Source organism: Paenibacillus sp. IITD108, from assembly GCF_036541265.1.
Classification (GTDB): Bacteria; Bacillota; Bacilli; order Paenibacillales; family Paenibacillaceae; genus Pristimantibacillus.
Genome location: NZ_JAZHCT010000023.1, coordinates 57,672 through 115,342, shown reverse-complemented (window position 1 = coordinate 115,342; position 57,671 = coordinate 57,672). Strand labels below are relative to the sequence as shown.

Annotated in this window: 51 protein-coding genes and 1 riboswitch (2 of these 52 cut by a window edge); of the genes, 40 read left to right on the top strand and 11 right to left on the bottom strand. The window is 43.3% G+C overall.

Going from position 1 to position 57,671, the window contains the following annotated elements; genetic code table 11:
* The 7 genes from V1L65_RS19535 to V1L65_RS19505 all read left to right on the top strand — a co-directional run.
* Positions 1-435, top strand: partial view of a response regulator transcription factor gene (locus V1L65_RS19535; protein ID WP_331700912.1) — the 3' portion only. Its footprint begins 222 nt before the window's first position; only the last 435 of its 657 coding nucleotides appear in the window; the start codon falls outside the window, past its left edge; it ends in the stop codon at positions 433-435.
* Positions 428-1,528, top strand: a complete 1,101-nt coding sequence (locus V1L65_RS19530) for a PAS domain-containing sensor histidine kinase (protein WP_331700911.1) — start codon at positions 428-430, stop codon at positions 1,526-1,528. The genes V1L65_RS19535 and V1L65_RS19530 overlap by 8 nt, the downstream gene beginning before the upstream one ends.
* Positions 1,529-1,670: 142 nt before the next feature.
* On the top strand, positions 1,671-1,976 hold the full coding sequence (locus tag V1L65_RS19525) for a hypothetical protein (RefSeq protein ID WP_331700910.1): 306 nt from the start codon (positions 1,671-1,673) through the stop codon (positions 1,974-1,976).
* Positions 1,977-2,137: 161 nt separating this feature from the next.
* Entirely contained in the window at positions 2,138-2,887 is a 750-nt protein-coding gene (locus V1L65_RS19520) for a response regulator transcription factor (RefSeq protein ID WP_331700918.1), read from the top strand.
* A gap of 22 nt (positions 2,888-2,909) precedes the next feature.
* Positions 2,910-3,983, top strand: coding sequence for a sensor histidine kinase (locus V1L65_RS19515; RefSeq protein ID WP_331700909.1), 1,074 nt, complete (start codon positions 2,910-2,912; stop codon positions 3,981-3,983).
* A gap of 136 nt (positions 3,984-4,119) precedes the next feature.
* The gene (locus V1L65_RS19510; protein ID WP_331700908.1) at positions 4,120-4,896 is read left to right on the top strand and encodes an ABC transporter ATP-binding protein; all 777 of its coding nucleotides are present in this window, start codon (positions 4,120-4,122) and stop codon (positions 4,894-4,896) included.
* A complete protein-coding gene (locus tag V1L65_RS19505) occupies positions 4,871-6,832 on the top strand; it encodes an ABC transporter permease (RefSeq protein ID WP_331700907.1) in 1,962 nt (653 codons plus the stop codon). The genes V1L65_RS19510 and V1L65_RS19505 overlap by 26 nt, the downstream gene beginning before the upstream one ends.
* Positions 6,833-7,752: 920 nt before the next feature.
* Here the strand turns inward: V1L65_RS19505 and V1L65_RS19500 are convergent.
* A complete protein-coding gene (locus tag V1L65_RS19500; protein WP_331700906.1) occupies positions 7,753-8,853 on the bottom strand; it encodes a metallophosphoesterase in 1,101 nt (366 codons plus the stop codon).
* A gap of 324 nt (positions 8,854-9,177) precedes the next feature.
* On the opposite strand from V1L65_RS19500, the gene V1L65_RS19495 reads away from it, so the two are divergent.
* The 3 genes from V1L65_RS19495 (at position 9,178) to V1L65_RS19485 (ending at position 12,653) form a co-directional block, all read left to right on the top strand.
* The gene (locus tag V1L65_RS19495) at positions 9,178-11,343 is read left to right on the top strand and encodes a DNA topoisomerase III (RefSeq protein WP_331700905.1); all 2,166 of its coding nucleotides are present in this window, start codon (positions 9,178-9,180) and stop codon (positions 11,341-11,343) included.
* 197 nt (positions 11,344-11,540) lie between these two features.
* Positions 11,541-12,221, top strand: a complete 681-nt coding sequence (locus tag V1L65_RS19490; protein WP_331700904.1) for a YheC/YheD family protein — start codon at positions 11,541-11,543, stop codon at positions 12,219-12,221.
* A 279-nt stretch (positions 12,222-12,500) separates the two neighbouring features.
* Positions 12,501-12,653: a sporulation histidine kinase inhibitor Sda gene (locus tag V1L65_RS19485; protein WP_331700903.1), complete on the top strand. Its 153-nt coding sequence runs from the start codon at positions 12,501-12,503 to the stop codon at positions 12,651-12,653.
* Between the two features lie 237 nt (positions 12,654-12,890).
* Here V1L65_RS19485 and V1L65_RS19480 read toward each other — a convergent pair whose 3' ends face one another.
* Positions 12,891-13,895 (bottom strand): NAD(P)/FAD-dependent oxidoreductase, encoded by a 1,005-nt coding sequence (locus tag V1L65_RS19480; protein WP_331700917.1) that lies wholly within the window; start codon positions 13,893-13,895, stop codon positions 12,891-12,893.
* Positions 13,896-14,270: 375 nt separating this feature from the next.
* Between V1L65_RS19480 and V1L65_RS19475 the strand changes: the two genes are divergently transcribed.
* From V1L65_RS19475 to V1L65_RS19435, 9 genes are all read left to right on the top strand, one after another.
* Positions 14,271-15,464 carry an NAD(P)/FAD-dependent oxidoreductase gene (locus tag V1L65_RS19475; RefSeq protein WP_331700902.1) on the top strand — a complete coding sequence of 398 codons (1,194 nt, stop codon included), beginning with the start codon at positions 14,271-14,273 and terminating at the stop codon, positions 15,462-15,464.
* A complete protein-coding gene (locus V1L65_RS19470; RefSeq protein WP_331700901.1) occupies positions 15,464-15,715 on the top strand; it encodes a hypothetical protein in 252 nt (83 codons plus the stop codon). Before V1L65_RS19475 ends, V1L65_RS19470 begins: the two co-directional genes overlap by 1 nt.
* A 99-nt stretch (positions 15,716-15,814) precedes the next feature.
* Positions 15,815-17,896: a BglG family transcription antiterminator gene (locus tag V1L65_RS19465; protein WP_331700900.1), complete on the top strand. Its 2,082-nt coding sequence runs from the start codon at positions 15,815-15,817 to the stop codon at positions 17,894-17,896.
* Positions 17,893-18,192, top strand: a complete 300-nt coding sequence (locus V1L65_RS19460) for a PTS sugar transporter subunit IIB (protein WP_331700899.1) — start codon at positions 17,893-17,895, stop codon at positions 18,190-18,192. Before V1L65_RS19465 ends, V1L65_RS19460 begins: the two co-directional genes overlap by 4 nt.
* Before the next feature lie 4 nt (positions 18,193-18,196).
* Complete coding sequence (locus tag V1L65_RS19455) at positions 18,197-19,474, top strand: PTS ascorbate transporter subunit IIC (protein ID WP_331700898.1); 1,278 nt, start codon at positions 18,197-18,199, stop codon at positions 19,472-19,474.
* A gap of 188 nt (positions 19,475-19,662) precedes the next feature.
* Complete coding sequence (locus V1L65_RS19450) at positions 19,663-20,760, top strand: ABC transporter substrate-binding protein (protein WP_331700897.1); 1,098 nt, start codon at positions 19,663-19,665, stop codon at positions 20,758-20,760.
* Between the two features lie 40 nt (positions 20,761-20,800).
* Complete coding sequence (locus V1L65_RS19445) at positions 20,801-22,465, top strand: ABC transporter permease (RefSeq protein ID WP_331700896.1); 1,665 nt, start codon at positions 20,801-20,803, stop codon at positions 22,463-22,465.
* Complete coding sequence (locus V1L65_RS19440) at positions 22,458-23,519, top strand: ABC transporter ATP-binding protein (protein WP_331700895.1); 1,062 nt, start codon at positions 22,458-22,460, stop codon at positions 23,517-23,519. Before V1L65_RS19445 ends, V1L65_RS19440 begins: the two co-directional genes overlap by 8 nt.
* Before the next feature lie 45 nt (positions 23,520-23,564).
* The gene (locus V1L65_RS19435; protein WP_331700894.1) at positions 23,565-24,566 is read left to right on the top strand and encodes an ABC transporter substrate-binding protein; all 1,002 of its coding nucleotides are present in this window, start codon (positions 23,565-23,567) and stop codon (positions 24,564-24,566) included.
* 113 nt (positions 24,567-24,679) lie between these two features.
* Here V1L65_RS19435 and hemQ read toward each other — a convergent pair whose 3' ends face one another.
* Complete coding sequence (gene hemQ, locus V1L65_RS19430; protein WP_331700893.1) at positions 24,680-25,426, bottom strand: hydrogen peroxide-dependent heme synthase; 747 nt, start codon at positions 25,424-25,426, stop codon at positions 24,680-24,682.
* Between the two features lie 325 nt (positions 25,427-25,751).
* Here hemQ and V1L65_RS19425 point away from each other — a divergent pair, with 325 nt between their 5' ends.
* From V1L65_RS19425 to V1L65_RS19410, 4 genes are all read left to right on the top strand, one after another.
* On the top strand, positions 25,752-26,054 hold the full coding sequence (locus V1L65_RS19425) for a YuiB family protein (RefSeq protein ID WP_331700892.1): 303 nt from the start codon (positions 25,752-25,754) through the stop codon (positions 26,052-26,054).
* Between the two features lie 489 nt (positions 26,055-26,543).
* Entirely contained in the window at positions 26,544-28,055 is a 1,512-nt protein-coding gene (locus V1L65_RS19420) for a DnaD domain protein (RefSeq protein ID WP_331700891.1), read from the top strand.
* A gap of 20 nt (positions 28,056-28,075) precedes the next feature.
* Positions 28,076-29,038 carry a primosomal protein DnaI gene (dnaI, locus tag V1L65_RS19415; protein WP_331700890.1) on the top strand — a complete coding sequence of 321 codons (963 nt, stop codon included), beginning with the start codon at positions 28,076-28,078 and terminating at the stop codon, positions 29,036-29,038.
* A 4-nt stretch (positions 29,039-29,042) separates the two neighbouring features.
* Entirely contained in the window at positions 29,043-29,165 is a 123-nt protein-coding gene (locus V1L65_RS19410) for a hypothetical protein (protein ID WP_331700889.1), read from the top strand.
* A gap of 16 nt (positions 29,166-29,181) precedes the next feature.
* On the opposite strand, the gene V1L65_RS19405 is transcribed toward V1L65_RS19410, so the two are convergent.
* Entirely contained in the window at positions 29,182-29,328 is a 147-nt protein-coding gene (locus V1L65_RS19405) for a YqzM family protein (RefSeq protein ID WP_331700888.1), read from the bottom strand.
* Positions 29,329-29,481: 153 nt separating this feature from the next.
* On the opposite strand from V1L65_RS19405, the gene uvrC reads away from it, so the two are divergent.
* From uvrC to V1L65_RS19390, 3 genes are all read left to right on the top strand, one after another.
* The gene (uvrC, locus tag V1L65_RS19400; protein ID WP_331700887.1) at positions 29,482-31,299 is read left to right on the top strand and encodes an excinuclease ABC subunit UvrC; all 1,818 of its coding nucleotides are present in this window, start codon (positions 29,482-29,484) and stop codon (positions 31,297-31,299) included.
* A gap of 441 nt (positions 31,300-31,740) precedes the next feature.
* The gene (locus V1L65_RS19395; RefSeq protein WP_331700886.1) at positions 31,741-32,172 is read left to right on the top strand and encodes an SGNH/GDSL hydrolase family protein; all 432 of its coding nucleotides are present in this window, start codon (positions 31,741-31,743) and stop codon (positions 32,170-32,172) included.
* A complete protein-coding gene (locus tag V1L65_RS19390) occupies positions 32,151-32,309 on the top strand; it encodes a hypothetical protein (protein WP_331700885.1) in 159 nt (52 codons plus the stop codon). The genes V1L65_RS19395 and V1L65_RS19390 overlap by 22 nt, the downstream gene beginning before the upstream one ends.
* Before the next feature lie 271 nt (positions 32,310-32,580).
* Here the strand turns inward: V1L65_RS19390 and V1L65_RS19385 are convergent, their stop codons facing one another.
* Entirely contained in the window at positions 32,581-33,273 is a 693-nt protein-coding gene (locus tag V1L65_RS19385; protein ID WP_331700884.1) for a DUF1295 domain-containing protein, read from the bottom strand.
* Positions 33,274-33,416: 143 nt separating this feature from the next.
* Between V1L65_RS19385 and V1L65_RS19380 the strand changes: the two genes are divergently transcribed.
* The 5 genes from V1L65_RS19380 to V1L65_RS19360 all read left to right on the top strand — a co-directional run bounded on the left by V1L65_RS19380 (position 33,417) and on the right by V1L65_RS19360 (position 37,190).
* Entirely contained in the window at positions 33,417-34,007 is a 591-nt protein-coding gene (locus V1L65_RS19380; protein ID WP_331700883.1) for a TetR/AcrR family transcriptional regulator, read from the top strand.
* Positions 34,008-34,027: 20 nt separating this feature from the next.
* Positions 34,028-35,152, top strand: a complete 1,125-nt coding sequence (locus V1L65_RS19375) for an NAD(P)/FAD-dependent oxidoreductase (protein ID WP_331700882.1) — start codon at positions 34,028-34,030, stop codon at positions 35,150-35,152.
* A 204-nt stretch (positions 35,153-35,356) separates the two neighbouring features.
* Positions 35,357-35,932 (top strand): DNA glycosylase AlkZ-like family protein, encoded by a 576-nt coding sequence (locus V1L65_RS19370; RefSeq protein WP_331700881.1) that lies wholly within the window; start codon positions 35,357-35,359, stop codon positions 35,930-35,932.
* Positions 35,933-36,044: 112 nt separating this feature from the next.
* On the top strand, positions 36,045-36,929 hold the full coding sequence (locus V1L65_RS19365; protein WP_331700880.1) for an AraC family transcriptional regulator: 885 nt from the start codon (positions 36,045-36,047) through the stop codon (positions 36,927-36,929).
* Between the two features lie 63 nt (positions 36,930-36,992).
* Complete coding sequence (locus tag V1L65_RS19360; RefSeq protein WP_331700879.1) at positions 36,993-37,190, top strand: hypothetical protein; 198 nt, start codon at positions 36,993-36,995, stop codon at positions 37,188-37,190.
* Positions 37,191-37,349: 159 nt separating this feature from the next.
* Here V1L65_RS19360 and V1L65_RS19355 read toward each other — a convergent pair whose 3' ends face one another.
* Together V1L65_RS19355 and V1L65_RS19350 are read right to left on the bottom strand one after the other, a co-directional pair.
* On the bottom strand, positions 37,350-38,972 hold the full coding sequence (locus V1L65_RS19355) for a CPBP family intramembrane glutamic endopeptidase (protein WP_331700878.1): 1,623 nt from the start codon (positions 38,970-38,972) through the stop codon (positions 37,350-37,352).
* Positions 38,973-39,319: 347 nt separating this feature from the next.
* Entirely contained in the window at positions 39,320-40,243 is a 924-nt protein-coding gene (locus V1L65_RS19350) for a LysR family transcriptional regulator (RefSeq protein ID WP_331700877.1), read from the bottom strand.
* 80 nt (positions 40,244-40,323) lie between these two features.
* On the opposite strand from V1L65_RS19350, the gene V1L65_RS19345 reads away from it, so the two are divergent.
* The 5 genes from V1L65_RS19345 (at position 40,324) to V1L65_RS19325 (ending at position 45,903) form a co-directional block, all read left to right on the top strand.
* Positions 40,324-40,545 carry a hypothetical protein gene (locus V1L65_RS19345; protein WP_331700876.1) on the top strand — a complete coding sequence of 74 codons (222 nt, stop codon included), beginning with the start codon at positions 40,324-40,326 and terminating at the stop codon, positions 40,543-40,545.
* On the top strand, positions 40,542-41,213 hold the full coding sequence (locus V1L65_RS19340; protein ID WP_331700875.1) for a succinate dehydrogenase cytochrome b558 subunit: 672 nt from the start codon (positions 40,542-40,544) through the stop codon (positions 41,211-41,213). Before V1L65_RS19345 ends, V1L65_RS19340 begins: the two co-directional genes overlap by 4 nt.
* Before the next feature lie 26 nt (positions 41,214-41,239).
* Positions 41,240-43,021: a succinate dehydrogenase flavoprotein subunit gene (gene sdhA, locus V1L65_RS19335; RefSeq protein WP_331700874.1), complete on the top strand. Its 1,782-nt coding sequence runs from the start codon at positions 41,240-41,242 to the stop codon at positions 43,019-43,021.
* Between the two features lie 2 nt (positions 43,022-43,023).
* Positions 43,024-43,788, top strand: a complete 765-nt coding sequence (gene sdhB, locus V1L65_RS19330) for a succinate dehydrogenase iron-sulfur subunit (protein ID WP_331700873.1) — start codon at positions 43,024-43,026, stop codon at positions 43,786-43,788.
* A gap of 243 nt (positions 43,789-44,031) precedes the next feature.
* Positions 44,032-45,903: an SLC13 family permease gene (locus tag V1L65_RS19325; protein ID WP_331700872.1), complete on the top strand. Its 1,872-nt coding sequence runs from the start codon at positions 44,032-44,034 to the stop codon at positions 45,901-45,903.
* A 46-nt stretch (positions 45,904-45,949) separates the two neighbouring features.
* Here the strand turns inward: V1L65_RS19325 and V1L65_RS19320 are convergent, their stop codons facing one another.
* The 4 genes from V1L65_RS19320 to corA all read right to left on the bottom strand — a co-directional run bounded on the left by V1L65_RS19320 (position 45,950) and on the right by corA (position 49,326).
* On the bottom strand, positions 45,950-46,258 hold the full coding sequence (locus V1L65_RS19320) for a winged helix-turn-helix transcriptional regulator (protein ID WP_331700871.1): 309 nt from the start codon (positions 46,256-46,258) through the stop codon (positions 45,950-45,952).
* 285 nt (positions 46,259-46,543) lie between these two features.
* Positions 46,544-47,353 (bottom strand): histidinol-phosphatase, encoded by an 810-nt coding sequence (locus tag V1L65_RS19315; RefSeq protein ID WP_331700870.1) that lies wholly within the window; start codon positions 47,351-47,353, stop codon positions 46,544-46,546.
* Positions 47,354-47,374: 21 nt separating this feature from the next.
* Positions 47,375-48,277, bottom strand: a complete 903-nt coding sequence (locus V1L65_RS19310; RefSeq protein WP_331700916.1) for a LysR family transcriptional regulator — start codon at positions 48,275-48,277, stop codon at positions 47,375-47,377.
* A 113-nt stretch (positions 48,278-48,390) separates the two neighbouring features.
* A complete protein-coding gene (gene corA / locus V1L65_RS19305) occupies positions 48,391-49,326 on the bottom strand; it encodes a magnesium/cobalt transporter CorA (protein ID WP_331700869.1) in 936 nt (311 codons plus the stop codon).
* Positions 49,327-49,775: 449 nt separating this feature from the next.
* A riboswitch (SAM riboswitch) is annotated at positions 49,776-49,881 on the top strand.
* A gap of 97 nt (positions 49,882-49,978) precedes the next feature.
* Between corA and metA the strand changes: the two genes are divergently transcribed.
* The 4 genes from metA to V1L65_RS19285 form a co-directional block, all read left to right on the top strand.
* A complete protein-coding gene (gene metA / locus V1L65_RS19300) occupies positions 49,979-50,899 on the top strand; it encodes a homoserine O-acetyltransferase MetA (protein ID WP_331700868.1) in 921 nt (306 codons plus the stop codon).
* A gap of 19 nt (positions 50,900-50,918) precedes the next feature.
* A complete protein-coding gene (locus V1L65_RS19295) occupies positions 50,919-52,082 on the top strand; it encodes a PLP-dependent transferase (RefSeq protein ID WP_331700867.1) in 1,164 nt (387 codons plus the stop codon).
* Between the two features lie 2 nt (positions 52,083-52,084).
* Positions 52,085-53,239: a trans-sulfuration enzyme family protein gene (locus tag V1L65_RS19290; protein WP_331700866.1), complete on the top strand. Its 1,155-nt coding sequence runs from the start codon at positions 52,085-52,087 to the stop codon at positions 53,237-53,239.
* Between the two features lie 514 nt (positions 53,240-53,753).
* Positions 53,754-57,671, top strand: the 5' portion of a protein-coding gene (locus V1L65_RS19285) for a S8 family serine peptidase (protein WP_331700865.1). 1,188 nt of this gene lie beyond the right edge of the window; only the first 3,918 of its 5,106 coding nucleotides appear in the window; its start codon is at positions 53,754-53,756; its stop codon lies beyond the right edge, outside the window.

Below are 57,671 nucleotides of genomic sequence, written 5' to 3'. Positions count from 1 at the left end.
CCTGACGTGGCTATACTTATATTAACGATGCATGATGATGATGAGTATTTATTTCGAGCAATTCAGATTGGAGCCTCTGGCTATATTTTGAAAAATGCTCCGCATGATGAGCTGCTGCAGGCGATTCAATCAGTCGCCAAGGGCGACGCATACCTGTATCCAACCGCTACTAAACGGTTGATGGGCGAATATTTGGAGAAACTGCGCACTGGCGGTGACGCAGCTACGCCTTACGATACGCTGTCCGATCGGGAAAGGGAAATTTTAAGCTGGCTGGCTAAAGGCTATTCCAACAAGGAGATTGCGGAAAGCTTGTTTATCAGTGTGAAAACGGTGGAGTCGCATCGCAGCAAGCTGATGGAGAAGCTGGGACTGAAAACGCGACCGGAGCTTATTAAATTTGCCTTGAAGAAAGGACTGTTGAGCTTTGAATAATGATGCGGGCGAGCAAGTTATTGGCGAGCATGTAGAACTGCTCATTAATGAACTGTCCAAGCATATTGCAGACGACGAAGTGCTGGAACGAGTTAAAGCTTCCTTGAAGCAACTAACCGATGTGAAATTTGCGCTCGATGAGTCATCCATAGTGGCGATTACTGATGCCAAAGGAAAAATTCAATATGTAAACGATAAGTTTTGCCAAATATCGAAATATGACAGAAGCGAGCTGCTGGGGCAGGATCATCGGATTATTAATTCGGGGCACCATAGCAAGCTGTTTTTCCGCGATTTATGGCGCACCATTTCCTCTGGAGAGGTATGGCGCGGCGAAATCAAAAATCGAGCGAAGGACAGCAGCTATTATTGGGTAAGCACGACAATTGTCCCTTTTCTAAATAGTATAGGAAAGCCTTATCAGTATTTGGCGATTCGTACGGAAGTTACTGATCGCAAGCTTGCTGAGCAGAAGCTGAAGGAAGCGATGGTAAAGGTAATAGAAATTCAAGAAGAGGAGCGCAAGCGCATATCTCGCGAGCTGCACGACGGCATAGGGCAAAGTTTGTTCTCGCTACTGATCAGATTGGACCGTCTGATAGAGGATCATCGCGAGATTACCGATCTTAAGCTATTGCGCGGCGACGTATCCACCATGATGGAGGATATCCGAGGTATTGCCTTTGAGCTTCGCCCGTCGGTGCTGGACGATTTGGGCGTTGTGCCAGCTATTCGCACCTACATAGACAATTTTTCCCAGCATTTTGCTATTGATGTGAAGCTGACAACGAGCTTGAAGAGCAGGCTGAATACGGCTAAAGAAACGGCGATTTATCGAGTCATCCAGGAATCATTAACGAATATCGCCAAGTATGCCGAAATAGGCGAAACTGAGGTTAGCATTGAGGAATGCTCTAATGAAATTGTTGTTACGATTGCTGACAAGGGGCAGGGCTTTTCAATTCAGGAATGTGATCGCGGCGTCGGCCTATTTAGTATGGAGGAAAGGGCAAGAAGCGTAGGAGGCACGCTCGATATTTGCTCGGCTCCAGGCAACGGTACAACTGTTAAGCTGATGATTCCCTCTGTGTAATTTAATAGTTGAAAACAGTGCCAGTGAGAAATGTCACACCGCTGCGCAACATGCTGGTTTATAATGAATATAACAACAAGAAAAGTGACATCATCAATAGATGATTCCACATAAAGTATGACTTGAAGGGAGCAAGCTGACGATGAGAGAGTGTATCTTCCACTTTAAACTAATCCGCGATAATCATACGGAGCTGCTTCGTGCATTAATTATTCTTGGAGCAGGCAAGCAACCGCAGCTGCAAGATTTTTTAAACGCCTTTAAAGGCATGGGCTATCATGTTGCGCTAGAGAACGAGCGTGAGCTGATCTTTGCATCTGTAGATCCGAAGGATCCATATAAGCTTGATGTGACCAAACTTGAAATTAAAGGCGAAACCGAGGATAAGGCGGCTCAGGACGCAGAGCTTCGCGCTATTCTTGAAAATTTAATTAAGCCTAGCTGGTAACTTTATGACCATTAACAAGACCGGGATAGCTGAATGAATCAGCTGTTCCGGTTTTTTTACGTGCCCCGCGCTTCTGAGCTTTATTCGGATTAGGGATTTGCCAGCATTTGTTGATCCTGCTATGTTAATACTAGTTCATATTGAATGCGGAGGTTGTAACCGTGTATCGGATTTTTATTGTTGAGGACGATTTGAAAATAGCTGATATATTAAAAAGAAAGCTGGAGCAATACGGTTATATCGTAGAAGCAGCAGCGCAGTTTCGCGATTTGCTGCCAGAAGTAACAAATTTCAACCCGCATCTTGTCCTGTTGGATATTACCCTGCCTTATTATGACGGCTATTACTGGTGCAGGCAGCTGCGTATTCGGTCCAGCGTTCCAATTATATTTTTATCCGCTCGATCAGGAGAAATGGATCAGGTTATGGCCATTGAAAACGGCGGCGATGATTATTTGACGAAGCCGATACAGCTCGAACTGCTGCTTGCCAAAGTGAAAAGTGTGCTGCGGCGCACGTATGGTGAATATGCTGCGCTTGCCGATGAGCATAGCGATCAAGGCAGCATATCGGAAGGCGAGGAGAAGCAGGCGCATTATTCGTCCAATATAGTTGGCATAGGCGGGCTGCAATTATTTTTGGGGCGCAATGAGCTGTTCTGGAATGATAAGTCGATGGAGCTGACGAAAAATGAACTGCTGCTTGCTCAATGCTTGCTCGAGGACTATGGTCATGTCGTGTCGAGAGAAAAGCTGCTTGAAGCGTTATGGGACGATGTTAGCTTTGTAGATGACAACACATTAACAGTCAACGTGACCCGATTGCGAAAAAAACTGGAGGAGCTTGGGCTGCCTAAAGCGATTGAGACAGTTAGAGGAACGGGCTATAAGCTTAAATTGCCTGAAAGCTGATAATAAGCGATAGGAGACTGCAATGAAAAAAGAATGGATGACGCTGCGTGTTTTTTTGAATGACCGAATTTCTTATTTGGCTGCAATGCTGCTAATGATCGTTATTTTTGTCGTAATGATGCTGCTGGAGCTTAATTTATATAAAGGATATGTACATCCAAATACGATTATTTATTATGTGCTTCTGGCCTTATTATGCATGATTGGATGGCTGGTATTCGATTATGTTCGGCAAAGGGATTTTTACAAAGAGTTGCTGGCAGCAGTTGAAAATATGTCGGAACTGCGTGATACGCTATCGCTGCACACTATTGTAACTAGTGAACAAAAGCTGTTTTTCAGATTGCTGCAAAAAATGCATACGGCCTATTTGAACGAGTTAGGCAAATATCGCAGGCAGCAGGAGAGACATAATCATTTTGTGCTGCAATGGGTGCATCATATGAAAACGCCTGTCTCCGTAATAGATCTTTTGACGCAGGAGGATAAAGTGGACAAGAGGACTGTTCATCCTGCGGAACTCACGGGCAGCATTCGTGAGGAAAATGAAAGATTGGCCAGAGGCTTGGAAATGATGCTATACACAGCGCGGCTGGATAAATTTGAAATAGATCTGCATATCCGCAGAGTAGCACTACATGAGGTGGCGCGAAGCGCAATCAATTCATTTAAAAAAATGTGTATACGGCATGCTATCTTTCCCAAAATAGTTGGAGAAGCATATGGAGAAACCGATGAAAAATGGATGACTTTTATGCTGAATCAGTTGCTGAGCAATGCGATTAAATATAGCAAGCATAAACCGGGGACGAAGCAGCTTATCGTTACTTTGCGCAAGGATAAGGACAAAGACAGCATAACGGTATCTGATCAGGGAGTGGGTATTGCCGATCATGATTTGCGGCGCATCTATGATCCTTTTTTCACAGGTGACAATGGACGTACGGAGGGAGAATCGACCGGTATGGGGCTTTATTTAACAAAACAGGTTTGTGACAAATTAGGACATGAACTAATCGTACAATCGGTCGTCGGCGAGGGGACTAGTGTGACGATTGTTTGCCAATCAGGCGGTATTCATAAATTAACTTCCTGACCGTTCAGTGCGAAAGGTGACAACATTGTAAGGTAGCAGAAGGACGAATGAAAGGAAAATCGATGGGTGCTTTTTCTTATAATCGTTATACTGAGACTAAATCATATAAGTGTAAGGTTTAAGGAGGAGTACGGTAATGAGTGTACTAAAAGCACAGGGGCTAGGCAAAATATATGGCGGTAAAAAAAACGTAACGTATAAAGCGCTGGAGGATATTGAGCTGCAAATCGAAGCGGGTGAATTTGTCGGTATAATGGGCCCTTCGGGGAGTGGAAAAACGACTTTGCTTAATTTGCTTGCAACGATCGATCGTCCAACATCCGGCACGATGGAGATCAACGGCATCAATCCGGCTAAATTAAATGAGAAAAAGCTTGCCTTGTTTAGAAGACGGGAGCTTGGCTTCGTATTTCAGGACTTTAATTTGCTTGATACCCTTTCCATTCAAGATAATATTGTACTGCCTCTAGTATTGGAAGGTGTTCCGCCAAGAGCGATCAAGGAACGTCTAAAGCCGATCGTAGAGCTGCTGCAAATTGAGCAAATATTGGATAAGCGCACGTACGAGGTATCGGGCGGCCAAAAGCAGCGTGCGGCTATTGCCCGGGCAATTATTCACCAGCCTTCGCTTGTGCTCGCGGATGAGCTGACGGGTAATCTGGATTCCAAGTCGGCTAAAGATGTCATGGATTCCTTGAAGGAAATGAATGAGCGTTTCAAAGCTACAGTGCTTATGGTTACGCATGATCCTTTTTCAGCCAGCTATTGCGAGCGGATTGTTTTTATTAAAGACGGCAAATTTTATACGGAAATACGCCGCGGTACGAATAGACAAGCTTTTTTCCAACAAATACTTGATGTATTAAGCGTGCTAGGGGGTAATTTTGATGACGTTTCGTTCACTCGCGCTTAGTAACATTAGAGGAAATTGGAGATCATACAGCGCTTTTTTTCTTAGCAGCGTATTTTCAGTTTTTATTTTCTATATTTATGCTTCTGTTCTGATGCATCCAGATATAGCAAACGGTAAAATAATGGCTGCATCTATGGTTCGTGAAGGCATGAAATTTTGCTTATATTTAATCGTTATCTTTTCATTTTTATTTATTCTGTACTCTAACTCTGCATTTTTGAAGACACGCAAAAAAGAATTTGGGTTGTATTCCTTGTTTGGGATGACACGCTCTCAACTGAGGAAAATGGTCATTCTTGAAAATACGGCTATTTCATTGTTTGCAATTACAGTAGGTATTGCAGTTGGAATTGTGTTAAGTAAGCTGTTTTTTATGGCGCTTGCGGTTTTGCTGGGGTTGGATGAAACGATACCGTTTATTGTTCCAGTTAAAGCGGTGGCTTTAACGGCTGGTGGTTTTTTTGCACTATTTTTTGTCTTGTCGATCTGGTCGTCTCTTCGTATTGGCAAATCTCAAATTATTGATCTGTTAAAAGCAGGGCAGAAGCCAAAGGGTAAGCTGATCTACTCGAAATGGCTGGTAGCCGTATCTCTGCTTAGTCTTGCTGGCTGTTATACAATGGCTACGATTATGGACGGCAATTCTTTTATTTTACTGGCGATGCCGATATTAATAACTGCAGTTGTCGGAACATATTTTTTATTTACTCAATTCAGTGTCTTGCTGCTTAAACTATTACAGAAACGTAAGAAGACCTATTACAATCGCACCAATATGCTTATCATTTCACAGCTGGGCTATAAAATTCGCGATAATGCGCGTGTGTTATTTACGGTTTCTATATTAAGCGCAGTTATTTTGACCGCGATGGGCAGTGTATATATTTTGCAAGTACAGTTAAAAGATGATGCTTTTAAAAACTTTCCGCATGCTCTTGCTTTTGTGGAAGAAGGAGAAGCTAGCCATAATATTGTACAGCTTGACCAACTAGAGAAGCAGTTAGATGATGCTGGCCTGAAGATCAAATTTAAGGATCAATTTATTGGTGTGAAAATTACCGATTACGAAGCTTCCATTCAAACGTCTGATGGCAATAGAGGAGTTGGGTTTCATGGTACTGATGAGCGCCATGGCATGATTATTTCAGAATCTGCTTATAATGATTCCGCGGGCAGGCTAGGCTTGAAAAAATTGAAGATCGAGTCGGGCAAGCTTGCCCTTGTAAAGAATGCTTATCAGGAAGATTTATACGAGGGTAAGCTATCTGCAAAATTTATGGGAGACCCGATCAGCTTTGAGATTTCAGAGTGGGTGGATGGTCAGGCAATGAACAACTGGATGGATTCAAGCTCGATTACTTTCGTCGCAGATGATGCCACCTATAACAGTATGCTGGAAAGATCACCTGTTGAAGAACGGGCAGTCTATTACGGTTATGAGCTGAAAAACTGGGAGAAATCCGCCCCGTTTTTGAAGCAATTCTCAGAAGACGTACCTTCGGAGCACCGCAACAATATAAGCATTAACCGTATACTGCAATACAATAGCGCACAGGAATCTGCTGGCTTAACGTTATTTATCGGGTTATTTATTAGCTTATTGTTTTTTGTATCCGCAGGCAGCATGATTTACTTTAAGCTGTTTACCGAAATGCAAGAGGATAAGTCTCAATTCAATTCGCTTACCCGAATTGGCATGACACGGGCAGAAATTCGCAAAATTGTAGTGAGCCAAATAGCGATAGTATTTTTTATACCGTGTATTGTTGGCGTTGTTCACGCTCTGTTCGCTATGAAGTCTTTGGAAAATATAATCAATTCATCGACCTGGCTGTACTCCTTCGTCGTTTTTGGAATATTTCTAGTCATGCAATTTATTTATTTCTTGCTGGCGAGCAGCAGTTATATGAAAGGATTGACTGGCAAGCAAGCTTAACAGGCATATAGCAAACTTTTGCCATTAATTAATCGACACATTCCCAGCTGGCATTAATGAATAGACATTAATAAGATCGCTATAGGATCGCTTCCCCCTCGATAAGCAGGAAAGGGAGGCGATCTTATTTGTTTTTTGAACTGGCGTATGCTTAGAACTCACGTATGGATTGGCCTCATGTGTGCTTTGAACGCGCAAATGCTTGGAACTCATATGCTTTGGCCTCATGTGCGCACGTAGACTAACTGTAATTTCTGTGCTTAGTTTAGAGGAAAATTACTTATTTGTGAATCTAAGGGGAAAAACTGCATTTAGTTTGGAGCTTTTTTCAAAAAAACGGGTACTTTAAGCAAACTAGATGGAGGAAATGTATCTAGACTCTTTTTTTCGGCGAAAAAGGAGAAACTAGATACATAAAATGCATTTAGCAGCTTGGCGTGCGTCCTTCTACTTTGGAAAATTCCGATATTTACTTTGAAACTGCCAATTTATTGATTTCGCGGTCACACGTTCTGCTATTTGCTCTAAAACTGTCATTTTTTTAATTTCGCGGTCACACGTTCCGCTATTCGGCTCAATATGGAGCTTTTTCTACGATTTATTGACCAATAGCGGAACGTGTGTCACTTTGCCCCCTCAAACCTGTGCTTTTGGGCGTAATAACGGAACGACTGACCAGCTAGTTAAGCAATGGCCCATTGTGGAGGGGCATCAGACAACTGAAAGGAGATGGCAATAGGCCCGCCACGCTAAGCTTAAACTACTGCTCCTATACAAGAACCCTTCACACAAAGCGCAAACTACTGCTCCTATACAAGAACCCTTCACACAAAGCGCAAACTACTGCTCCTATACAAGACCCCGTCACACAATGCGCAAACTACTGCTCCTCAAACTAGGCCCCCCACACAGAAAGCTGCCTATTCAAAGGTAACATGTATTTGTACAATTTCTGAGCGGCTGCCGATCCGTATCGGCGGTCCCCAGAAGCCGTAGCCGGACGAAACGATAGAGTGCATATCATTTTTGCGCAAATATCCCCAATCATTTTCGAAAAGACGCTGCGTGATCAAATGCGCCGGCGCAATTTGCCCGCGGTGCGTGTGGCCTGATAAGATCAGATCAATGCCATGATCTGCGGCGATGCCTAAATCCTTCGGCTGGTGATCCATCGCAATAATTGGTTTGGTATGATCTAATCCTTCGGTGAGCTCGGAAAGCTCAATACGTGCTTTGTCGGAATGATCTTTTCTTCCAATAATATAAAATTGATCCTCGATTAGCGTGACCTCATCGTACAGAACATTAATATTGCTGCTTTCAATTACGCTGATCAGCTCAGCCAGCCCTTCGCGCGTTTTGTCATGATTGCCTAGCGAAGCATATACGCCGTAGGTAGACTCAATGTTTGCAAGAATGGCAGGTATGTCTTGATCGATGACAGGAGCCAGCTGATCGTCGATAATATCGCCAGGAAACAGAACGAGATCAGGCTTAAGCTCATTAATCATATTGACCATGCGCTGAGCATGATTTTTGCCGGATAATATGCCGAAATGCATGTCCGAGGCTACGACGATATTAAGCGGCTGCTCTACTTGGGCAGGCTTGTTAATCATAATTGCATAGGGCCTTACGACAGGACTGTAAGCAGAGAAAGAACCGAATCCGATAATGCCAATTAAAGCGGTTAGCAGCAAAATGCCAATCGTTTTTTTAATGCCTTGACGCGGCAGCCTTGTTAAGCTGAATAGCCAAATGATGAGATGAGCTACTGGCAGCAGCAAGAGCAGCAGGGAGAATAAAGCGAGCCAATATGCGCCTATAATTTGCAAAATAATTTGTGTGCTGAAAAAACGTCCGAGTATAAATGAAATGGCGAGAAAGATGATCAGCAGGATGTATAAGAGCTTGAACCGTTTTGAAATTGCCGGCTTTAAAAAGCTCCATCCGCTCCAGCCTATGTAAAAAACAAGTGCAGCATAAATAAGTAAAAAGACAATGCCAATCGCAATAAACATAGCAGACTCCTTTCTTCACTCAATTATAGCAATGAACACGGGGACAATGCCAATTTCTCAAAGAAGCGATCAGATTTAGCGGCTCATACAGAAAGGAGCTGGCATGCAGTAAGGAGCTAGCTTATAGAAAGAGCTGGCATGCAGAAAGGAGCTGGCTTATAGAAAGAGCTGGCATGCAGAAAGCAGCTGGCTTATAGAAGAGCTGGCATGCAGAAAGCAGCAACTAGCTTGTCTAAAGCTATGGATCAAGAAAAATGTTATACTAAATGTGTGAATTTGGATATTCATCAAGGTTTTTATAAAATTTTTTTGGGAGAGCTATGAATGAAATCATTAGTATTAGCTGAAAAGCCAAGCGTAGCCAAAGAAATTGCACGAGTGCTAGGCTGCAATCAGAAGCATAAAAGCTACATTGAAGGTCCTAAATATGTGGTGACATGGGCATTAGGACATTTGGTAACACTCGCTGAGCCGGAGGATTACGATAAAAAATATCGCACCTGGTCGCTAGAGGATTTGCCTATTTTGCCGCAAAGAATGAATCTGAAGGTTATGAAGGAAACCTCGCATCAATACAAAGCGGTTGCGCAGCTATGCAAACGGCCGGATATTCATGAGCTTGTTATTGCAACGGATGCAGGGAGAGAAGGAGAGCTGGTAGCCCGCTGGATTATGGAGCTGGTGCATTGGAAGAAGCCGTTTAAGAGACTTTGGATATCGTCGCAAACGGATCAAGCGATCAAGGAAGGATTCAGCCGCCTGAAGGATGGCAGAGCTTATGATTCGTTATATGCCTCGGCAGTATGCCGCGCGGAAGCGGATTGGCTGATCGGGCTTAATGTTACGCGTGCATTAACCTGCAAGTACAATGCTCAGCTGGCAGCAGGGCGCGTGCAGACGCCTACGCTTGCTATGCTGATGGACAGGGAGCAAGCGATTTCTGAGTTCCAATCCCAGCCTTACTGGACGATTACAGCCCAGTTCGAAGGCTTTCAAGCGGTATGGCGCCCGCAAGACGAGCAGGACGGAAGGCTTTGGAGCCGTGAAGAGGTCGATGCTGTTGTTAAACGGATTCAGCAATCCAGCAGCAGTGCAGCAGTAGAGAAGCTGCGCGTCAATGAAAAATCGCAGCCCCATCCGCAAGCCTATGATTTGACAGAATTGCAGCGCGATGCGAACAAAAAGCTCGGATTTTCGGCCAAGCAAACGTCCAATGTGCTGCAAAAGCTGTATGAGCAGCATAAGCTGGTTACCTATCCGCGCACCGATTCTCGCTATCTTTCCAGCGATATCGTGCCGACGCTGAAGGGCAGGCTGGAAAGCATTGCGACCGGTCCTTATACAGCGCTTGCTCGGAAAGCGCTCAAAGGGAACCTGAAGCTGAATAAGCGGGTTGTCGATAACGATAAGGTATCGGATCACCATGCCATTATTCCAACCGATCAATACGTTCAGCTTGGAGCGCTGTCGAATGATGAGCGAAAACTGTATGACTTGATTGTAAAGCGTTTTATTTCGCTGTTCCTCAATCCTTACCGTTATGATGAGACTACTGTAATTGTACAAGCTGGCCAGGACCGATTCTTTGCAAAAGGGCGTGTGGAGAAGGAGCTAGGATGGCGGGAAGCTTATGCAAGCGGAACAGCGTCAAGCTGGAATGATACGGATGATGAGCAGGAGGATGAGGCTGGGGAAGACAGCATGAAGGAAGCCTCGCAGCGGCTCCCTGCTTTAAAATCCGGCCAGAAGCTTGCCCTGAAGCAAGTAGTCTTCAAGGAATTGCGTACATTGCCTCCGCCTCGATTTACCGAAGCTGCTTTACTATCCCGAATGGAGAAATATGGACTTGGCACGCCTGCGACAAGAGCGGATATTATTGAGAAGCTGCTGCAAACCGATACGATTGATCGCTCAGGCAACAAATTGCATCCTACGGGCAAAGGAAAGCAGCTGATTGAGCTCGTTGTTCGTGAATTGCGCAGTCCTGAATTAACGGCCAAGTGGGAGTCGGAGCTGGAAAGTATTGCAAAAGGGAAAGGAAATGCCAAGCAATTTATGCAGGGCATCCGCCAGCAAGCATCCAAATGGGTAGGCGAGGTCATTAGCGAGACTAAAGAATATAAGCCGCATAATACGACAGGCAGCTATTGCCCGGAATGCTCCAAGCCGATGCTGGAGGTTAAAGGGAAGCGAGGCAAGTCCTATGTCTGCTCAGACCGCGAATGCGGCTATCGCCGGGCAAGCGGACCGGTGCTGCTTAACAAGCGCTGCCCGCAATGCCATAAGAAGATGGAGCTCCATGACGGCAAAGCAGGCAAATATGCGCAGTGCAGGCCGTGCAACGTTATTGAAATGCTGGGAGACAAAGGCGATGGCCGTATGAATCGCCGCGAGGAGCAAAAGCTTATTCATAAATATAGCGACAATGCTCCGCTAACGAACAGCTTGGCCGATAAATTGAAAGCTGCTTTGGAGAAAAAGTCTGATTAATACAAATAGCTTGCAGGAACCGGCAGGGTTAAGCCCTCCGGTTCTTTTATTTGGATTCAATTTTGGATGGATAGGTGCGTTTCTCTCTGGCTACTAAACTCTATATTACGGCTATTAACCAGTGACAATAATCCAAGAGAATTATAGAAGTTGGACATATTGTATATAGAACAGAAGTTTAAGGGAGAGTGAAGTCAATGGCAGTAGTACGCGGCAGCGGGCGTATGCTAGCAAATAAAATGTCGAAAACTAATATTTTGCTGACCAATAGCGAAATTGCGGAGCATATACCGCCGACAAGATTATTTTCAGCAGACAATTTAAGCGAAATGCTCAATCAGCATGGAATGGTTGTTATTAAACCGCTAGTTGGCTCGGGCGGTGCAGGCGTTATCAAGGTGAAGAAGAAACACGAAAGCCGTTATACTTTCACATATTATACGAGTACGTATAAATTTGAGTCTTTTGACAGCATGTTTTCTAAGATTCGAAAATATATGAAAAAAAAGAAGTATTTAATTCAAAAGGGCATACATCTGGCAAAAGTCAACGGCAGACCGATTGATTATCGCGTGAAATATGTAAAAGAGCATGGAAGATGGCGCTACGCTGCGATTGTAGGAAGGATCGCCAGAGCAGGGCTTTTTGTTACTAATTTGCAAAGAGGAGGCAGATTAGTTTCAGGATCTAAAGGGATATCAATGTCGATTGGAGCATCCTATGTGCGGGATAAGAAAAAGCAGATGCGCAGATTGACAGAGCTGTCCACAAGAGTGCTTGAAAGCAGGTACCATGGCATGAATCAGCTTGGTTATGATTTTGGAATAGATACGAACGGAAAAATCTGGATGTTTGAAGTGAACACAAGGCCTCAATAACAGGCGGAGCTGGGAGCAATTCTCTATTATTCTACTAAACAATAAGATTGATAGTTTTTCCCATTGTGATTAAAGTTTTTTATGTGTTTTCATCATGTTTATGTTGTGGATAACATTATCCACATTATCCCCATTGAAACATCACATAATTCGACTATTGTTCACAATTTGCGCACAGTATATCCACAGAGTTATGTGGACATTGTGGGTTGTTCTCACTTAAATTGTTACATGATACTATGAATCTATAACTTATTCTGGCAAAAAGGAGGTACTTCAATGAGGCAGCTTTCTGATGAACTTCTCATAGACGCTTATTACGCCGCTATTGAGCATCAGTTAGAGCATGATTTTATTATGATGTTATTTGCCGAAATTAAGCGAAGAAAAGTAGATTTCACGAAAAACAATCGCTCCCTGGTTATTGTGTAGCATAGCAGTAATTAATTATCCTCACAGGCTTTAACAGCCCTAATGCACATGATGCTTGATTCTTTCTACATTCGATAAATATTCTATTCCAACGAGAAAAGTAGCCACAGTAGAATGCCATCCAAATAATTTAAAACAATAAGGGTATCCTACTTATATATAAGAGGGTACCCTTTATCTTTGAAAGATTCGAATTCATACGTATTAAGCATTCGCGATAGTTCTACAGCTTGCCGGCTATAATTTCATATTGCTGCTATGTCCGGGTGAAAGCTTGGCTGCTGGATCTATATATACCTTCGCATTGTTTACAGCTATGGGCGCTTCGCCAAAGCCGACAGCAATAAGCTTTACTTTTCCTGGATAGGTCGTTATATCGCCTGCAGCAAAAATGCCGGCAATGCTCGTTTCCATCCGTGAGTCTACCGTTATGGAGCCTTTCGCAATATCGATGCCCCAATCTGCAATAGGTCCGAGCGAGGACAGGAAACCAAAATTAATGATGACATCATCTATATCCAGTTTAGAACATTCGTTTGTTTTGACATGCTGCAGTGTTACCTTGGACAGCTGCATTGGAGTGTTGCCGGAACTATTATCGGCACTATGCAAGCCTGTAATCTCCACCGGAGTGATCACCTTCACTGACGATTGCATCAGCCGTTCTACACTATGCTCATGGGCGCGAAACTGGTCACGCCGATGGACAAGCGTTACAGTGCTGGCTATTGGCTCCAGCATAAGCGACCAGTCTACAGCGGAGTCGCCGCCGCCGCTAATCAGCACATTTCTTCCGCGGAACCGTTCTAGATCATTTACGAAATAATGCAGGCTGCCTCCCTCGTACGCAGCTGCTTCTGGCAAAGCCAGTCTTTTTGGCTCAAAGGCGCCTACACCTGCTGTGATGATAATTGCTCTGGCATAATGTGTATTGATTGTCGTTTTTATTTCGAACAATCTTTCCTCATGTTTAATAACGTCGACAACCTTTTCCTCCAGGCACACTGTAGGCTTGAAAAGCTCAAGCTGCTCGATTAAACGATCAACAAGCTCTTGAGCTGTAATTTTTGGAAAACCAGCAACATCATAAATATATTTTTCAGGATAAAGCGCCGCCAGCTGACCTCCAAGCTGAGGCATGCTTTCGATGATTTTAACTGAAGCCTGTCTCATGCCGCCATAAAAAGCAGCAAAAAGCCCTGCAGGCCCGCCGCCAATAACGATCAGATCAAAAGTTCGCATGGTGTTTTCATCATTTGACAACACAATCACCTCCAATTTATACACATTTCATACCTATTATACTATTATGCTGTGAACGAACAATTTCATTCGCGGCTGCCTAATTGGCAATTTGTATACTGTTCTAAACATTTTCGTATAAAAATACTCTTGAATTTTATGTGAAAACTATGTAATATGTCTGATGTATGTTGTGATTAGTCGGTGATTTTTTTGACGAATTTTGTCACTATCGATTGTTATCATAAATCACAGCATGTTTAGATGAAAAAGTTAGTGAAAAACGACAAGCCATAATCTTAATTTTATGATTGAGTTTGTGTAATATTTCACAATCTTTATAAAGAAAATTTAGGGAATGGAAGGGATCATACGATGAGTAGCATACCAAAGATTGTCATTCTCGGCGCTGGGTATGGTGGTGTCCTGACTGCACTTCGTTTACAAAAAGAATTAAATTACAACGAGGCAGATGTGACGCTTGTAAACAAGCATGATTATCATTACTTTACAACGCATTTGCACATGCCTGCAGCAGGTACGGACAATCCAGAAAATGCTCGTGTCAGCATTTCAAAATTAATTGATGAATTTAAAATTGATTTCGTGAAATCTACTGTAGTACAAATTCGCCCGCAAGACAAGAAAGTGATTTTGGAGGATGGTACGCTTTCCTATGATTACTTGGTAGTCGGTCTTGGCGGCGAGCCGGAAACTTTCGGAATTCCAGGGCTTGCTGAGCATGCTATGAATATTCGAAGCATTAACTCTGTCCGTTTAATTCGCGAGCATATCGAATATCAATTCGCTCGCTTCAAGCGTGAGCCGCATCGCACTGATTATTTGACCTTTGTTGTCGGCGGTGCCGGCTTCACAGGCATCGAGTTTGTCGGTGAGCTTTCTGATCGAATTCCAGAGCTTTGCAAGCAGTATGATGTAGATCCTACTCTTGTGAAAATCTACAATATTGAGGCTGCTCCTACTGCGCTTCCGGGCTTTGATCCGGAGCTGGTTGAGTATGCGATGGAAGTGCTCGCTAAGAAAGGAGTTACATTCCGCATCGGTACTGCCATTAAAGAATGTACACCTGAAGGTGTTGTTGTCGGCGAAGGCGAGGAGATTAAATCCGCAACTGTTATTTGGACAGGAGGCGTTCGCGGCAATCGCTTGATTGAAGAAGCAGGCTTCGAAACCATGAGAGGCCGTGTTAAAGTTGACGAGTTTTTACGTGCGCCAGGCAGCGATCATGTGTATATTATTGGCGATAACTCGCTTATGTTTAATCCTGAAGGACGCCCGTATCCTCCAACCGCTCAAATTGCGATGCAGCAGGGCGTAGTTTGTGCACATAATTTGGTGGCGTCGATCCGCAACCAATCGCCGAAAACATTCGTATTCAGCAACAAGGGTACGGTTGCTTCCCTGGGCAAAGGTGAAGCTATCGGTATTGCATTTGGCAAGAAATACAAAGGCCGTGTTGCATCCTGGCTAAAAAAAGCGATCGATCTTCGCTATCTGTTCATTATTGGCGGAATTCAGCTAGTATTGCGTAAAGGTAAATTTCTATAATGAGACACTGCAGCGTTCAAGTACGCGGATTGCTGACGAGAGATGAGCTGGACCGATACAATGCTTTAATTGAGGTAGGTTCGTATTTGGAATCGCAAACTCGTTATGACCTGGCTTATACGGTGCAAAAGGAAATAGATTTGTTAATTATGCCGGCCATAGAACGGCTTAAGGAAAAAGGGCGGCAGCGTGACCGGGCGACAGAGGAATATTTGGCGTCCAAGCAAACACAAACAGATGAAGAGGAATAGTATTACCATATTAAGGCTTTCACTTGGCTGCAGTAACCTGTTGCTAGGTGAGAGCCTTTTGTGTCATGATAGATGCAATATCGCTAGAAGGTGGAACCTATGATAACAAGCAGACAGCAGCGAATACTGAATCAGCTTATGGAAGCGCTTGATTATATTCCTTTAAAGCAATTAACAGAGCAGTATGAAATATCCGACCGCACATTGCGCCATGATTTGCTGCAGCTGGAGGATTGGCTAAGAGAGCATGACGTCGTGCTTGAACGCCACCGATCAAACGGAGTTAAACTGCGTCATGATTTAGAGCAGCTGCGAAAAATTGAACAGCAGCTGAATTATAGGCAGGTTATCATGGATTCCAAGCAGCGAATGAATGTGCTGCTCAAGCTGCTGCTGCAGCAGAGCACACTATCCATGGAGCAGGTGATGGAGGACTTTGTTATTAGCCATAGCACGCTGCTCGTTGATTTGCATGAAATCAAGCTGTGGCTGGACAGCCGCAAGCTAAAGCTCGTGAAGTCAAAGGGGATGCTGTCGGTTGATGGCAAGGAAGGCGCGAAGCGCAGTGCCTATCTTGAGCTTCTTCGAGCCGAGATAACTGAGGACAGGCTATTAAAATATATGTTTGATCAAAACGATGAAGCCGGCAATAAGCTTTCTTTTTTAAACAAATGGTTCAAAGCCGAGGATGTGCAGATTATTTTTGATTTGCTGCAGCAAATCGAAAAGCTGCTTAATATGCAATTTGCCGATGCGGGCTATACGACAATAACTTTGCATTTGCTTATGGCAACACAGCGGCTTAAGCAGGAGCATACGATTACGATGGACAGCAAGCTGCTCAAGGAACTGGAAAAGACAGAAGTGTTTCGAATAATCAGCAGCGACATTGTTCCGCAAATTAACGGGCATTTTCAGGTTACACTTCCGGTATCAGAAATTGGTTATATTACACAGCATGTACTGGGAGCGCAGAAGCAGCATATCGAATCGAAGGATACAGCATATATACCGTTGGCAAAAGATATTGTCAGCCGAACAGAAGCGGCGCTGGGCTATCGCCTGCAAATGTCCGAGCAAGCGATCAAAGGCTTGGCGATCCATCTAAAGCCTGCTATTTACCGGGCTAAATTTAATTTGCAGCTTAGAAATCCGTTGATGGAGCAGCTGGAGGAGCAATACGGCTCCTTGCTCAAGCTGCTCGAAAAGCTGGTAAATGAAGCGATAGCCGAGCTGAATATCACTTTTGACCGCGATGAGATCGGTTATATTATGCTTCATATTGCCAGCGGCATCGTTCCTCATGTGTTGAATACAAGCAAGCGTGTTGCTATCGTTTGCGCATCTGGCATAGGGACGTCTGCCATTATAAAAAGACGGTTAGCTTTTATATTCCCGCAGCTTGATGTCGTTAAAATTTGCTCCTACAAAGAATCGGCATTGCTTACCGGCAAGGATGCTGACGCCGTGCTTACTACCATTAATATCGGCCATTCGCTGCCAATTCCTTGGCTGAAGGTATCTCCGCTTCTTACAGAGCAGGATCAGCAAAAAATTTCGCAGTTTTTTCAAATTGCTTCCAAAGAGGATACAGCAGCTGAAACGATCCAGACGGTCAATGACATTATGAAAATTATTGAACGAAATGCAATTGTCGAGCATCGCAGCCGCTTGCTTGAAGAGCTGTTGCAAATGCTGCAAGGTGCAAGCGTGCCGCCATCCAAAGAATTGTCGCTGACGGATTTGCTGCCTGCTTCATCGATCAGCTTGCTGCAGGAACCGCTACAATGGGAGGATGCTATCCGTTTTGGCAATGGTTTTCTTATTGCCCAAGGATCCTCAAACGAAAGGTATGAGGAAAAGCTGATCGAAATGATTCAATCTGGCAATCATTCCTTTCTCATTTCGAACGGAATTTATTTTCCGCATGCCTATATGCCTGAGGATGTTACGCAGACGATGTTCAGCTTGGTTACGTTTCAAGAGCCCGTTCTATTCGGGCCGTCCAAGCATCCGGTATGGCTGATGATCACACTCGCTGCAGTGGATAAGGAAGGGCATATTGGACCGCTCAGCACGCTGCTGAACGCGCTGAATGACAATGACTTTGTAGCGCGCTTGAAAACCTCGGCTGATCGTTTGCAGATTTGGCAGCTGCTTCGGGAAAAGGAGGGCCTATGAATAAAATATTAGTCGCCTGCAATAGCGGACTTGGTACAAGCTTAATGATTCGAATTAATCTGGAAGCTATTTTACGTGAATTGGGCTGCTCTATTGCTGTTGAGCATACCGATGTAACTTCATTGCGGACCTTTCAGGCAAAGCTTGTAGTCTGCTCCTCGTACATCGTTGATTATTTGGAGGAAAGTGGAGATATGGAGGTAATAGCGCTTGAGGATATTATGGATCGCCAATATTTATATGAGTCGCTAATGAAGAGCCCAACCTTTCAACAATGGATGCTTGAAATGAGGTAATCGCATGACAGCAAATGCAGTTCAGTGGCTGAACAAAGGATTAATAGGCGAGCCGGCCTTAATGCTCGGACTAATAGCCTTGATTGGCTTGTTGCTGCAGAAGCAGCCTCTGCAAAAGCTGCTGAGCGGCACGATTAAGACGATGCTGGGCGTAAAGCTTGTGCAAATTGGCGCCAATGAAACGGGCGCTTCACTTTCTAATATGTCAGCCGTTATTCAAAACGGATTTCAAATTATCGGCATTATTCCGCATAGTGAAACGACAACGGCGATGACTCAAATTAATTTTGGCGAGGAAATGGCTCTCATTATGCTGATCGGGATGATTGTGCATCTCGCAATCGCCAGATTTACTCCTGCCAAATATATTTTTATGGCCGGGCACCACATGCTGTTTATGTCCGCACTCCTTGCAGCTCTTTTAATGTCCAGCAATTTCAGCACGCTGCAAACGATGCTTATCGGAGGGACTGTGCTCGCTGTCTGCATGTCCAGCGCGCCGCTTATTGCACAGCCGTATGCGCGCAAAGTAATTGGCAATAACAGCTTTGGCCTCGGTCACTTCAACAGTTTGGGCTATTTGCTCAGCGGGCTTATCGCATCTCTATTCAAACCGGGCGAACGGCAGCAAAAAGAAGTGAAGAAGAACAAGCTTATCGTTTTGTTTCAAGACCATATGGTCGTTATCTTTATATTTACCTTTGTGCTGTTTATGATTGCCAGCCTGTTCGTGCCTAAGGGCAGCATTGAAAATATGTTCGCCGGACAGCATTTCATTATCGTATCGCTTATTCAGGCAACCTGGTTCGCAGCCGGCTGTTATATCGTATTGGCAGGAGTCCGCATGATGCTGGCCGAAATTGTACCCGCTTTCAAAGGTATAGCGGATCGGATCGTCCCGGGAGCTATCCCGGCGCTGGATTGTCCTGTTCTGTTCAGCTATGCGCCGCTAGCGGCAGTAACCGGTTTTCTGCTCAGCTTTATCGGGGGGTTACTGGCTATGGCGATGATGATGCAGCTTCAATATACCGTTATTATTCCCGGGGTAATCCCTAACTTTTTCTCTGGCGGCGCAGCAGGAGTGATCGCATACAAAATCGGCGGCAGAAAAGGATTAGTAGTGGCATCGATCATACATGGTTTCGTATTAACGCTGCTGCCAGTCTTCTTAGTTCCGCTGTTGTCTAACATAGGGTATCTTCGCACTACGTTTGCCGATATCGATTATTCTGCAGTTGGAATTATCGTTAATGCCGTGCTGGATTGGCTTCAACATTTTTAAACGGTTATTTCACGCAAACAATTGCGGATGCGCTGACTCTCTTTCAGAAAGTGTCAAGGCTGCCTCTTACGAGGCAGCTTTTTTTAATATAATTTTCTGCCGCAGCAAACGGCAGAACGTTAATCTTTAAAGTTTGTAAGCGCATCCAATATAATTGGACTTGTCCCACAAATAAGGAGGTCGTACAGATGAATAAATCTTTGTTAGGCAAAATGGCAGCTGTAGTGCTGGCTGCAACCGTATTTGCAGGCTGCAGCTCTAATGGAGGAACAACAAATGCAGGCACCGGATCAACAGGCAAAACCGATCCATCTCCTACAGCGCAGCAATCTGAACCACCAGCAAAACCACAAGGCAAATTGACCGTATACATTGGATTCCAAGAGGATCATGCGGTAAAAGCGATCGAGCAATTCAAGAAGGATACGGGTATCGATGCAGAAATGATTCGTATGTCAGCCGGTGAAATTTTGGCAAAGGTACGTGCTGAGAAAGATAACCCGCAAGCAAGCGTTTGGTATGGCGGCCCGGCCGATACATTCGTGCAAGCTACGAAAGAAAATTTGCTTCAGCCGTATGTTTCTCCAGTTGCCGAAAAGATTGATGCAAAATATAAAGATCCGAACGGCTATTGGACAGGCGTATATGTAGGTGCGGTCGGCTTTGCTTCCAACAAAGAGTTTTTGAAGAAAAAAGGGCTGGAGGCTCCTACGAAATGGGAGGATCTGCTTGATCCGAAGCTGAAAGGCGAAATCGTTATGGCTTCTCCTGCATCCTCCGGTACGGCGTACACCGCAATTTACAGCATACTTAAAGTGTTTGGCGACGAAGAAAAAGGCTTTGACTATTTGAAAAAGCTTCATCCGCAAGTTCAGCAGTATACGACAAGCGGAGCGGCACCGGGCCGTATGGTCGGTATGGGCGAAGCAGGCGTAGGCGTATTGTTCGCACACGATATTATCAAATATCAAGAAGAAGGCTTCGACAGCCTGGTTATGTCTTTCCCTGAGGATGGAACCGGTTATGAAACAGGCTCTATCGCGATTATCAACAATGCGAAAAATATCGATGCTGCTAAAGCGTTTGTAGATTGGGCTCTATCTCCAAAAGGTCAGGAAATAGGCAAAACAGTCGGTAGCTTCCAAAACATTACTAACGTTGATGCAGTAGGTCCTGAGCAAGCAGTTGATATGAGCAAGCTGAATTTAATTGATTACAACATTGAAGAAGCGGGGTCGCAGCGCCAGCATATTATCGATAAATGGAATTCTGACGTTAGTAAATAAGCTTTATTAAATATATTCATCCTGAGAGGAGAGAGCTTGAATGAGCGCGATGTTCAAGAGATTCAAGCGCGAGCCGCTCCTGCCGATTCTTATCGTGTTGGTCATGGCCTGCTTAGTTGTTTTCATCTTGTTTCCCCTGTATCAAATATTGAAATCAAGCTTTACGGCAAGCAATGGGCAATTCGGGATGGAAGGTTACGGGAGAGTTCTATCAGGGGGAGGGCTCTTCCGCTCCCTAACCAACTCATTGGTACTTGCCTTCATCACATCCACATTGTCAACAGCTATTGCTTATATGTTTGCTTACACCTTTGCTTATGTAAATGTGCCATTCAAACGGTTATTTAATGGAATTGCTATATTGCCAGTAATATCTCCGCCATTCGTAATTGCGTTGTCCGCCATGCTTTTGCTCGGCAAGCAAGGTCTTATTACGAAGCATTTGCTAGGCTTGGAAAATGCCAATATTTATGGGCTGCACGGCCTCGTGCTCGTACAGACCTTATCATTTTTCCCAATTGCGTTTTTAACCTTGTCAGGACTATTAAGATCGATAAGCCCGTCGCTTGAAGAAGCGAGTCAAAATATGGGGGCAGGCAAGTGGAAAACGTTCGTGTCGGTGACGCTTCCGCTTTCTGTTCCAGGCATTGCCAATGCCTTCCTGCTAGTGTTCGTTCAATCGCTTGCCGATTTCGGCAATCCGATGACGATTGGGGGCAACTATTCCACGGTTGCTCGTGAAATTTATTTGCAGGCTGTAGGCAGCTACAACATGCAGGCCGGAGCTGCGCTTGCTATGCTGTTGCTTACCATTACAATTATCGTATACATTTTGCAAAATTTCTGGGTCGGCAAAAAGAGCTATGTCACCGTTACCGGCAAACCTACCGGTATTCGAAGAATGATCGATAGCGGGCCGATTAAAACGATTTTGTTCATCATTTGTCTAGCCATTACTGTTATCGTTATAGCTTTTTATGCGCTGGTTCCGATCGGTTCATTTATCAAGCTATGGGGAATTAATAACAGCTTTACACTTGATCACTACAAATACGTATTTTCCTTAGGGCAAAAAGCTATTAAAGATACGTTGAAGCTGGCAGTTATTGCAACGCCAATTGCGGGCTTGCTTGGCATGATTATGGCTTATCTTATCGTTCGAAAGCGCTTTGTCGGTAAAAAAGCTTTGGAGGCCGTAAGCATGCTGTCCATTGCAGTGCCGGGAACCGTTATTGGTATCGGGTATATTCTAGCCTTTAACAAGGCGCCGCTTGCTTTGACAGGCACTGGAATTATTATCGTTGCCGCCTTTATAGTAAGAGCGCTTCCTGTAGGCATACGGTCAGGTGTGGCAGCACTGCAGCAAATTGATCCAAGCATTGAAGAGGCTGCGACGAATCTTGGCGCCGGGCAGACAAAGGTATTTACTAGCATCGTGCTGCCGCTTATCAAATCAGCGTTTTTCAGCGGTTTGGTCAACAGCTTTGTTAAAAGCATGACAGCGATGAGCGCCGTTATTTTCCTTATTTCCGCAAAATATAACCTTATTACAGCATCCATTCTGTCTCAGGTCGAGGCAGGCCGTATCGGCGCTGCAAGCGCATACTGCACCATACTTATTATTATTATGGTCATCGCTCTCTTTATTTTGAATTCTTTAGTGAAATGGTTGAGCGGTTCGAACAGGGGGAAATCATATGGCTAAGTCAGTTAGCTTGAAAAATATTTATAAAGCATACGAGAACGATGAAGGTAAAGTTAACTATGCGGTTGATGATGTAAGCCTGGATATTCCTGCTGGCAAGTTCATAACGCTGCTAGGGCCTTCAGGCTGTGGCAAAACAACGACACTAAGAATGGTAGCCGGCTTTGAGGAAATTTCAAAAGGCGATATTTATTTCGGGGAAGATAAAGTAAATCTAATACCACCGAATAAGAGAGACTGTACGATGGTGTTCCAGTCCTACGCCTTGTTTCCGCATATGAATATATTTGATAACATTGCATACGGCCTGCGCGTCAAAAAAATGTCGAAGGATATGATTTTGTCGAAAGTGGAAAGCATTTTGGATATAATGAATTTACGAGACTATAAAAATCGCATGCCTTCACAGCTGTCTGGCGGTCAGCAGCAAAGGGTTGCACTGGCAAGAGCGCTTGTGATGGAGCCAGGAGTTTTGTTGTTTGATGAGCCTTTATCCAATTTGGACGCCAAGCTGCGCATTGTAATGCGCGATGAAATCCGCCGCTTGCAGCAGCGTCTAGGCATTACAGCAATTTATGTTACCCATGATCAGAGCGAGGCTATGAGCATGAGTGATTTGATTATCGTTATGAATAAAGGGAAAATCGAGCAGGTTGGAAGTCCAATGGAAATATATCAGCGTCCCACAACCAGATTTGTTGCAGACTTTATCGGTACAGCCAATTTTGTAAAAGGCACAGTCAAGTCAGCCGCACACGATCATATGATTGTAGCTACCAAATCAGGTGAGCTGCGCATCAATCGCACCGGTCATGCAGTTAACAGCGAAGTGACTGTCGTTATTCGCCCAGAGGCTGTAACGCTAACGAAAGGCAATACACATGTCGGCCATGTAGTAAAAAGTGTTTTTATGGGTCAGACTCAAGAGTATGAGATAGAATACGATGGTGAGATTATGCACATTACAGAGCATAATCCGATTGCCGAGAACGTATTCCCGGAAGGGGCGTTTGTATCGCTTTCGTTTGCTGAGCAATCCCTGCATGTTATTTAATTATGGCGAATAGCTGAATAGAAGGATAGATCGGAGGAGCAAGCGATGAGAACGGTCAGGTTAATATTGCTTGCTCTTTTTCTTATGGTATTAACCTCCTGCGGGATGAAGGAAAAGGGCACGCTCGTCATATATGCCGGGTTGTATGAGGATCACGCCATTAAAGCGATTGAAACGTTCGAGAAGCAAACAGGCATTAAAGTTTCTTATGTCAGATTGTCGGCTGGAGAGGTTTTGGATCGCATACGAGCTGAGAAAGATAATCCGGCGGCAAGCGTATGGTTTGGCGGAACAGGAGATACTTTTGTGCAGGCAAAGGCTGAAGGGCTGTTGGAGCCCTATCAATCGCTAAATGCACAAATGATTGATGAGCAATATAAAGATTCTGAAGGGTATTGGACCGGTATTTATGTAGGATCAATTGCTTTTATATCAAATAAATCTTGGCTGCAGCAAACGGGACGCCAAGCGCCGCAATCCTGGGATGATCTGCTGGAGCCGGAATATCGGGGAATGCTTGCCATGGGCTCGCCATCAACCTCGGGCACAGGCTATACGACCATGGCAACGATCATTCAGCTGTATGGAGAGGACAAAGGCTTTGATTATTTGAAAAAGCTCGATGATCAAAATATATCCTATACAAGCTCAGGAAGCCTGTCCGGCAGGGCGGCCGGCAACGGCATCGTAGGCACCGCTTTAGCGTTCTCTCATGATGCGATCAAGTTTTATAAGGAAGGCTTTCATAATATCGTCATTTCCTTTCCGAAGGAAGGAACGGGCTATGAAATTGGGGCAGTTGCTATTATAAAGAACGGACCGAACCAGGAGGAGGCCAAAAAGTTCGTGGATTGGGCGCTTACGAAGCAAGCGCAGGAGTTGGGGAAGCAAGTGGGCAATTATCAGCTGCTTACGCATCGCGATGCGCAATCTCCGCAGGAGGCTTTTCGATTGGAGTCGCTTAATGTCATACCCTATGATGTGAATTGGGCTGGGAAAAATCGGGAACGTCTTATTTCGAAATGGAAGCAGCTCACATACAATTAATGGTAGCGTCCCGTATGGAATACTTCGCCTTCTTTTCTACAAGCAAAAGGCTATTCTGCCAGGTTTTGAAAACCTGTTAGAATAGCCTTTAGATTTTGCTGCAGCCATCTCTGTTAAATGCTGAGCAGTTTGGCAAATTTGTCACTGTCGAGCAAATTGCCTACGTAGAAATCTCCGAATTCCGCATAGCGGGCGCTGACTTCATCGAATCTCATTTCGTAGATCAGCTTTTTGAATTGCAGCGCATCGTCCGCAAATAAAGTGACACCCCATTCCCAGTTGTCAAATCCGACAGAACCGGTAATGATCTGCTTTACTTTACCCGCATAAGAGCGGCCAATCAGCCCGTGGCTGCGCATCAAACCGCGGCGATCATCCATGCTGAGCATATACCAGTTGTCATTGCCTTCGCGGCGCTTGTTCATCGGGTAGAAGCAAATATGCTTAGCTTTTGGCAGGGTTGGCTTAAGTCTCGCTACGACATCCGGATTTTCCATCGGATCAGAGCCTGGCTTCGCCATATAATTGCTTAGCTCAACGATGCTTACATAAGAATAAACAGGATATGTAAAGCTTGCAAAAGTAGTTTTATTGAAGGCCGTTTCAATTTCATTCAGCTCTTCCAGCGTTTCGCGCAGATGCATGAATACGAAGTCGGCTTTTTGGCCTACAATGGAATATACCGCTGTGCTGCCAAGCTTTTGCTCCTCATTATTCGCCCAATCTTTTAGAAATGTATTCAACTCATCCAGTGCTTTGGCACGCTCGCTTTCGTCAGCCAGACGCCATGCTGTCCAATCGATGCTGCGAAAGTCATGAAGCGCATACCAGCCTTCCAATGTCAAAGCTGCTTCACTCATCTGATTTAAGCTCCTTTCATGCTACAGTTGAGATTATCAATTCATTGTGGATAAACAGCAAGCAAAGAAAAGGGGCACTACGATTAAGCTTGGGCTTCCGACCGCTGCCGCTTCTCCAGTCCCAATCTTGCTCTCCGTTATCCTCCTTATTGCTTGCCAAAGGTTGTCACAGTGAATTGACAGTCTCCAGTTGTATCCTATTCATTGTATCAAAGTGCCTGCTGCATGAGCAAATGGCGGTACTGTGACATTTGCATCAAGCCAATTGACTTCATACATCCGATTCATTAAACTTATATACTAGATATCGAAAGGGGAAGTTTGCATGATCGTTGAAGTCGTCCAGATTATTATCGCCACCGTACTCTTCTTTGTGATGATGTTCGGCATAGGCTTTATTCTTAATATGCTGCTCAAAACAACCTGGTTTCCAATTGGACTGTTTGTTGTCGTCCTTATTGTATTGGCGATTTGGTCGCCATGGGATGATTCAGCCAAGCCAACCCTTGAAAACTTCGGAACATACACCCTTGTTTACTACATCCCTATTACTGGCGCGTTAATTGGCGCTTATGTAAGCGGATGGGCGATTCGAGCGCTGCGCAGGGGCGGCTACAAAATGTTTTAATATACTTACCAATTTGCTAATAAGCAGCCTCTGATTTAATCGGAGGCTGTTTTTTTGATAAATTAGATATTATAAGTTTCTCGGGATCCGAAGGCTTTACCATAGAAAAATACATATTTCAGTTGCCCGCCATTAATCAATCCGGACATAAATGTCCCTTAGCCGACGAAAAATGGCATGAAAAAATAGTAATGGTCACTTGTGACCGTTACACGGCCAAAACAGCAATATAAGGGCGAAATTATACGGTAAGGGACTTTTTTGACCGTATACAATCCCAAAAACAGAAAATAATGCTTTAACGGTCATTTATGACCGCAACAGTCTATAGGCAGCTTGTCAGCCGCAGCCGCAATTCCGGATTCATGCCTCTTTATTATTCTCTCATGAAGAGTTTGCCAATCGATTCTACTAATTTTCGAATGCGATATTCATTCAGATTTATGCTAAAATAATAGAAAGTAAGTTGAGGATGGAGTAGCTGTATATATGCGAATTCATAATTTATTATATTTTACCGAGCATCATCGTTTTTACATATTTCGAGATTTTTCCTTAAGCAGCATCGATAGCAAAATGCTTGTGCAAATTTATCAGCCAATGGTGGGTGCATTTGCCATTGCGATGTATCAGCAGCTGTATCATTATATTAACGATGGCCGAACAGGCTATTCGAAGCTTGAGCCGCTTAGAAAGCTGCTGCTGGGCAGCGGGCTTGAGATGAATGAGCAGAGCCGCAAGTATTTAATGGATCAAATGTCGAAGCTTGAAGCAGTTGGACTATTGCAAACGTCAAGACTGGCTATAGCTGACAGCACGGAGGTCGTTTACGAATTTGAACTGGCGCGGCCATTATCGCCTGCTGAGTTTTTCAGCACGGTTCATTTGGCAATGCTGCTTCGCGATAAAGTCGGCAAGTACGCTGTTATAGAGCTAAGAGAGTCACTAGCCAGCAGCGAGCCGGATGAGCTGGCCCACGCGCAGCTGGAGAAAGAAAATATATCTGTTCCTTTCTATGATTTGTTTAAATTGAACGTGCAATCCTTTGACAGCGAGCTTGAACAGGCTTTAATGGAAGTTGCGCCTGCAAGAGCATCAGCTAAGCTGCAATCCGCTGAAGCGATCATTACATTTGGCGAGCTGATACTGCGCTTTCCTCGCAACTCCGGCAACCGCAGCAGCGTTGAGCGGCTGCGCCTGCAGCCAGACCAGCTTGAGGAACTGAACTATGTTGCTTACAAATATCATTTGAGCGTGGCAGATATTTGCAGGCTGCTGGATGAAGACGGCGTATTCAATGAGCTGGGCAAGCTGCAAATCGATGAGCTGCAGCAGCGCGCGGCGCAAATGTACAGGCAGGATAAGAAGCGTGATGAGCAGAAGGAAAGGCTGCTTGCTCATACGCAAATATTTGCAGGAGAGTCCGCGCAAGCCGAACCATCCGAGGAAGAATATGAGGTGGACGAGCAATACTTTTTGCAGGTGCCGCAGCAGCTGGCCACCTATTGCGATATTCAGCAGTACAATATGCTGATGCGAAATGAACCGTACACGCATTTCATTAAACGTTTTTTTCCCGGTGCTGTGCCGAACTGGCTTGACCAGCAGCTTGGCCAAATTGATTTGAATTACAAATTGCCAGAACCGGTTATTAATATACTTATTCACTATGTTATAGGCTCTAATGATAACAACAGAATTACGAAAACATTTATAGATGCGGTTGCTTCCAATATGCTGATGAAACGTATCGATACGTTCGAGAAGGCAGTCGTCTACGTGAGAGAACAGGCAAGGCTTGAGCTTGCCAAGGAGCTGAAGAAGGATAGTGTGCCGCAGACAAACAGTGCCAGAGCAGGCGGCGCCCGCGGCAGCCGGAGCGGCGCTTCCCGTAAGCCGATTATTCCGATCGTTTCAGATTCACAGGCTGTACAGAAGGTGTCGGAGGATGAATTGGAGGAGCTTCGCAGGCTGGCGCGCAAGCTGGATGGCAAAAGTTAAATTAAAGGAGCGTGAGAAGGATGGAATCACTGGGCGATTTGCTGAAGGACTGGCCTGCAGGCCGTTCGATAACTGAGCAGGCGGATAGCAAGCTGAAAGAGCTGCTCGGCGATCCGCTTGTCGAGAAGCTCCGGCTCAAGCATCCTGAAGTGGATGAGCGAGTTATCAAATTGAATTTAAACCGGATTTATCAGCATACAACCGAATATCATAACTGCTCGAATTGTCCCGGGCTCGATCTTTGCCCGAACGATTATGAAGGGCATTATACGATGCTGCACGTAGATAACGTCAATGAGCTTGTACAAATATATGATCGCAAGGTAGCCTGCAAGAAGTTTATTGCCCGCCAAAAGGAAGAGCAGATTAGAAGCCGCATACGCAGCTTTTACATTGATGAGAAAGCTCTTAACCGGCAGTATTCTTCAGAGGAGATTTTGGCCAAAGACGGCGAGCGCATCAACTCCGTCGGACAAATTATGCGTTACATTCATAAGACCAAGGAGCGGGGCTTGCAGCAGAGCGGCCTATATCTTTCAGGGCAATTTGGCACGGGCAAAACATATTTGATGTGTTATATGCTGCACGAGCTTGCGGAAGCGGGATATTCTGGTGTTATCGTTTATATGCCTGATTTCGTTGAGGATTTGAAGTCGCTCATGCATGATGCGGGCAAGCTGAAGGAAACCGTAGAGATGATGAAGGAGACTGACCTGCTCATATTTGACGATATTGGCGCGGAAAATTTGAATCCATGGGTGCGCGATCATGTGCTGGGTGCTATTTTAAACTACCGAATGGAACGTAAGCCGACGTTTTATACTTCGAATTATGACTTGGAAGCGCTGGAGAAGCACTTCAGCTTTACGAATAAAGATGGCGATGAGCTGCATAAGGGTCAGCGGATTATGAATCGCATTGCGCCATATGTTGAGGTTGTAAGGGTTGCAGGCGAAAATAAACGAGGCATGTCCAAAGCATAACGCAATGAATCATGAGGTAACGAATGCGCGTCTGTTCAAGGAAGAAGGAATAAAGAAAGAGGCTGCTCGCATCGATCAGATCGAAAGCAACAGCCTCTTTCCTCTTGAGAAGACAATTGTCCAGTAACAATTGATGCAGGCAATTAGGAAATAATAAATTTCACAATAACTGCTGCTGCAAATACAATCGTCATAAAGGCAAGCATTCCGCCGAAGCCAAACACAACATCCAAAAAGTCATGACGTGGTTCTTCGTTAAAATGCTCGCGCGGATCTCTAACGTTTTCCATAATGAAGACCTCCTTGCTAGAGCGATTGCTTACATTAGTATACCCAAATATCAGAATGATTGTAAAGCGGGTGCAGGTGACAAATGTAAGACAAATTGCGAATTGTGTATGTTAAACTAATAATAGGATCGTAAATGCCGGAGGCGGAACAAAATGATTAATAATGGACATATACAAAATAAGCTTGCCATTTTACCAGACCAGCCTGGCTGTTACTTGATGAAAAACAGTGAAGGCACCATTATATATGTAGGCAAGGCAAAGGTACTCAAAAACAGAGTGCGCTCCTACTTTACTGGCAGCCATAATACGAAAACGCAAAAGCTTGTATCTGAAATACGCGATTTTGAGTTCATTGTAACAGGAAGCAATATAGAAGCTTTAATTTTGGAGTGCAATTTAATTAAGCAGCATCAGCCACGTTACAATGTATTGTTGAAGGATGACAAGTCCTTTCCCTATATCAAAATAACGAATGAAGAGCATCCGCGCCTTGAGGTTACACGCAGAGTGCTGAAGGACAAGGGCAAATATTTTGGCCCTTATCCGAATGCTTATGCGGCGCAGCAGACGAAAAAGCTGCTTGACCGGCTTTATCCGCTGCGCAAATGCAAGACGATACCCGATAAGGTTTGCTTATATTATCATATCGGCCAATGCCTAGCGCCATGTGAATTTCAGGTGGAGCAAGCATCATACGATACGATGATTCAAGAGATTACACGTTTTCTCAACGGCGGCCAGGAAGTCGTAAAGCAGGAGCTGCAGCGTAAGATGGAGGCTGCGGCAGAGCAGCTGGAGTTCGAGCAGGCCAAGGAATTTCGAGACCAGATGCTGGCGATCGACGCTATTATGCAAAAGCAAAAGATTACGATGTCCGATGCGCTTGATCGCGATATTTTCGGTTATGCGGTGGACAAGGGCTGGATGTGCGTACAAATTTTATATATGCGCTCAGGCAAACTGATTGAGCGTCATGGTACTACATTTCCCTATTATGGGCAGGAATATGATGATTTCATTACTTTCGTAACGCAATATTATAGCGAAAACCCGGCAGTACCGAAGCAAATTTTATTGCCGCTCCCTCCTGAAGAAGAACAGGAGGATGAGGTTGTCGCAGCGCTGCAAAGCTGGCTCAAGGTGAAGGTGCATATGCCGCAGCGCGGGCGTAAAAGCGAGGTCGTATCGATGGCCCAGCAAAATGCCAAGCTGATGCTCGACGAGAAATTCCGTTTGATCGAGCGCGATGAGGAGCGCAGCGTGAAAGCTTCTGATTCGCTTGCCGAGTGGCTTGGAATCGAGTCGGCATCGCGGATCGAAGCATTTGACAACTCCAATATTCAAGGAACGAATCCAGTTTCGGCCATGGTCGTATTTACGGACGGCAAGCCGGATCGCAAGGAATACCGCAAGTTTAAAGTGAAAACGGTGCAAGGCCCGGATGACTATGAGACGATGCGGGAAGTCGTCAGGCGCAGATACGAGCGTGTGTTGAAGGAGAATTTGCAGCGTCCAGACTTGATTGTAGTCGATGGAGGGAAGGGGCAAATATCTGCTGCGATCGATGTGCTCGAAAATGAGCTGGGGTTATTTATACCGGTATGCGGGCTAGTGAAAGATGAGAAGCATAAGACAGCCCAGCTTATGACTGGCGATCCAGCGGAGATTGTGCCACTGCCGCGCGACAGCCAGGAGTTCTATTTGCTGCAGCGCATTCAGGATGAAGTCCATCGCTTTGCGATTACGTTCCACCGTGCGCAGCGCGCCAAATCGATGATCGAGTCGAAGCTCGACAGTATTCCGGGTATCGGAGAGAAGCGGAGAAATGCGCTGCTGAAGCATTTTGGCTCGATGAAGAAGATGAAGGAAGCTTCTGTGGAGGATTTCAAAGCAGTATCAATTGGCGAGGAACTGGCCAGCCGCATATTGGCAGCGCTGAATGAAGAGCCGGCACCTGAACAACCGTAACTCTTGTACGTTTTCTAGCTAACTGCATTTCCTGCGCTTAGTTTTGAGAAATTTGGCATTTTTGTGATTCTAAAGGGAAAAACTACATTTAGTTTTGCGCATTTCGCAATATAGATGGTTTTTCAATGAAACTAGATGCATGAAATACATTTAGAATCTTTATAACGGTAAAAAAAGGGGATCTAGATGCATAAAATGCATTTAGCTTCCCAGATCGCCTTGTCCATTCTTCTTTGCATACTTTTTCTAACAAAGCTGACAAGCTCTATTTCAACGAAAATAGCCTAATTTTAACTGTAACGAAGCTTAGAAGGGTGTCGATTCATTGTGGATAGGGCAATAAGCAATAACCCCTGAAAAGGATAAAATTGGCCTACAAAGGCGGACGCTGCCGCTTCTCCATTCCCAATCTTGCTCTTCTATGAAGGGGCGCCTGTGAGGTTGGCCGTTTATGGTGATAGCATCGCCCAAGGCGCCAACGCAAGCGGCAAGGTAGATGCATCGCCATATATGCCGTCTTGGGCGGAGCTTTTGTCTTGGCAAATGGGCGAACAATATGGGATTAACGTTGATTATGTCAACTTATCCAAAGGCGGCATGCAGTCGGATTGGGGTGTTGAGCATGCTAATCAAGTTGCTGATACAGTTCCTGATTTAACTACTATCGCATTTGGCATGAATGATGGAACCTCGGGCAGGTCTGCTGAAGAGTTTGCGGCGAATATTTCTTTATGGACACCATTAAGAAAGCTAATCCACAAGCAGAGTTTATTCTGGTTGCTCCAATGCTGGCGAATCCGCAAACTTTTTTTAGCGGGAAACAAGCTGAATATGCAGCTGTTATGCAGCAAATGGAGAAGCAGGGCTGCGTAATCGTCAATATGACCAGACTCCATACACAACTGCTCGAACGCAAAAAATATTCCGATTTGACAGGCAATCATATTAACCATCCGAATGATTTTTTATCGCGTCTATACGCTCTGGCGATTGCTGCCGTTTGGAGATGATCATATGGTTTGCACTAGAGCCCATAGCCTGGACACTTAGAAGAAAGTGTTCGGGCTGTGGGGATCTTTTTTGTATATAAAAATATCTAGTTAAGGACGCCGTTAGGCGTTTTATTTTTTTAAACGCGCCTTTCCGAAGGACGGCGAAGCCGTTTATCCTTGAAATATAGGTAAGTATATGATTTTGTTACTTTTTATCTCCTATATTTTTGGATAAACGCGCCGTCTTCGCCTAAGCGAAGGAAGGCGGAGCCGTTTATTTTATTTACAGTTAATAGATATAAGGAATAAATGTTTTTGTTTTTTTACGGTAACGTTCGAAATCATCGCCATACTTTTCAGCAAGATGCTTATCCAGCATCGGAATATTATAGAACGCGAAGAAACAGAACAACCATAGAGGCACGAGCAATGCCCAAGCGTTCCATGCGACTAGCGCCATCGCAAGCACCCATAGCATATCGCCGAAATAGTTAATATGGATCGAATAGCGGAAGTAGCCGCCTGTATACAGTTTTCCTTTATGCTCCGGATTTTGTTTCCATAGATGACGAAGCCATTCGGCATGCGAATTAAAGAATGAACCTATGACGAAGATGATGACAAATACAATGTCCCATCCGTTCAACGGCTTGTTATGGAACAAGCTGAGAAGAGGAATAACGATATAATACAATGAAAAAGCCGTCGGAACACTAAAAGCCTCCGCCCATGGCATAGGTCTTTTTAAAAGAAAAAACATCGTAAATTTCATCCGAACAAAAACGATTAATATCAGGATGAATAGAAGCAAATTCCGTCCGGGATCACCATTCGTTAAGTTCCAATGAAATACAGCATTTAAAACCTCCGCTCCATCAAAAAAAAGCAGCCAGCCAGCAATGGCCAAAATAATCGTCTCTAACGTGAATAACGTAAGACGAGGATACCAATACCCCGTGTTTTGATTGTACAGTGTTTTCATGTTGCGCCTCCTAGTTTTGAAATTTGAACATATGATATTTCAAAACTTATTATAGCTCAACTTTATACGATTCGCTATATAGTTTTGAAATTTGACATCACGATCTTTTAAAATTAAAGTTGGATAGTGGGGGGTGACCGCAATTGAACGGATTTGAGAGACGAACGGAACAGAAGAAACAGCTTATATTAGCCATAACAAAAGAGAAGCTGAACTATGACAGGTTTCATACAGCAACGATTAAAGAGATAGCCAAGGAAGCAAGCGTATCTCAAGTATCCATTTACAATTATTTCGGGAGCAAGGATGAGCTGTTATTTGAAGCTATCGGCGAAATGATGGAGGAGCAGTTGAAGAGATATGAGCATTTATTAGAAGGCCAACTGCCTTACCCCAAGCTCATGTATACGGTAATGACGGAGGAAATGAAATTTTTTAAGATCATGAATGACTACATGAAGCAATCTGCTGATATTGAAGCAATGAAGGAGAGAGTCGATCGTTTTCTGGAGATGAAGTTCATTCCGTTTTTGCTGAAGCTTATTCAGCGTGGGATGGAAGAGCAGTATATGGCAGAGGGCTTGAGGGAAGAGGAATTGCTTTTTTATTTCAATATGTACCAGAAAGCGATGAACCAATTCCAAGAGACTGACCGTTCTGATCATGCTGTCATTTCCGAAGAACGCTTTATTCAATTTTTCTTCAAAGGTCTTATGGGCGATATGCTGAAATAAGGTCAGAAAGGAATTCGGATGTGAAAAATGTTATTGTAATTGGTGCCGGGATTTTAGGGGCTTCAGCGGCTTATCAGTTAAGCAAGCTAGGTGCTAAAGTCATAATTATAGATCGTAAAGATGCAGGACAAGCAACTGATGCGGCAGCCGGGATAATTTGTCCATGGTTATCACAACGCAGAAACAAAGCATGGTATCGTCTTGCTAAAGCAGGAGCAAGTTTTTATCCTTCTCTTATTCAGGAGCTAGAGGAGGCTGGAGAAGACAAAACGGGATATGCAAAAGTAGGCGCGATATGCATTCATAATGATCTGAAAAAATTAGTTGCGATGAAAGAAAGAGCGGAGCTTCGCAGAGAGGATGCCCCTGAAATAGGTGAACTTACGATACTGAGTGATCTTGAAGCGAAGCAAAAGTTTCCATTGTTGTCAGAGGGATATCAAGCTCTTCATGTGTCAGGTGCTGCTAGAGTGGATGGGCGTGAATTGAGAAATGCTTTACTAAGAGCAGCACAGCGTAACGGTGCGCAGATGATTGTGGGAGATGCTATTCTAGAGCAAAATAATTTTGAAATTACGAGTGTTAGAGTAGCACATCAAACATTCACAGCTGATGAGGTGATTGTATGCGCTGGCGCCTGGTCCAATGCTTTGCTTCACCCGCTGGGAATCATGATCCAGGTGCATTATCAAAAGGCTCAAATTATGCATTTGCAACTTGCAGGCAAAGTCAGCACAGAGCAATGGCCTGTTGTAATCCCGCCTTCAGATCAATATTTGCTTGCATTTGCTGACGGGCGTATCGTGATAGGTGCTACTCATGAAAATGACGTAGAAGGATATGATATTTCTGTAACAGCAGGCGGCTTGCAAGAAATATTAAATAAAGGCCTCCAAACGGCTTCTGGTCTTGCGGATTGTAGCCTCAATGAGATAAGAGTAGGGTTCCGTCCATTTACTGCAGATTTTCTTCCCGTACTGGGAAGAGTTCAAGGATGGAACAAACTAATCGTTGCTAATGGGCTAGGGTCATCAGGATTAACAATGGGACCATTTCTTGGCGAGCAGCTAGCCAAGCTAGCCATGAATCAACAGGTAGATATTCGGCTTGAAGATTATGCAGTAGAGCATGCCATAACTGAGTGATCGACTGAGAGGTATCATTTTTTAGCTTAGTAACATATGTTTGTTTTTAAGGAGCCGATGCGTATATGATTCAATTGACGAACCGCCAGGCACGGCAATTTCTGTTATTGAAGCACGGGCTGCTGGGCGAATATAAATTTACCGGAAAGCAGGGAGCATTGGATTTTGTGCGGCAGGCCAGCTGCATTCAATACGATCCTATCGATGTTTGTGCTGCGTCGAATCGGCGCTGTTGGCCTTTTATGGAATCGTGCATCCGATGCCTGGCTGAACATAGGGGGATTGAAAGCGGAACAGCGCAATGAGGTTTTCCGCCAACTGCTTCATGAAGCACGCATTGTTGCTGTTGCTGTGGACCAAATGAAGGACATGCTTTACTGCCGCACGGAGGATTTGCCGCTTATTGAAGCCGTCTTGCAAAATCCGGTGACGAATTTGCGCTGCGAGTTGATTGCCCCACTGGATAATTTCATATGGGACAGAAAATTGATCAACGAATTATTTGGCTTTGATTACACCTGGGAGATTTATACGCCTACAAACAAACGGAAATTCGGCTATTATGTGTTGCCTTTATTATACGGAGAAAGCCTAATAGGACGTGCTGAGGTTATCGCGGAGCGTAAAGCCGGGACGCTTGTTGTTAAAAATATCTGGTACGAAAACGGCATAAAGTCAACAAAGCAATTGCGAACAGCTTTAAACAATTGTTTCCAAAACTTCGCATTATTCAACGGATGCGAGACGATTTCGACAGAGTCTATGCTTTTATTAAAATAGTCCACGCTAATTAGCGTGGGCTATTTTTAATATCTTGCAGTTTGATTTTAGCAAAAATAATCAAATAAACAACTTATGAATTTGTTATTCTGTCAATAAAGGAGGGTGTAGGATGCATGATAAAGATTCTGTTCAAAGGGCTATTCAATACATGGAGAATCGTCTTACTTATAAAATGACGTTGGAGGAGATAGCCGCTCACGTTGGATTTTCCGCCTTTCATTTCCATCGTTTGTTTCGTAGTACTGTCGGCATGAATATTGGAGATTATTTGCGAAACCGCCGATTGTGCCAAGCCTCTCGATTACTTTTGCATACTGAGGAATCTATTCTTAATATATCCTTGGACTGTCACTTTGAAAGTCAGGAAGCATTTACGCGAGCATTCAAAAAAATATATGGGATGCCGCCGGGGCGATACCGCAGCATATTTCGTTTACATAATGAAATCATAAAAGGAGAGAATGCTATGCATACAAGTTCACCTATAAAGGATTGGTTTTTGAGTGGAAGTCACCCTCATGAGTATGAAATAGGTATAGATCGAGATATTGTTCATCTCGGTAAATCTTCTGGTTTTTTGAGAGCTATATGCCCGCAAGATGCGGATTCATTTGCAACGTTAATGCAGCAATTCAACGCAGAAAAATTTGTAGGACGCAGGATGAAATTCTCAGGTTTTGTGAGGACAAGCGATGTTACGGCGTTTTGCGGTCTTTGGATGCGTGTAGATAATAGTTATTCCGATGTTCTTCAGTTTGATAATATGAATAATCGAAAAATTATCGGTAATACAAATTGGAATCATTATGCGATTGTTTTGGATATTCCGGAGAAAAGCGCAACCATTTCTATTGGAGTTTTGTTAATGGGATCTGGAAAAGTGTGGGTAGACAGCTTCCAATTTGAAGAAGTTGATACGAGTGTTCCTACAACCAATTTGGAGTTTGATTTTAAAATACTTGACGAACCATCTAATTTATCATTTGAAGAATAACGTTTGAACGGGGAGATAATGATGCTGAATCACTATATGAAAGCAGTGTTCGGAGGTAGCGTTATGGCACTTGTTGTAACAGGATTTAATATTTTTGCAGGTTTACTTTTTAAATGGCTCACGGGAAATTTTGTCGGACATTTGGTTTCAATTAAGCATTTGTTTTTATTTCTTATTGTCCTACTGTTATCAGCCGGTTATTTGACTACAAAGAAACCTGCTAGAAACGGATACAAAGTTACGGATGCTGGACGGTTTTAGTATACATGTGTTAATGCGAGAAACTTATCAGTGATAGCTGATGACTTTCTTGCATTAACATATGGCGCGGAATTATCCGGCGAACTTGAACCAGTCCGCCGAATACAGCCGATCTATACTTTTCCAAATGCTGCTCAAAATTAACCGGAAATTCCGCTATCAAGTATAGTTGTTCGGTATAGGCGCTGCTGCTGCCTTTTTTCGATCCCATATTTTAAGCACATAGGCAATAATAACAGGGAGCACTAAGAAGAAGACGGCAGATACAATATTGTCGGCAGTGCCTGTCATAAATAACGAGCTGCTTACTGCTACAGTGTTGAATATAGCATGGGTGAACATAGCCGTTATAAAGCCGTACCTTACGAAAATAAAGCTGAACAGCAAGCCAATAATCATTAGCTCGAACAGTCTTGTCGTTGCAGGATAGAACGGATAGGTGACATGACCGAGCGCCCAAAACAAGGTAGGCAGCAGTGCTGCCAAGAAAGAGTTTTTAAACCATCTGCGGAAAATGCCGATTCCAAAAAATCGGAACACCGCTTCCTCTGAAATAGCAGCTGCCCAGGCTAGAACAGGCATTAGCCATAGCGCGCTCATATTATAAGGTGACATGCTGACATCCGTTGTGCTCCAAGTGCCGATTACTTTTTCAAGCAATAGAAAGATGATTGGCTGCAGGCCCAGCATTATAATGGCGAATAAGTAGGATAGGCCCATGCTGCGCCATACATACTGTCCATAGCCTGCCTGGCCCAGCCGAGGCCATAGATTGCGTCCCTGCGCCTTCCATAAGCCATCGCCTGCCACTATCGATATATAGACCGAAGCTGCCATCGCCAGGCTGAGCACCAGTGTAATTACGAGGGTAAATATTTTAATGCCATTCGTCGGGATGCCAGCTCCCTGCGAAGCCATGACGGCATCAAGCATATTGACGTTCATTACAATGTAGACAATCAAAAATATGAAAGTCAAAATAGAACCATATTTAAAGGAAGTGTAATGACGATAAAGAACGGCATAAATAATAGCCAGAATAAACAGCACGATACTCATGCCGAGATAGCCAAAGCCGGTCAGTAAGCCAGCAAGTGAATCCTGCTTTGCAACATAGTTTTTATAATCCGGCGGCGGAGTGAATTGAGAAGAATATTTCGTTACAACGATTTTATCGCCAATTTGCTGCGCCATTGCTTTAATATTCATGCTTGCTTCGCCGATTTTAAAAACAGGCGCAGGGCTGCTCCACTCGCCTTTTGGCAGCAGCTTCAGGCTGTTAATCTGGTCTTGTGAAAATTGATACTTGGCAAGCTCAGCGGATATCGCTTCTTTTTGCAGCTGCTCATTGACCGTCTGCTGCGTGCTGCCCACATAAAATTCCCAGCCGACAATTTGCCCGCTAAACATATGTATGTTAACTAGTCCGCTGCCCTTAGTATCAGCTAATTTGAAATTGACTTGAAAATAGTCGTTTGGGAACAAACGATCAAATTGCTTGTCATAGGATTCAGTAAGCTTTTCTTTGGATAAATAGCCTATAAAAAGCTTGTTTGCTTGATGAATCGTCTTGGCATCAGAAACGGTATAACCGGTTTGCTTTTCTACAAACTGGATCGCTGTCTGCTCAGCTGCTTCCTTTTCAATCGTTTTGCCTCCATATTCATGGGAGCTCGTTGCCGAAAAAAGCGGCATCAGCTCAAGCCATATAAAAACAAGACAAAATAAGATAGCAGCTATTACGAATTTTTTCCATTCATTCGCTTTAATCATTTCGTTCATACTGTCACCTCTGCATTTCTAATTGTGCATGCACTTGTCGAGACTGCCGATTCATTGCAGAAGGGCCCATTTTCTGATGATTTAAACCCCGTAAAGGTTTAAATTGGCCTACAAAGGCGGACGCTGCCGCTTCTCAAGTCCCAATCCTGCTCTCCGTTTCCCTTGCTTATTGCTTACCAATGGTTTTGCCAAAAGAATCGGCAGTCTCCTGTCAATCTCTACCTTATCATATCATTCCTGCTTTGATCCAATATCATGCAGCTCGCATTCTGGCCCGTTACTTCAAATTAATACGGTAAACTGCGTGAAAGCCAGTCATATGTAAGCATACAAATGGCAATAATTATTTATGACTCGATAAATGTGTCAGCCGATTGATTCGCAGCGGGGTAGATGGCTGCGATTTGCTTGATCCAAAGCTGAACGGAAGGATCTAGAGTAGCTGGATCTGGATGAATAAGCGATGTCGTTCGTTTCGTTTCCTCCAGTTCTTTAATAGAAACAATAGCTAGCTCGTTATCAAGCAGAAGCTGCTGGCGCATATACGATTTGGGGAGCAGGGTAGCAGCCCGGCAAGTATGCATTAAACGGAGAATCGCTTCAAATGAGTCGATTTCCATCCGCACGTCTGGCGCCAAGTGGTATTTCTCAAACAGCTCGTCGGTTAAAATGCGATACCAGGTCCCTTTGGAAAATAAAATCATCGGCATGCCGTTTAAATCTTCGATTCCGAGCTCGCCTTTGCTGATCGTCATTTGATTGCGGGGATGGACAAGCAGCAAATGGTCGTCAAATAATGGTGTGCAATGCAGGGTCGAATCGTCAATGCTCGTTGCCACCACGCCAATATCTGCCTTGTGCTCGCGGACAAGAGAAACGATTTCATGTGTTTTTCCTGTAACGGCTTTAATTTCTATCTCAGGATAAGCTAAAGTAATCGTTTGTATAAGATCAGGCAAAGTCGTTTGCAGCGTTGTCAGGCTTGCCCCGATCGTCATCGTAGAACGGCTAGTCTCCATAAACTCTGAAACGGTTTGCAGATATTGACGATGAAGCTGGCGGATTTGAGTTGCATACTCGTAAGTAAGCCGTCCTACTCTTGTAAGCTCCAGCCGCTTGCCGACGCGCTTGAAGAGCTCTACGCCTATGTCCTGCTCCAGCTTGGCCAAGCGTCTTGATAATGCCGGCTGTGAAATATTCAGTATTGCTGCAGCTTTATTCATACTGGATTGCTCAACAATTACAGCGAAAATTTGCAGCTCATCGATCATCTTGTGCAGCTCCTTATGCATTTTTGTTATAACTTATTATAATTAATAAGCAATTCCATTATAAGCTGAAAAGGGGTAGGATGGAAGTATGGCAAAAATGTGTCGCTTTTGTTGACGCTGGTACATGCTGGGGGTACAATGAAACATGGTTTGTACAAATTCCAAGAGTGGCTGAACGTTTTACCTACAAAACTCTTGGAAACACGAAGCAACTGCATAATCAATCTATTTGGCATGCTGTTGTTTCAACTTCAACTAAAGAATACGTAGGTACAGAATTGAAAGGAGAAAACAGGAAATGAAAGGTAATTCGTATTTCTCACGCAAGCTGCACTCGCTGCTCGGAATTATTCCGCTGGGCGGGTTTATCGTCGTTCACGGCCTTGCGAACTATCAGGCTTTTGAACGCGGACCCGAAGGGTTCAGCAAAGCTGTTAATCTTATTAACAGCATGCCTGTATTGCCGTTGCTCGAAATCTTCGGCATCTATCTTCCTTTATTGTTTCATGGTATTTATGGCTTGTACGTCGCTTACCAGTCGAATTCAAATCTAGGAAGGTTTCAATACGGGCGCAACTGGGCGTTTACCGCACAGCGTGTAACAGGAGTTATTACATTTGTATTTGTATTCTGGCATGTATACCAGACTCGTATTCAAGTGTACTTGGGTCAAATTACTCATGAGGAATTAGGCTCAACAATGAATCTCATTGCGAATAATCCGCTTTATTTTGTATTTTATGTAATCGGTGTGCTAGCTGCTGTGTTCCACTTTGCTAATGGTCTGTGGGCTTTCTTAGTTAGCTGGGGCATTACAGTAGGACCGAAAGCACAACGCATCTCTTCCTATATTTGCATGGGCGTATTTGTAGTTGTAGCAGCATTTTTCTTGCTATCGCTTGTTGCATTTAGAGGCGACGAGTTTAAAGAAGCGGCAAGCGCTGCATTAGCTTTAAGCAATCTTGGTTAGTTTTTGAAGACAAGGAGCGATACGTAATGGCAAAAAATAAAATTATCGTCGTTGGCGGCGGTCTTGCTGGTCTAATGGCGACTATTAAAGCAGCAGAAGCCGGCGTACATGTGGATCTGTTCTCCCTTGTTCCGGTAAAGCGTTCCCACTCCGTATGTGCCCAGGGCGGTATTAACGGCGCAGTTAATACGAAGGGTGAAGGCGATTCGCCATGGGAGCATTTCGATGACACGGTATATGGCGGAGACTTTCTTGCCAACCAGCCGCCTGTAAAGGCGATGTGCGACGCGGCGCCAGGCATTATTCACCTTATGGACAGAATGGGCGTTATGTTTAGCCGTACATCTGAAGGCTTGCTTGATTTCCGTCGTTTTGGCGGAACGCAATATCACCGTACTGCTTTTGCCGGCGCTACAACAGGCCAGCAGCTGCTGTATGCTTTGGATGAGCAGGTTCGCCGCTGGGAAGCAGCAGGACTTGTTAATAAATATGAGCATTTCGAATTTCTAGGCGCGGTTATTGATGATGACGGCGTTTGCCGCGGTGTATCTGCGCAGGATTTACGCTCCATGGAGATCAAAACCGTTCGTGGTGATGCAGTTATCCTTGCATCCGGCGGTCCTGGTATTATTTTTGGTAAAACGACGAACTCCGTTATAAATACGGGTACAGCTGCGAGTGCTGTTTACCAACAGGGCGTTAACTATGCGAATGGCGAGTTTATTCAAATTCACCCGACAGCAATTCCGGGCGACGATAAGCTTCGTCTAATGTCAGAATCGGCTCGCGGTGAAGGCGGCCGTATATGGACTTATAAGGACGGCAAGCCATGGTATTTCCTAGAGGAAAAATACCCGGCATACGGAAACCTTGTTCCGCGCGATATTGCTACTCGTGAAATTTTCAGCGTATGCGTGGATCAGAAGCTTGGCATCAACGGCGAAAACATGGTTTATCTTGATCTTTCTCATAAGGATCCGAAGGAGCTTGATGTTAAGCTTGGCGGCATCATTGAAATTTATGAGAAGTTTATGGGCGATGACCCTCGTAAAATTCCAATGAAGATATTCCCAGCGGTTCACTATTCCATGGGCGGCATGTGGGTAGATTATAACCAAATGACGAACATTCCTGGATTGTTTGCTGCAGGCGAGTGCGATTACCAATACCATGGCGCTAACCGTCTGGGAGCCAACTCCTTGCTATCCGCTATTTTTGGCGGTATGGTTGCCGGCCCTAAAGCTGTTGAATATATTCGCGGCCTTAAAAAGTCAGCTGAAGATATTGCTTCTTCCGTATTTGATCGTGAGACTAAACGTCAAACTGACAAATATGAGCGCATTAGAGCAATGAACGGTACTGAGAACGCTTATGTTATCCACAAAGAGCTTGGCGAATGGATGACGAACAATATGACAGTTGTTCGTTTTAATGACAAGCTTGAGCAAACGATTCACAAAATTAAAGAGTTGAAGCAGCGCTATAACAACATCAACATTAACGATACAGCAATGTGGAATAACTCAGGCGTAGCTTTCACGCGTCAGCTATGGAATATGCTTGAGCTTGCTGAAGCTATGACGATGGGTGCGTTGTTGCGTAACGAAAGTCGTGGCGCGCACTACAAGCCAGATTTCCCTGAGCGTAACGATGATGAATTTATGAAGTCAACAATTGCAACGTGGACGGCTGAAGGTCCGAAAATTTCTTATGAGGATATTGACGTCAGCTTGATCAAGCCTCGTAAACGTGATTACTCAACAGATAAGAAGACAGAAGAGAAGACAGATAAGAAGAAAGGAGAATAAAGATGGCTCAAACTACAGTTGCTAACAAAACAGTTAAGTTTATCATTACTCGTCAGGACAAGCCGGATTCCAATTCATATACGGAAGAATTTGAAATTCCTTACCGCCCTAATATGAACGTTATTAGCGGTCTTATGGAAATTCAGCGTAATCCACAAAAAGCGGACGGTTCCAAGACAGCTCCTGTATGCTGGGAATCCAACTGTTTGGAAGAAGTGTGCGGCGCATGTTCAATGGTTATCAATGGCAAGCCGCGTCAGGCGTGCAGCGCGCTGATCGATAAGCTGGAGCAGCCAATCCGCCTTGAGCCGATGAAAACATTCCCGGTCGTTCGTGACCTTGTTATTGACCGTGAGCGTATGTTTACTGCATTGAAGCGCGTTAAAGCGTGGATTCCAATCGACGGTACGTATGATCTTGGTCCTGGACCTCGTATGGCTGAATCGAAGCGTCAATGGGCTTATGAGCTTTCCAAATGTATGACTTGCGGTGTTTGTCTAGAGTCATGCCCTAACGTTAACGATCGCAACAGCTTCATTGGTCCAGCTGCTATTTCTCAAGTTCGCTTGTTCAATGCTCACCCTACTGGTGAGATGAACAAAGAAGAACGTCTGGATGCATTGATGACAGACGGCGGTATTGAAGGCTGCGGCAACTCGCAGAACTGCGTACGCTCTTGTCCGAAGGGCATTCCTTTGACAACTTCAATCGCTGCTATAAATAAGGATACGACGAAGCATTTGTTCAAGAAATGGCTTGGCATGTAAGTTAAGATCCAAGGATATGCACATTAAAGGCTGTTTCGACAGTAGCTGCACGCTGGCTGCTATCGAGCAGTCTTTTTTTAAGATATAAGAAAGTATAAGTTTTCAACTGCAATGAATTGACAGTCAAAATGATGAGCTGTGTCAAATATCACATGAACGATTATGCTGGTATGCTAAGCTAACTAACAACTAATACCCGCTTGCTAGCAGCGGTGGAAGATTAAGAAGATGGTGAGGCTGCTTATGAGTACGGATATGATCATAACACTTACAATATTAGTTATTGCAGCGGGACTATTTATGAGCGGTAAGATTCGTTCCGATTTGGTTGCGATTTGTGCCCTAATTTTGCTCGTATTATTTGATATTTTGAAGCCGGCAGAAGCATTGTCTGGTTTCGCCAACTCCGTAGTTATTATGATGGTCGGCTTGTTTATCGTTGGAGGAGGCATTTTTCATACTGGACTGGCTAAGAAGGTTAGCGGTCAACTGCTCAAGATGTCAGGCAAAAGCGAGACAAAGCTGCTAATAACAGTTATGCTTGCGACTTCATTTATTGGAGCATTTGTCAGCAACACAGGTACAGTTGCTGTGATGCTGCCTATCGTAGTCAGCTTAGCGATGAGCGCTGATGTAAACCCTGGAAAGCTTCTGATGCCGTTAGCTTTTGCAAGCAGTCTGGGCGGAACGCTTACTTTGATCGGAACACCGCCTAATATGGTTATACGCGAAACTCTATCGAATGCAGGAGTTGCTGAGCTTTCTTTTTTCTCATTTTCTCCAATTGGAATCGTATGTCTTGTTATTGGTACAGTGCTGATCGTTCTTCTTAGCAAATATGTACTGCCGTCCAATAACAAAAGCGGCGCGGGCAAGAAGGAGAAAAGCCGTACATTGAAGGAGCTAGCTGCCCAGTACAGCTTGTCGCAAAATCTATATCGCGTTCAGGTTACAGAGCACTCCCCCATTTTGTCCAAGCAGCTGCAAGAGCTGCAAATGACAGACCGTTATTGCATCAGCTTGAGTGAGATCAGAAGAAAAACGTCGCATAAAAACCCTTTTTTCAAAACGATTAGCCAGGAAGTGGCAGGACCTAAAACGGTAATTGAAGCAGACGATATATTATATGTGAATGGGACGTTTGAAAATGTAGAAAGATTTGCTCAAGAAAACCAGCTGGAAATTATGGATCACCAGGCTATTGAGAGAGTCGCTGACCAGTCAACGGAGCATTTTGCATCAGCAGAAATAGGCATTGCAGAGGTGCTGTTCCCTCCCAGTTCCAGACATATTAATCAGCTGATTAAACAGACGGGGTTTCGAGAGCGATTCAACATTAATATTTTGGGCATTCAGCGTAAAGGCGAATATGTGCTGCATCAGCTTAAAGATGAAAAAATCCGTTTTGGCGATGCGCTGCTCGTTCAAGGGGCTTGGAGCAATATCGCCCGCTTGTCCCAGGAGCAGGAGGATGTCGTAGTTGTCGGCCAGCCTTTGGAAGCGGCAGCCTCGGTGCCAATTAATCATAAAGCTCCGCTGGCCGGCGCGATTATGATTTTGATGGTAGTTTTGATGATACTGGATATTTTTCCTGCGGTAATTTCAGTCTTGATAGCGGCTGTATTAATGGTGGCAACCGGCTGCTTAAGAAGCATGGAGGAAGCCTATAAAACAATTAATTGGGAGAGCATCGTCTTAATCGGGGGCATGATCCCGATGTCGATTGCGATCGAAAATACAGGGGCAGCCGAACTGCTGTCCACTAATCTCGTGAACAGCTTAGGAAGCATGGGGCCGCTTGTATTGCTGGCAGGCATCTATTTTGCAACGTCTACTTTGACATTATTTATTAGCAATACGGCATGTGCGGTACTTTTCGCACCGATTGCTTTATCAGCTGCCCTGCAAATGGGTGTCAGCCCGATTCCATATCTGTTCGCCGTCTCATTAGCGGCAAGCATCTGCTTTGCAGTACCGTTCTCAACACCGCCTAATGCCCTCGTAATGACAGCAGGGAAATATACCTTTATGGATTTCATTAAGGTTGGCTTGCCCGTACAAATTTTGCTTGGTGTAGCTATGGTTGCTTTGCTTCCTGTGTTTTTCCCGTTCTAAGATCATAAATAAAAGAGGAGGCTTGCGCCTCCTCTTTTATTTATGGTTAGAGCCAATGCTCGCCCCAGGCTTGAATGGATTCTATTACAGGCTGCAGAGCCTCACCCTTAGGGGTTAGCTCGTATTCGATGCGTACAGGCATTTCAGGATAGACGTGGCGATTGACGATACCTTGGCACTCTAATTCCTTCATGCGATCCGTGAGCATCTTGTCGCTCATTTCGGGAATTTGCTCCTTCATATCTTTAAATCGCTTAGGTCCCCCAAGCAAGACGCGAATAATTTTACCTGTCCATTTTTTTCCTAAAATATCAGCCGCAGCTTCATACTTCGGGCACATTGTCGAATAATCCAACCGAATCACCCCGCTTATTGTATATTTATTGTAACATAGGTACGCAAAAAAAGTAAGTAAGTGAAAGAGGGTATTGATTGGAAAAAGAAATGTTTGGCACTTAATGAAAACTAATAATTTGTTACACAAATGAAATGTTTCTGTTATCGCTCTATTACATCATTAGGCTATTATACAGATAGACCCCCTTTTGAATATATATAGCTTTAGGACCTGCACTCTGCAGGTCCCTTTTTTTTATTTTATGTGCCAGAACGGTTAGTGCACTGTGGATTAACAGTGAAATTACAACGGTACAACAATCCGCTTTCTTTTGCGATAGAATACCCACTGCTTATAGCCAATTTGCTTAAGAACTGCTGCCACCTGTTCAAAATCCTCGGCAAGCCTCTCAGGCGTATGGGAATCAGATCCAAATGATACTTGAACGCCAAAATAATGAGCACGCTCAAGAATATCGTTCGAAGGATACCAGCCGCCAGCATCCTTAGTGCTTCCCGATGTATTAATTTCTATTGCAACACCACATTCCGCTATCGTACGAAGTGCGTCGTCAACGGCATCCTGTGCAGGGATATCGGAAAAAGCAGGATAATAGCCTTTCATGGCATCAATATGCCCAAGTATATCAAACATGCCGCTTCGCGCCGACTGTCCAATCAAGTCATAATATTCTCTTTTTTCCTCGATCAGCTCTTTATCAGAAAGATGCTTCCAGCGATTTTTATTAAAAATGCTTACGCCTTTTACTTGATGGACAGAGCCGATAATATAGTCAAATGGAACAGAAGCATAAGCCGCTTTGTATGCATCCAGATGATCAGGGAAAAAATCTGATTCAATACCTAGCAATACTTCAATTTTATCTTTATATTTGTCTTTTAATTGCAAAACCTCGGCCACATAATTAGGAAAGTCGCTTCTTGCCATCGCGATGTTAGAAAAGGGCTGATCCTTTTCGTGATAAAAGTAAGGGGAATGGTCAGAAATGCCAATAACCTGAAGACCGGTAGCAATTGCTGCTTGAATATAATCTTCTATCGAACCTACGGCGTGCCCGCATCGGATATGGTGGGTGTGCAAATCAAATTTCATCGCTCGTACTCCTCCTTGCAGCTATTCACTGCTAATAAATTGGTGCTCAGGCATGCCCTTCAGATCGCTTAAAAACTGCTGCATGGCTGTATTCAAATATCTGCCTGATTTATAAACAACCCCGACGGGATGTGTTTTTTCCAGCTCAGGAACCTTGATCATCTTTAATGACCCGCGCCTGATTTCATTTAAAATTGATAATTTGGAGATGACTGCTGCGCCTAAATTAATTTCTACCATGCGCTTTACTTCTTCACTGCTGGACAGCTCCATAACGATGTTCGGTTGAACATGGTACTCGTTAAGCAGCCGGTCCAAAAAACGTCTGCCAAGCGTATCGGGACCAAGCATAATCATCGGCAAATCCTTTAGCTTGTCAATAGTCGTATGTGTTAGGTTTGCCATTGGATGATCCGGCGATACAACAAGCTCAAACGTGTCATAGTACAGAATAGAAGCCGAAATCTGCTGATTTCGCTCTGTTAAGTATGTTATGCCAACATCGACAGAGCCATTCTCGAGGCTTGCCATGACTTGTGAAGAAGGCATGGTATGTATCGTTGTTTTAATTAATGGGAATTGATTTTGAAAATAGGATAGGACCCGCGGCAATAGCTGAATCGCTATTGAAGATGTAGTACCAAGCAATATATGTCCTTGCGGTGTATGGTTTAGATCCGAAAGCTTCTGCTTCAGTTCTTCCGTAATACGCAATATTTGTTCAGCATGCTCTAAAAAAACTTGGCCATGATCCGTTAACGTTACAGGCTGGCTTCGATTAATGAGTATCGTGCCGAATTCGTCCTCCAAGCTTTTTATTTGGGCAGATACTGCTGGCTGAGTTAAATTGAGCAATTCGCCTGCTTTGCGAAAGCTCATCGTTTTCGATATAGTGAGGAGCGTTTCTAACTGACTCATATTCACGCGCAGTAATACCTCCTTCATGGCAAGCAGCCAATAAAAAACGGCCTCGTCATCATTTACTTCCTTTATTATAGCGAAAGTTGCTCATTTCATCAAAAAAAAGGAATGGCCGTCTAAAGCCATTCCTTCTTGCGAAAAATATAAAACATGACCAGACCGAGCAAGGCCATTATACCGATCAAAATATAGGAGCCCTGCTTCAAATGCATGAGTGGAATAAAATCAAAGTTCATCCCATATATACCAGTAATAAAGGTAAGCGGCATGAAAATGGTCGTAATTGCTGTAAAGACACGCATAATTTCATTGGCGCGCGCGGATAGTCCGGATTGATAAGCTTCTCGCAAGTTTCCGGTCAAATCGCGATAGGTCTCAAAGGACTCAGAAACTTTAATCGCATTTTCATAAACGTCGCCAAAATATTTTTGCAGCTGATCATCAATCAGCTTTAAGTCTCTTTTGTTGATCGTGCCGATCACTTCGCGCTGCGGGCCGAGCATTTTTTTAACCCACAAAATTTCACCGCGCAAACCGATAAGCTCAATCAAATGATTTTTCTTCGGATGAATCAGAATGTCCTCTTCCAGCTTTTCAAGCTTGGAGTCAATTCGGTCACCGACAAGGAAGTAGTTATCGACAACCAAATCGAATAGATGATAGAGGAAATAATCCGGACTATGCACCTCTTGCTCCCACAGTCTAGGCTTAAGCAGTCTGAGCTCGTTTATTTTTTGGCTTGTTACCGTAATAATATAGTGCTTTCCCAAAAAGATGTTGAGCGCGCGCAAAAATATTTCTTCATCATCAAAACGGATACTATTCATTACAATAAAATAATGATCGTCATAAACTTCAAATTTAGGACGCTGCTCTTCATCGTTCAAGCAATCCTCAACGGCAAGATCATGAATGCCGAATAAAGGCTGTAAAACGGTTAAATCCTCAAGCGCTGCATCAATCCAATAAAATCCATCAGCTGGTGCAATAAGTGTTTGTTCGATTTCTTCAATAGGTGTGAAGACACCTTCTTTAACTAGACGTATTTTCATCGCAGTCTCTCCTTACGCTGGGGAAAATAGACTGCCGGCTGCTGCATGCACGTAGCCGAATGATTGATCATTGCTTAATGTTCATGACGCTCGCATATCCGTATCTATACGGAGTGACACGTCAAGAAAAGCAAACGACAACAAGCGGCTAGCATGAAACCGGCATAAGATTTGAAAATAATTGCTGGGCTTTGGTCGGTCCCCTTCCATGGCGGCTGTCACTCCTTTTAATGATATAATGTCGTAATCCTTGTTTAGTATACTCCTGCCACAGCTTAACATTCAAGACAAAATGTCATACTACAGTGAACATCTTGACTATAGAGCCAATATAGATTAAAGTGGATGTATCTTAAAATATAAGGCTGAATAAGTTGCAATCTTATCTAGCTTATATGTCTTGCCAGATACGTAATGCGATTTGTTTTATCATAATTAAATAGACTACTTTCTTATCAAGAGCAGGCGGAGGGACTAGCCCTATGAAGCCCGGCAACCGGCATGTAATGTACGGTGCTAATTCTTGCGGAAGCGTAAGCTTCTGAGAGATGAGAGAGGCGTTTGCTGATACAGTTGAGCGTACGACCTTTCTCCGAGAGAAAGGTCTTTTTAATTATTTGACATAGATAATTAATTATTAGGAGGGATAGCAATGCCGATTAAAATTCCGGATCATTTGCCTGCAAAAGAAATATTGAACGAAGAGAACATTTTTGTAATGGATGAAAGTGTGGCCTACCATCAAGATATTCGGCCGCTGCGAATTGCGATACTAAATATTATGCCTACAAAAGAAACAACCGAAACTCAGCTGTTGCGTTTGCTTGGCAATACGCCGTTGCAGGTCGAGTTTGTACTTTTGCACCCTAAAACCCATACATCCAAAAATACGCCTGCGGAGCATCTGGAGACTTTTTACAAAACATTCGACGAAGTGAAGGATGAATTTTTTGACGGCATGATTATTACAGGAGCGCCTGTTGAGCATTTGCCGTTCGAGCAAGTCACTTACTGGGAAGAGCTGCAGGAAATCATGAACTGGAGCGTGGAGCATGTCACTTCTACCTTCCATATTTGTTGGGCTGCACAGGCTGGACTTTACCATCACTACAATGTGCCTAAATACGATTTGAAGCAAAAAATATTCGGCGTATATCCTCATACGGTTGAAAAAAGCAATGTTAATTTGCTGCGCGGCTTTGACGAAATGTTCTTCGTGCCGCAATCCAGACATACTGAGGTGCTGCGTGAAGATATTGAAAAGATCGAAAATCTTGAAATATTATCGGAATCTGCAGATTCTGGCGTTTATATTGTAGCGACGAAGGATGGAAAACAAATTTTTGTAACTGGACATTCAGAGTATGATCCGAACTCTCTTAAAGCAGAATATGATCGTGATATTGCAAAGGGAATGGATATTCAGCTGCCTTGTAATTATTACCCTGGCAATAATCCGGATCATGCACCGCGTTCCACTTGGCGTGCGCATGCTAACCTGCTATTTTCTAACTGGCTGAACTACTATGTGTATCAAATAACACCCTATGAGCTGGGACAAAAAAAGAAATAAATTTGAGGGAGAAGAAACCATGAAAATAGAAAGCAAGCTAGCACAAATCGGTTCGCAAAATGATCCGGATACGGGCGCGGTTAGTTATCCTATCTATCATGCAACAGCATTTCGCCACCCAAAGCTGGGCCAAAGCACGGGCTTTGATTATTCCCGTACCAAGAGCCCGACAAGATCTGTTCTAGAAGCAGCGATTGCAGAATTGGAAGCGGGAGATGCAGGCTTTGCCTGTAGCTCCGGCATGGCTGCCCTGCAAACGGTTTTTGCTTACTTCAGCCAAGGAGATCATTTCATCGTTTCTATTGATCTGTACGGCGGTACGTATCGTTTGCTGGATCAAGTCATGTCACGCTTTGGCGTTACGGTTTCCTACGCAGACACGAATAATATTGATGAGCTGGGCAAGCATTTGCAAAGCAATACAAAAGCTATTTTGATTGAAACGCCAACCAATCCATTGATGATGATTACGGATCTGGAGAAGGTTTGTGCATGGGCCAAAGCTAATCAATTGCTGACTATTGTTGACAATACTTTGCTTACGCCTTACTTCCAGCGTCCTATTGAACTTGGTGCAGATATTGTCGTTCACAGTGCCACCAAATATTTGGGCGGACATAACGATGTACTGGCAGGCTTCATCATAACGAAAGGCAAAGAACTTTCGGATAAAATGGCTTTTCTTCATAATTCCATTGGCGCTGTGCTTGGGCCGCAGGATTCCTGGCTGCTTATGCGCGGAATGAAGACATTGGCGCTTCGTATGGAAAGGCATCAATCCAACGCTCTTGATCTTGCCCATTATTTGCAGGAGCATCCAGCGATCGAGAAGGTGTTTCATCCAGGCTTGCCGGATCATCCGGGCTATGATATTCAACAGAAGCAATCTTCAGGAAATACCGGCATTTTTTCTTTTAAAGTAAAAGATGAGCGTTATGTAGAGCCCGTGCTTCGTCATGTGGAGCTAATCGCCTTTGCTGAGAGCCTGGGCGGAGTGGAGTCCTTGCTTACGTATCCAAGAGTACAGACGCATGCCGATATTCCATTTGAAGTAAGACAACGAGTAGGTGTCGATGAAAAACTGCTTCGCCTTTCTGTAGGGATTGAGCATATTGACGATCTAATCGCCGATTTGGAGCAAGCCTTGGCCGCAGCCAAAGCAGAAATTGAAGAGGGGAATTAACGATGAGTCAAAATAAAAAGCATTTTGAAACGAGCTTGATTCATTTTGGCTCAGAAATTGATTCGCAGACAGGCGCGGCGAGCGTACCGATTTTTGCAGCGACTACCTTTCACCACAAAAGTGTAGAGGAATCGCAAAAATATGATTACAGCCGTTCCGGCAATCCGACGCGTGAAGCGCTTGAGCAATATATTGCCGTGCTTGAAGGCGGAACTGACGGCTTTGCATTTGCTTCCGGCATGGCGGCTATTTCCACAACATTTTTGTTATTCTCGGCGGGCGATCATATTATTGTTACAGATGATGTGTATGGCGGAACGTATCGTTTTTTGACAGCCATCATCAATCGTTTCAATGTTGAAGTGACATTTGTCGATATGACGGATTTCGACAAAGTAACGGCCGCTTTGCAGCCTAACACAAAGGCCATATTTATGGAGTCGCCATCCAACCCGACCTTGCAGATTACAGATATTAAGAAACTTGCGGTTTGGGCCAAAGAAAATGATTTGATTTCTATTATAGATAATACGTTTATGACTCCTTTGTATCAGCGTCCGCTGGAGCTCGGCATTGATATCGTGCTGCATAGCGCTACCAAGTTTCTAGGCGGCCATAGCGATGTGCTGGCAGGACTTGCTGTAACGAAGGATGCGGAGCTGGCTAAGCAGCTCAAGTTTTTGCAAAACGGGTTTGGCGCTGTGCTTAATGCGCATGAATCGTGGATGCTAATGCGTGGCATGAAGACACTGCAAGCCCGCATGGTTCAAAGCGAGCAGAGCGCTCGCAAGCTGGCCGAATATTTGCAGCAGCATCCAAAAGTAACCCGAGTGTATTATCCAGGACTTGCGGATCATCCAGGCCGCGAAATTCATGAGTCGCAGTCATCAGGCTATGGCGCAGTAGTTTCTTTTGAGGTAGACGGCGGCGAGCGTGCGATTCAAATGCTCAATCGTGTGAAGATTCCGCTGGTAGCTGTAAGCCTTGGTGCTGTCGAGAGCATTCTGTCCTATCCGGCGAGAATGTCCCATGCTGCGATGACCAGAGAGGAACGTTATGCCAGAGGCATCACAGACGGCCTTGTCCGCTACTCCGTAGGCCTTGAGCATATCGAAGATATTATAGCGGATTTGGATACGGCTCTTGGGGAGCTGTAATGGGTTTGAGGTATTCAAAACTTAAAGAGCAAAGGGCAGGAGCTGTTCTTGCTCTTTTTTTGTTCTAAATACCTTAACTGAATTACTATAAGCTAAATTAAGAACTATCTAAATTTGATTGTAAATGGTGGGTATTTCGAACAAATTTAGATGCTACTTTAGATCTACTTTCTAACTTTTTTTGCTAATTAAATTTTGATGCTTGCATTTATAAGTCTAAAGTTATAGATTAGAAATAGTGTTTGTTTTACAAAATTTTCTTAAGGAAGTAGTTAGTTGTAGTAAAATGTATTATTTTGTATTCGATATTTTATTATGGGTATTATCTTGTATAGAAAGAGGGGAAGAAGAAAACGAAAATAGTATAAACGGTGGAATGTATGTGATCATTTATTCAAAATACGGTATGTATTTATTAAGATTCAAAGCATTATTCAATTTGTCTTACATACTTTTTAAAACATGAAAACGCTTATATTAACAAAAATGGCTAATATAAAACAGGAGGATATAAATGAAAAAAATAATAGTCCTTTGCTTAATTCTAGTATTAATCTGTACTATAATACCTGAAACTGGCATTAATGCAGTTAATAGTGATATAAATGCAAATAGCATTGTACAAGAAATAGAGAATGAGATTGATAATAAAAGCGAGACTTATACTGAAGAAATAGATGAAATTAACTTTATAAAATCAGTTGTTGAAACTCCATTTGAGGGAAATAAAGAAAAGTACTTGATTAAATTTAAACAGCAGAATCAAAGGAAAAGTTTCAACATGGAAATAGTTAATGCAACTAATGACGATTCAATTGGCATAATAAACTCCCTTGATGTTATCTCACTAGAACTTACAGAATCACAGTTAGAAGAGTTAATAAATAGTGATATCGTAGAAAATTATGAAAAAGATCAACAAATCGAATTATCAAATATTACTCAACAGAACATTAACGATAATATTATTAGTTCAGGAAATCAGATAGTTCCTTGGGGAATATATTCCACAGGTGCATATTACTCTAACTCAGTCTCACCAGAAGGAGAAAAAGTTAAAGTAGCGATTTTTGATACAGGGATTGCTGAACACCCTGAACTACCTTTATCAGGCGGAGTTTCTTTTGTTGAATCTGAGGAAGGTTTTTTAGATGAACATGGTCATGGAACACAAATAGCCGGTTCTATTGCAGCAATCGACGATAATAGGGGGATTGTTGGAAGTACAAATAATATAGAATTATATGCAGTAAAAACCATAGATTCTATGGGGAAAGGGTATATTAGTTCGGTTATTAAAGGAATAGATTGGGCAATAGATAACGATATCCAAATTATTAATTTAAGCTTTGTAGTTAATGAATATAGTCTATTATTACATGAAGCTATTCAAAATGCCTATAATAACGGATTACTTATTATAGCGGCGGCGGGGAATAAAGGTATGGGGGAGAATACAATTCTTTATCCCGCACTTTTCCCAGAAGTATTAGCTGTTGGTGCTATAGACAAGTCACATAATAGAGCATCTTTTTCAAGTACTGGACCTGAATTAGATTTAGTTGCTCCTGGTAGTCTTATATTAACAACAAATCGTTTTGGAGGATATAGTGTTACCTCAGGCACTTCTATTGCGGCTGCACATGTAACTGGAGCGGCAGCATTAATTATGTCTAAAAGACCTTACTCAACTCCCTCTGAAATTACTGAGTTAATAAAAAATTCATCGACAAATTTAGGTGAATCGTTTGAGTATGGAAATGGATTAATAAATGTCGCTAAAGCTTTAGGTTTACGGAATGAACCATTTCCACCGATATCAACTGGTGGAATTGAAATAGATGAAACGAATATTTGGATACCTTCCAACGAAGATGGAGAGTTAAATATAGCATCTTACGATCAAGTCGGAGACGGCCAAATAATATTTGCTGGTGAAACAGCCAGGGTCTCAGTCAAACTTAACGGAAATCAAAACGGACAGAATATTCATGAAAAAATAGAAGTATCTGTTTATCCTGTAAATGATAATCATAACATAATATTATATGACGAAATATTAAATCCGGTACTATTCGAAACGATATCCTTTCAATGGGAAACAACTGAATCAATACTTCCAGGAATGTATATGATCAAATTCCACTATCCAGCTCGCCCTACAGGAGAGGATGATGATTACTTTGTTATTCACATACAACAGAAGGGAAATGCAGCACCTACAAACCTAGTTGCAATTCCATCAGGAAATAGTATTAAGTTTAGTTGGACACCGCCATTAGAGGCGATATCATATTCTATAATGTTAAATGGTAACTTTATTGCAGAAACAAGTGAAACAACTTTTACATTTAATAATCTACAACCATTAACGCAATATAGATTAGCCGTTGCAGCAATATATCCTGAAAACAAGATCAGTAATTATTCGGAAATAGTTGTAAGAACGACTATTGAAGAATTAATTGTATATACTCCAATTGATGTTGAACAAGAAGCATCTGAAAGAAAATTTCTATTTAGGCCTGCATCAAACGGAGTATACAGATTTTTCACAAGTGAGAATTTCTCAAATGGAAAATCAAGTGATACATTATTAAAAATTTATGCAGATAGCCAAATGACTCAACTTTTAGCCAGTAATGACGATTACGATGGCTCAATATTTTCTGAAATTAGGCAAAGTATGTCACAAGGAAAAGAGTATTATATTAGTTTATCTACATTCGGCAACGCATCGTTGTCGGCTAGAATTGTAGCAGAAGTAATCACTTCAGAAATTCCGTATATTCAGCAAGATATACCTGTAGATGTTAATGAATTAGCAGGTAACAGTACAGTATATATTTTTGTTCCTTCAACAAGTGGTAAGTATAATATCTTTACGAGTTTTTATTCTGGGAGAATGAGTAGTAGGCAGAATGACACGCAATTAAGTGTTTTTTCTGATATAAACCTCACTAGTCGACTGCCAAATGGATTTAATGACGATACTGATGATTCAGTGTTTTCCGAGGTTTCTATTTCTTTAACACGCGGTATTCCTTATTACGTTAAAATCAATGGTTTTGATGATACAAAAGTGTATGCTCGTTTATTAGTAAATAAAACTATTGAAGTACCTATACCGCTAGAGAGTAAATCCCCGCAAGTGATTAATAAACTAGCAGGTGAATATGAATTGTTCCAATTCTCACCTAGTGTATCAGGGAAATATAGATTGTTTACATCTCCATCTATACTGAATACAAACCAATCTATTGATACTGAAATAAAAGTTTATTCTGATTCTAGTTTAATAAATATAATAGCTCAAAATGATGATGTTAAGGGAAACAAACCATATGGTTCTCTTTATTCTATGTTAGAACATAATCTTATAGCAGGTAATAATTATTATATTATCGTTAGTAATCATGATTCTAGCTCCGCATGGAGTACACGGTTTATGATAGAGGATTCTTTTCATAGTAATAGAGAAAATGCACAAGTAATTCAATGGGATGAACTGATAGAAAAAGATTCAAAAGATAATTTGCTTACAATATCGTCATTATATGATGTTGATTATTTTCGTTTACAGTTAGATGAATTCAAACAAGTTAGTTTTAATCTAGAAAAAGCTTCAGGATCTATTGAGGACGAGCAAGGAAATGTTCTTGTTTATATTGGTAATTTACTAGATAGTGTTTTTGAATTTCATCCTGGCACTTACTATATAAGAATTCAACATGATGTTCGGGGAAAAACAGGTTTAATGCATTCTTCATTGTTTAACGAATATCCATACTGGCTGGGTTCATATATAAATGAAATTGATTATGGCCCAGATAATATTAATCTTTTTTCTAGAGCAAGTGCATCCTGTAAAAAAGTAGATCCTAAGGCTTTTGATGCAACTCCAGGCCAACATGGATGTGTTCAATTTGATTATAAGAATAAAGTAAATACAGATGGTTTAATATTTGATGTATTCGCTAAAAATCAACTGTCTATTAAGGTCTATTCTGGTAATCTAGGATCAAAGTATGCTAACACTAATACAGTTGTTAAATGGGACGGTACAATAGACGATTTCACTGATAAATATGCAAATTATAGAGAGGTAAAAGTACTTCCAGCAGGCTATACACAAAGGGAATATTACGCCAAAAACGGTAAGTACAACATAATGGTTTATCCTAAAGGTAAAAAGAAATATCAAGTAACGTACGAAGTTTCTGTAAGTAACGATGCCACAAATGAATATAATTGGGTTCCTATTCCACCGATGGAAGATGAATATGGTAAGGAGGTAACAGCAGGTAATAAAGGTAAGTGCAATGTTTGCAGAAATTACTACTACAGGTATGTTTATGATATTAATAGCGATATTGTACCGGATACTGGGTATGCAGGTTGGTCAGCAGAAATATACGGGAAAAATGGGATG

Excerpts from the sequence above, each read along its gene's own strand:
- V1L65_RS19525 (WP_331700910.1), top strand. The coding sequence starts at position 1,671 with ATGAGAGAGTGTATCTTCCACTTTAAACTAATCCGCGATAATCATACG.
- V1L65_RS19515 (WP_331700909.1), top strand. The coding sequence starts at position 2,910 with ATGAAAAAAGAATGGATGACGCTGCGTGTTTTTTTGAATGACCGAATT.
- V1L65_RS19510 (WP_331700908.1), top strand. The coding sequence starts at position 4,120 with ATGAGTGTACTAAAAGCACAGGGGCTAGGCAAAATATATGGCGGTAAA.
- V1L65_RS19505 (WP_331700907.1), top strand. The coding sequence starts at position 4,871 with ATGACGTTTCGTTCACTCGCGCTTAGTAACATTAGAGGAAATTGGAGA.
- V1L65_RS19500 (WP_331700906.1), bottom strand. The coding sequence starts at position 8,853 with ATGTTTATTGCGATTGGCATTGTCTTTTTACTTATTTATGCTGCACTT.
- V1L65_RS19495 (WP_331700905.1), top strand. The coding sequence starts at position 9,178 with ATGAAATCATTAGTATTAGCTGAAAAGCCAAGCGTAGCCAAAGAAATT.
- V1L65_RS19490 (WP_331700904.1), top strand. The coding sequence starts at position 11,541 with ATGGCAGTAGTACGCGGCAGCGGGCGTATGCTAGCAAATAAAATGTCG.
- V1L65_RS19485 (WP_331700903.1), top strand. The coding sequence starts at position 12,501 with ATGAGGCAGCTTTCTGATGAACTTCTCATAGACGCTTATTACGCCGCT.
- V1L65_RS19480 (WP_331700917.1), bottom strand. The coding sequence starts at position 13,895 with ATGCGAACTTTTGATCTGATCGTTATTGGCGGCGGGCCTGCAGGGCTT.
- V1L65_RS19475 (WP_331700902.1), top strand. The coding sequence starts at position 14,271 with ATGAGTAGCATACCAAAGATTGTCATTCTCGGCGCTGGGTATGGTGGT.
- V1L65_RS19470 (WP_331700901.1), top strand. The coding sequence starts at position 15,464 with ATGAGACACTGCAGCGTTCAAGTACGCGGATTGCTGACGAGAGATGAG.
- V1L65_RS19465 (WP_331700900.1), top strand. The coding sequence starts at position 15,815 with ATGATAACAAGCAGACAGCAGCGAATACTGAATCAGCTTATGGAAGCG.
- V1L65_RS19460 (WP_331700899.1), top strand. The coding sequence starts at position 17,893 with ATGAATAAAATATTAGTCGCCTGCAATAGCGGACTTGGTACAAGCTTA.
- V1L65_RS19455 (WP_331700898.1), top strand. The coding sequence starts at position 18,197 with ATGACAGCAAATGCAGTTCAGTGGCTGAACAAAGGATTAATAGGCGAG.
- V1L65_RS19450 (WP_331700897.1), top strand. The coding sequence starts at position 19,663 with ATGAATAAATCTTTGTTAGGCAAAATGGCAGCTGTAGTGCTGGCTGCA.
- V1L65_RS19445 (WP_331700896.1), top strand. The coding sequence starts at position 20,801 with ATGAGCGCGATGTTCAAGAGATTCAAGCGCGAGCCGCTCCTGCCGATT.
- V1L65_RS19440 (WP_331700895.1), top strand. The coding sequence starts at position 22,458 with ATGGCTAAGTCAGTTAGCTTGAAAAATATTTATAAAGCATACGAGAAC.
- V1L65_RS19435 (WP_331700894.1), top strand. The coding sequence starts at position 23,565 with ATGAGAACGGTCAGGTTAATATTGCTTGCTCTTTTTCTTATGGTATTA.
- hemQ (WP_331700893.1), bottom strand. The coding sequence starts at position 25,426 with ATGAGTGAAGCAGCTTTGACATTGGAAGGCTGGTATGCGCTTCATGAC.
- V1L65_RS19425 (WP_331700892.1), top strand. The coding sequence starts at position 25,752 with ATGATCGTTGAAGTCGTCCAGATTATTATCGCCACCGTACTCTTCTTT.
- V1L65_RS19420 (WP_331700891.1), top strand. The coding sequence starts at position 26,544 with ATGCGAATTCATAATTTATTATATTTTACCGAGCATCATCGTTTTTAC.
- dnaI (WP_331700890.1), top strand. The coding sequence starts at position 28,076 with ATGGAATCACTGGGCGATTTGCTGAAGGACTGGCCTGCAGGCCGTTCG.
- V1L65_RS19410 (WP_331700889.1), top strand. The coding sequence starts at position 29,043 with ATGAATCATGAGGTAACGAATGCGCGTCTGTTCAAGGAAGAAGGAATA.
- V1L65_RS19405 (WP_331700888.1), bottom strand. The coding sequence starts at position 29,328 with ATGGAAAACGTTAGAGATCCGCGCGAGCATTTTAACGAAGAACCACGT.
- uvrC (WP_331700887.1), top strand. The coding sequence starts at position 29,482 with ATGATTAATAATGGACATATACAAAATAAGCTTGCCATTTTACCAGAC.
- V1L65_RS19390 (WP_331700885.1), top strand. The coding sequence starts at position 32,151 with ATGGAGAAGCAGGGCTGCGTAATCGTCAATATGACCAGACTCCATACA.
- V1L65_RS19385 (WP_331700884.1), bottom strand. The coding sequence starts at position 33,273 with ATGAAAACACTGTACAATCAAAACACGGGGTATTGGTATCCTCGTCTT.
- V1L65_RS19370 (WP_331700881.1), top strand. The coding sequence starts at position 35,357 with ATGTTTGTGCTGCGTCGAATCGGCGCTGTTGGCCTTTTATGGAATCGT.
- V1L65_RS19365 (WP_331700880.1), top strand. The coding sequence starts at position 36,045 with ATGCATGATAAAGATTCTGTTCAAAGGGCTATTCAATACATGGAGAAT.
- V1L65_RS19360 (WP_331700879.1), top strand. The coding sequence starts at position 36,993 with ATGGCACTTGTTGTAACAGGATTTAATATTTTTGCAGGTTTACTTTTT.
- V1L65_RS19355 (WP_331700878.1), bottom strand. The coding sequence starts at position 38,972 with ATGAACGAAATGATTAAAGCGAATGAATGGAAAAAATTCGTAATAGCT.
- V1L65_RS19350 (WP_331700877.1), bottom strand. The coding sequence starts at position 40,243 with ATGATCGATGAGCTGCAAATTTTCGCTGTAATTGTTGAGCAATCCAGT.
- V1L65_RS19345 (WP_331700876.1), top strand. The coding sequence starts at position 40,324 with ATGGAAGTATGGCAAAAATGTGTCGCTTTTGTTGACGCTGGTACATGC.
- V1L65_RS19340 (WP_331700875.1), top strand. The coding sequence starts at position 40,542 with ATGAAAGGTAATTCGTATTTCTCACGCAAGCTGCACTCGCTGCTCGGA.
- sdhA (WP_331700874.1), top strand. The coding sequence starts at position 41,240 with ATGGCAAAAAATAAAATTATCGTCGTTGGCGGCGGTCTTGCTGGTCTA.
- sdhB (WP_331700873.1), top strand. The coding sequence starts at position 43,024 with ATGGCTCAAACTACAGTTGCTAACAAAACAGTTAAGTTTATCATTACT.
- V1L65_RS19325 (WP_331700872.1), top strand. The coding sequence starts at position 44,032 with ATGAGTACGGATATGATCATAACACTTACAATATTAGTTATTGCAGCG.
- V1L65_RS19315 (WP_331700870.1), bottom strand. The coding sequence starts at position 47,353 with ATGAAATTTGATTTGCACACCCACCATATCCGATGCGGGCACGCCGTA.
- corA (WP_331700869.1), bottom strand. The coding sequence starts at position 49,326 with ATGAAAATACGTCTAGTTAAAGAAGGTGTCTTCACACCTATTGAAGAA.
- metA (WP_331700868.1), top strand. The coding sequence starts at position 49,979 with ATGCCGATTAAAATTCCGGATCATTTGCCTGCAAAAGAAATATTGAAC.
- V1L65_RS19295 (WP_331700867.1), top strand. The coding sequence starts at position 50,919 with ATGAAAATAGAAAGCAAGCTAGCACAAATCGGTTCGCAAAATGATCCG.
- V1L65_RS19290 (WP_331700866.1), top strand. The coding sequence starts at position 52,085 with ATGAGTCAAAATAAAAAGCATTTTGAAACGAGCTTGATTCATTTTGGC.